The organism is Clostridium budayi, from assembly GCF_055396605.1.
Genome location: NZ_AP042456.1, coordinates 240,001 through 297,671 on the forward strand (window position 1 = coordinate 240,001; position 57,671 = coordinate 297,671).

Here is a 57,671-nt window from a genome sequence, read left to right on the forward strand (position 1 = left end):
AAGGCCGGCGGAAGAATTGCAGTTAAGGAACTAGGCAAATTGACCCCGTAACTTCGGGAGAAGGGGTGCCTACGAGAGTAGGTCGCAGAGAATAGGCCCAAGCAACTGTTTAGCAAAAACACAGGTCTCTGCTAAAGCGAAAGCTGATGTATAGGGGCTGACGCCTGCCCGGTGCTGGAAGGTTAAGGGGAACACTTAGCGCAAGCGAAGGTGTGAACTTAAGCCCCAGTAAACGGCGGCCGTAACTATAACGGTCCTAAGGTAGCGAAATTCCTTGTCAGGTAAGTTCTGACCCGCACGAATGGCGTAATGACTTGGGCACTGTCTCAACTGCAAATCCGGCGAAGTTGTAGTGCGAGTGAAGATGCTCGCTACCCGCGATTGGACGGAAAGACCCCGTAGAGCTTTACTGTAGCTTAGCATTGAATTTCGGTATTATCTGTACAGGATAGGTGGGAGACTGGGAAATCAGGACGTCAGTCCTGATGGAGTCGTCCTTGGGATACCACCCTGATATTACTGGAATTCTAACTGGACGCCATGAATCTGGTGACAGGACATTGTTAGGTGGGCAGTTTGACTGGGGCGGTCGCCTCCTAAAAAGTAACGGAGGCGCCCAAAGGTTCCCTCAGAACGGTCGGAAATCGTTCGTAGAGTGCAAAGGCAGAAGGGAGCCTGACTGCGACACCCACAAGTGGAGCAGGGACGAAAGTCGGGCTTAGTGATCCGGTGGTACCTCGTGGGAGGGCCATCGCTCAACGGATAAAAGCTACCTCGGGGATAACAGGCTGATCTCCCCCAAGAGTTCACATCGACGGGGAGGTTTGGCACCTCGATGTCGGCTCGTCGCATCCTGGGGCTGAAGTAGGTCCCAAGGGTTGGGCTGTTCGCCCATTAAAGCGGCACGCGAGCTGGGTTCAGAACGTCGTGAGACAGTTCGGTCCCTATCCGTCGCGGGCGTAGGAAATTTGAGAGGAGCTGTCCTTAGTACGAGAGGACCGGGATGGACTGACCTCTGGTGTACCAGTTGTTCTGCCAAGAGCATAGCTGGGTAGCTAAGTCGGGAAGGGATAAACGCTGAAAGCATCTAAGCGTGAAGCCCACCTCAAGATGAGATTTCCCATAGCATAAGCTAGTAAGACCCCTTGAAGAACACAAGGTTGATAGGTCAGAGGTGTAAGCATGGTAACATGTTCAGCTGACTGATACTAATAGGTCGAGGGCTTGACCAATAAAAACAGACGATTAACAAAAATTCATATGCAATTTTCAGAGAACACTCTGATATCTGGTGATGATGGCATAGAGGAAACACTCCTTCCCATTCCGAACAGGAAAGTTAAGCTCTATAGCGCTGATGGTACTTCATGGGTGACCGTGCGGGAGAGTAAGACGTTGCCAGGTGTGAACAAAAAGAGATAGTAAACTACTATCTCTTTTTTTTATAAATTTATATGTAATATTAAATAAAAATAGTAAGCAATTGTTAGTAAAAGTCGTAAATTGATGGAATTTTAAGTTTATAAAAATAAAATGCTTGAACAATAACATCAATAATGATATATTATACTAAATAAATTAAACAAAATTCGTATATGCCCAAATAATTATGGCTTGGGTGTTTCTACAAGGAGCCAAATCCTAACTACGAATATATAGTAAAGTTATATAATAAACTATATGTTCCTAGACTGAAGTGGTCTAGTTTTTTTGTTATTAGGATCATTTAAATAAAATTAAGGGAGAGGAACAGATATGGAATTATTAAAAAATAAAATATTAGAAGACGGAAGAGTAAGAGAAGGCAATATATTAAAGGTTGATAGTTTTTTAAATCACCAAATGGATATAAGACTTTTAAATGAAATAGGAAAAGAATTTAAAAGAAGATTTGAAGGCGAAAAAATCGATAAGATATTAACTATAGAAGCATCCGGTATAGGAATAGCTGCAATAGTAGCTCAATATTTTGATTATGTTCCTGTTGTTTTTGCTAAAAAGGCTGAAAGTCTTAACTTAGATAAAGAGCTTCATGAAGTAACTGTACATTCATTTACAAAAAATAAAGAATATAAAGTAAGAGTAGGAAAAAGATTTTTAAATGAAGGCGAAAATATATTAGTAATAGATGACTTCTTAGCAAAAGGTTGTGCATCAAAAGGATTAATAGAATTAGTAGAAAAAGCGAAGGCTAATCTAGTTGGAATTGGAATAGTAATAGAAAAAGGATTCCAAGAAGGTAGAGAAGTATTAGAATCATTAGGGGCAAGGGTAGAATCACTTGCTATAATAGAAGATATAACAAATGGAGAAATAAAATTTAAATAAAAAATAATAAAAGCTGTTAATAAATAAAGCTATCTATATTTAATATAGTTAGCTTTATTTTTATATATAAGTATTAATAATGTAAATTATAATAACCGTATATTATTAAAATTTATATACTTAATTACATAAAACCTTAATGCATTTTAGGGGATTTTATTGATTAATATCAGTTAATAAGTTATATAAAACAGGACACTTATCCAAGTGTATCAATACAAGATAAATGATGAAAATTAGAGGAAAATAGAATATACTAGAGTTAATTTAATTATATACATATAATATATATAATTAATGTCGAAAAACAGTATATAATCATACAAGTCGGTTGCGAGAAATCGCTTCTCGAAAGAGGTATAACAACATAATTAAAATTTAAAGAAAAATTTTTAAAAGTTGTTGACAAAAATCGATAAACATGATATTATAAATAAGTCGCTTGAGTGCGACAGAGGAAAATTGGTCTTTGAAAATTGAACAGAATATATAAATAACATTTAAACCAGCAATTCTTTTGAAAAGTAAGTTTTATGAGTTAAAAGATTAAACTTTTTATTGAGAGTTTGATCCTGGCTCAGGACGAACGCTGGCGGCGTGCCTAACACATGCAAGTCGAGCGATGAAGTTTCCTTCGGGAAACGGATTAGCGGCGGACGGGTGAGTAACACGTGGGTAACCTGCCTCATAGAGGGGAATAGCCTCCCGAAAGGGAGATTAATACCGCATAACATTGCAGTTTCGCATGAAACAGCAATTAAAGGAGCAATCCGCTATGAGATGGACCCGCGGCGCATTAGCTAGTTGGTAAGGTAATGGCTTACCAAGGCGACGATGCGTAGCCGACCTGAGAGGGTGATCGGCCACATTGGGACTGAGACACGGCCCAGACTCCTACGGGAGGCAGCAGTGGGGAATATTGCACAATGGGGGAAACCCTGATGCAGCAACGCCGCGTGAGTGATGACGGTCTTCGGATTGTAAAGCTCTGTCTTTGGGGACGATAATGACGGTACCCAAGGAGGAAGCCACGGCTAACTACGTGCCAGCAGCCGCGGTAATACGTAGGTGGCGAGCGTTGTCCGGATTTACTGGGCGTAAAGGGAGCGTAGGCGGATTTTTAAGTGGGATGTGAAATACCCGGGCTCAACCTGGGTGCTGCATTCCAAACTGGGAATCTAGAGTGCAGGAGGGGAGAGTGGAATTCCTAGTGTAGCGGTGAAATGCGTAGAGATTAGGAAGAACACCAGTGGCGAAGGCGACTCTCTGGACTGTAACTGACGCTGAGGCTCGAAAGCGTGGGGAGCGAACAGGATTAGATACCCTGGTAGTCCACGCCGTAAACGATGAATACTAGGTGTAGGGGTTTCAACACCTCTGTGCCGCCGCTAACGCATTAAGTATTCCGCCTGGGGAGTACGGTCGCAAGATTAAAACTCAAAGGAATTGACGGGGGCCCGCACAAGTAGCGGAGCATGTGGTTTAATTCGAAGCAACGCGAAGAACCTTACCTAGACTTGACATCCTCTGCATTACCCTTAATCGGGGAAGTTCCTTCGGGAACAGAGTGACAGGTGGTGCATGGTTGTCGTCAGCTCGTGTCGTGAGATGTTGGGTTAAGTCCCGCAACGAGCGCAACCCCTATTGTTAGTTGCTACCATTAAGTTGAGCACTCTAGCGAGACTGCCTGGGTTAACCAGGAGGAAGGTGGGGATGACGTCAAATCATCATGCCCCTTATGTCTAGGGCTACACACGTGCTACAATGGCAAGTACAGAGAGATGCAATACCGCAAGGTGGAGCTAAACTTCAAAACTTGTCTCAGTTCGGATTGTAGGCTGAAACTCGCCTACATGAAGCTGGAGTTACTAGTAATCGCGAATCAGCATGTCGCGGTGAATACGTTCCCGGGCCTTGTACACACCGCCCGTCACACCATGAGAGTTGGCAATACCCAAAGTTCGTGAGCTAACGCGTAAGCGAGGCAGCGACCTAAGGTAGGGTCAGCGATTGGGGTGAAGTCGTAACAAGGTAGCCGTAGGAGAACCTGCGGCTGGATCACCTCCTTTCTATGGAGAATTCAGTTAACAAGATGATTAACTGGTAAATAAAAAATTCGAAATTCGAATTTCTTCTTTAAAAGAAGGTTTAAAAAATTCTGTTCAATTTTGAGAAACCAAGTTTCTCAAAGTAAATAAACGTTACATAATATTTGTAATGTTATGTTCTTTGAAAATTGCATATGAATATAAATTGTTGATACAACAAGCCAAGAAAAAATGTATTTTTACAAATACTATTCTTTGTTAGATCTGAATTGTAATAATTTTGATATAAATGACTAAATAGGTCAAGCTACAAAGGGCGCATGGTGAATGCCTTGGCATCAGGAGCCGATGAAGGACGTGATAAGCTGCGATAAGCTTCGGGTAGGCGCACATAGCCAGAGATCCGGAGATTTCCGAATGAGGGAACTCACATGGGTTAACCCCATGTATCATATAGTGAATACATAGCTATATGAGGGTAACCTAGGGAACTGAAACATCTAAGTACCTAGAGGAAGAGAAAGAAAAATCGATTTTCTTAGTAGCGGCGAGCGAAAAGGAAAGAGCCCAAACCAAAGATTTATCTTTGGGGTTGCGGACAGAACATTAACTTAGGAAGCTATTGTAACCGAAGATAACTGGAAAGTTAAACCGTAGAGTGTAATAGTCACGTAGGTGAAACGAGAAAGCCTAAAGTTCTGATCCAGAGTACCACGAGACACGTGAAACCTTGTGGGAAGCAGGGAGGACCACCTCCCAAGGCTAAATACTACCTGATGACCGATAGTGAAGCAGTACCGTGAGGGAAAGGTGAAAAGAACCCCGGGAGGGGAGTGAAATAGAACCTGAAACCGTGTGCCTACAACCGATCAAAGCCCCTTATGAGGGTGATGATGTGCTTTTTGTAGAACGAGCCAACGAGTTACGGTATGTAGCAAGGTTAAGTACTTAAGGTACGGAGCCGAAGGGAAACCAAGTCTTAATAGGGCGACTAGTTGCATGCCGTAGACCCGAAACCGGGTGACCTATCCATGGCCAGGTTGAAGCGAGGGTAAAACCTCGTGGAGGACCGAACCACGTTGCTGTTGAAAAAGCATGGGATGAGCTGTGGATAGCGGAGAAATTCCAATCGAACTCGGAGATAGCTGGTTCTCCTCGAAATAGCTTTAGGGCTAGCGTCGGACATGTGAGTAGTGGAGGTAGAGCACTGAATGGGCTAGGGGGCATAGCGCTTACCGAACCTTATCAAACTCCGAATGCCACATACTTTTAATCCGGCAGTCAGACTGTGAGTGATAAGATCCATGGTCAAAAGGGAAACAGCCCAGATCGTCAGCTAAGGTCCCAAAGTGTAAGTTAAGTGGGAAAGGATGTGGGATTTCTAAGACAACTAGGATGTTGGCTTAGAAGCAGCCACTCATTGAAAGAGTGCGTAATAGCTCACTAGTCGAGAGATCCTGCGCCGAAAATGTAACGGGGCTAAACTTACCACCGAAGCTACGGGTTCACACTTAGTGTGAGCGGTAGAGGAGCGTTGTAATCGGGCTGAAGTCGTACCGTAAGGAGCGGTGGACTGATTACAAGTGAGAATGTTGGCATCAGTAGCGAGATGTAGGTGAGAATCCTACAGGCCGAATATCTAAGGTTTCCTCAGGAAGGTTCGTCCGCTGAGGGTTAGTCGGGACCTAAGCCGAGGCCGAAAGGCGTAGGTGATGGACAATCGGTTGATATTCCGATACCACTATAATCGTTATTATCGATGGTGTGACGGAGAAGGATAGGATGTGCTAACTATTGGATGTTAGTCTAAGCGTTTAGGGAGTTAGAGTAGGCAAATCCGCTTTAACAATCCTGAGGCGTGATGGGGAAGGTTCTACGGAACCGAAGTATCTGATTCCATGCTTCCAAGAAAAGCATCTAGAGAGAGAAGTAGTGCCCGTACCGCAAACCGACACAGGTAGATGAGGAGAGAATCCTAAGGCCGGCGGAAGAATTGCAGTTAAGGAACTAGGCAAATTGACCCCGTAACTTCGGGAGAAGGGGTGCCTACGAGAGTAGGTCGCAGAGAATAGGCCCAAGCAACTGTTTAGCAAAAACACAGGTCTCTGCTAAAGCGAAAGCTGATGTATAGGGGCTGACGCCTGCCCGGTGCTGGAAGGTTAAGGGGAACACTTAGCGTAAGCGAAGGTGTGAACTTAAGCCCCAGTAAACGGCGGCCGTAACTATAACGGTCCTAAGGTAGCGAAATTCCTTGTCAGGTAAGTTCTGACCCGCACGAATGGCGTAATGACTTGGGCACTGTCTCAACTGCAAATCCGGCGAAGTTGTAGTGCGAGTGAAGATGCTCGCTACCCGCGATTGGACGGAAAGACCCCGTAGAGCTTTACTGTAGCTTAGCATTGAATTTCGGTATTATCTGTACAGGATAGGTGGGAGACTGGGAAATTAGGACGTCAGTCCTAATGGAGTCGTCCTTGGGATACCACCCTGATATTACTGGAATTCTAACTGGACGCCATGAATCTGGTGACAGGACATTGTTAGGTGGGCAGTTTGACTGGGGCGGTCGCCTCCTAAAAAGTAACGGAGGCGCCCAAAGGTTCCCTCAGAACGGTCGGAAATCGTTCGTAGAGTGCAAAGGCAGAAGGGAGCCTGACTGCGACACCCACAAGTGGAGCAGGGACGAAAGTCGGGCTTAGTGATCCGGTGGTACCTCGTGGGAGGGCCATCGCTCAACGGATAAAAGCTACCTCGGGGATAACAGGCTGATCTCCCCCAAGAGTTCACATCGACGGGGAGGTTTGGCACCTCGATGTCGGCTCGTCGCATCCTGGGGCTGAAGTAGGTCCCAAGGGTTGGGCTGTTCGCCCATTAAAGCGGCACGCGAGCTGGGTTCAGAACGTCGTGAGACAGTTCGGTCCCTATCCGTCGCGGGCGTAGGAAATTTGAGAGGAGCTGTCCTTAGTACGAGAGGACCGGGATGGACTGACCTCTGGTGTACCAGTTGTTCTGCCAAGAGCATAGCTGGGTAGCTAAGTCGGGAAGGGATAAACGCTGAAAGCATCTAAGCGTGAAGCCCACCTCAAGATGAGATTTCCCATAGCATAAGCTAGTAAGACCCCTTGAAGAACACAAGGTTGATAGGTTAGAGGTGTAAGCATGGTAACATGTTCAGCTGACTGATACTAATAGGTCGAGGGCTTGACCAATAAAAACAGACGATCAACAAAAATTCATATGCAATTTTCAGAGAACACTCTGATATCTGGTGATGATGGCATAGAGGAAACACTCCTTCCCATTCCGAACAGGAAAGTTAAGCTCTATAGCGCTGATGGTACTTCATGGGTGACCGTGCGGGAGAGTAAGACGTTGCCAGGTGTGAACGAAAAGAGATAGTAAACTACTATCTCTTTTTTTATTTTTAAATATATTAAATCCTCCTTGTATGATATTATTATATAAAGGTGATAGGGGGGATTCTATGATAATTTTATTTATATTGGGTATTTTATGTATAAGCTATTTTATATTAGTTAATTTAGTATTTGGTTACACTACATTTAGCACTTTTTATTTAATTTTAGGTGCTTTAATGCTGGTATATTACTTCTTCCATGAAAAGATAAATTCATATATAAAAACATTTAAATTCTTTAAACCATTTAAAATTTTATTTTTTATATGTGTAGCTATATTTTTAATAACAGAAGCATGTATATTAATGTATTCTAAAAGTTCAACAGAAAAAGCTGATTATATAGTTGTACTTGGTGCAGGTGTACGAGGGGAAACTATAACAACTACTTTAAAGGACAGATTGGATTCTACATTAGAATTTATTGAAAAGACAGATTATGAAGGTAATGTGATAGTATCAGGAGGAATGGGACCTGGTGAAGATATAACTGAAGCAGAGGCTATGAGAAGATATTTAGTTAAAAACGGTTTAGATAATAATAGAATAATTCTTGAAGATAGAGCAACAAGTACTTATGAAAACTTTAAGTATTCAAAAGATATAATTGAAAAGATAAGTAATAAAAATATAGATGAGTTAGCAGTTACGTTTATAACAACAGATTTTCATGCTCTAAGAAGTAATATAATAGCTAAAAGGAATGGATACAGTAATATTAATTCATATACAAGTAGAACAAAGTGGTATCTAGTTCCATCAATGTATGCAAGAGAATTCTTTGCATTTTATAAATCAATTATATTTGATAGATAAAATATAACAAAAGAAAAATTATGGAGTGAGATTTATGGAAAGAAATATAGATAATTTAAAAGGAAAAGTAGTTAAACATTTTAAAGGTAAGTTATATTTAGTTTTAGATGTTGCTAAACATTCTGAGACTATGGAAGAATTAGTAGTATATAAAGCTTTATATGGTGAATTTGGAATATTTGTAAGGCCTTTAGATATGTTCTTGAGTAAAGTAGATACAGAAAAGTATCCAAATTGTACACAAAAATATAGATTTCAAGAAATTAACGAAGAAGATATTAAGCTTATACAAAATGCTATAAGCAAATAAAAATCATATATAAAAGTAATATAAAGATAGGATTTTAAATTCTATCTTTAATTTTTTTTACAAAAAAATATCGACATAAAAAGACAATTATAAACAATAATAAATTAATTAATATAAATATAATTTAAAATAAATAGATGTAAATCAATATAAAATAAGTATAAAAATCATAAATATAATTTCACTTATTATACTCTTAAATATTTTTTGAAAAATAATTTTAAACTTAAAATAAGCAAATTTTTGACATATTGAAATATAAAAATTATTATGATAATCTATCAGCATAACAACGAATAAATTACTTAATTTAAAAATAATGGAAAGGGGATGTAGATGAAAAGAGGCAAAAGGTTAAAATTTAAAAATACTTTAGCAATGCTCACCGTAATATTTTTAATTATAGGCAATATATTGCCGGTAAAAGAAGTAGTAGCATTAACTATAGGGTCTTTAGAGAATCTTGGGGGATTAAATCATTATAACTCAATAGTATTCGGTAACCATACTGCTACAAAAGCTGATACAGAAGGTGCTATAGCTGTACAAGGAGATTTTACTGTTAATGAGGCTTTTTCAGTTCCAGCATCTGCAACTGGAGCAGCCAATCTTATGGGATCAATTTACATAGAGAATGGCAGTCCATCGGTCCTTATAGGAAAGAATTATATATCTAATAATTCTAATTTAGATGTATTAGCAGATACTATAGTTGTTAGTAATGAAGAAACTAAAGAAAAACTGTCTAAAATCCCATCTCATACTAAACCGGGTCAATTTGTTAATTGTGAAGTTAAGCCTGTAGATGAGATAGAAAATAAATTTGCAGAAATGAGACAAGCTGTTGATAATGCAACTAATCAGGCAAGTATCTACAATACAGAAAGTATTGATTCTGAAACTTTAGTAGATCTTTATATTCCAGGTAATAAGTTAGAGGAAGGATATACAGGAGAAAAAAGTGGTAAGTGGGGATTTGGAAGAGATAAAAATAATCCAAATGTATTTATATCATCAGGTTTAACTGATGGCAAAGATAACATAATAATTAAAGATGTAAAGATTCCAGAGGTAAATGATGATGAATTTGTTGTTATATATTCTGATGCAAAGAATATTGAATTTACTTCAGCAGGTATAGAATACTTAGGTCAAGGAGAAGATGCTGGAGATTTACACTATGGAATAGTTGATACAAGTAAGCCTCAAAATAAAACTCTTTTTAAATTGGCATCAAAAGTGATTTGGATGTTCCCAAATGCTACAAATGTATATATAGGTGGTAAAGGTATAGTTGGAAGTATTATAGCTCCAAATGCTTATGTTGATACTAAAGGGGGAAGTGTCAATGGGCAGTTAGTGGCAGGAGAACTTAATCAGTTTGGAGGATTTGAATGCCATAATTTTTTCTTTAATTGGGGTGACTTTTTCAGTTTAGCTAAAGGAGAAGTTAAACTTAACAAAATAGGTGAAAACAATGAACCATTAGAAGGAGCAGAATTCGGACTATTTAGGAAAAGTGATGATACTTTAATACAGACAGTTATATCTGATAAAGAAGGTAATGTTAAATTTACTGATATAGAAGCAGGAACTTATTATGTAAAAGAAATAAAAGCGCCTAAGGGTTATGAATTAAGTAATGAAGTTTATGATGTAGTAATAGAATCGGGAAAAGCAAATAAAATAGATTTAAAAGAAGTAGTAAATAAAATAATAAAAGGAAATGCATTATTATATAAAGTTGATGATCAAAATAATCCACTTCAAGGAGCTGTATTTGGGGTATATAAAGAGGACGGTACAAAAATATCTGAAGTTATTTCTGATAAAGATGGAAAAGTAGAAGTATTAGATTTATATCCTGGAAGGTATTATCTTCAAGAAATAAGTGCACCAGAGGGATATGATTTAGATAGCAATAGTAAATATGAGTTTGAAATTATAGTAGGGAGTAAAGATACCGTATTAATACAAAAAGATCCTGTAGTAAACATATTTAAAGCAGGACAAGCTAAACTTCTTAAATTACATGATGGAAATGAAGCTTTAGAGGGGGCGGAATTTGGAGTATATAGAGAAGAAAGTAATGAGCTTGTTAAAGTTGTAGTATCAGATAACAATGGAGTTATAGATATCCAGGGATTAGCTGCAGGAAAATATTATTTTAAGGAAATAAATGCACCAGAGGGTTATGCTATAGATGAAAATAAGTATTCTTTTGAAATTAAGAGCGGTGAAATGACAGTAGTTGACGTTGGAACATCAATTAATGTTTTTAATGGAGGTTCAGTTAAATTAAAGAAAGTTGACACTTTAGGGAATCCTCTAGAAGGTGCGATTTTTGAACTTTATAAAGATAATAATGGTTCATGGGATAAACAAGAAGGTACTTATACATCAGATAAAGATGGTATAGTAGAGGTTAAAGAATTAAAGGTTGGGAAATATTATCTAAAAGAAGTTAAATCACCGGACGGTTATTTATTATCAGATAAGCAATATCCATTTGAAATAACAAGGGAAAATAATGTAACAATAGAGCTTGGAAATGTTGAAAATATATTTGTAAATGGATCTGCAAAATTAGAAAAAGTAGATGAAGAAAATAAACCATTAAGTGGGGCAATTTTTGGATTATATGGTGCATCTGATAAATTAATAAAAGAAGTTGAATCAGATGAAAATGGTATAGTTAAAGTAACAGATTTAGAGCCTGGAGATTATTATTTGAAAGAAATAAAATCACCAGATGGATATAAATTAGATGAAACAAAGTATAATTTCACTATAGTTTCAGGTGAAAATGAAACTGTATATGCTGGAAGGCATGTTAATATATTTAATGGTGGATCAGCAGAACTTTTAAAGGTCGATGAAAAAAATAATGCGTTAGAAGGAGCAGAGTTTACTCTTTATAAAAATGTTAATGGGGAGTGGAAAAAGCAAGAAGGAATCTATACTTCTAATAGAGAAGGATTAGTAAAAGTTAACGGGTTAGGCTTTGGAGATTATTATCTTGAAGAAACAAAAGCACCTAACGGATATGAATTAAGCAATAAAAAATATGAATTCAAAATAGAGATTGGAAATACAACAACAATAAATGTTGGTAAAGCAGTAAATACTCTATTAAAGGGGTCAGTTAAACTTAAAAAAATAGATTCAGATTCTAAAGAAGCTTTAGAAGGCGCAATATTTAAATTAGTTAATCTAGATACTAATGAAGTTATAAATGATTCATTAGTAACAAATTCTGAAGGATTAATAGAAATATCAGGATTAGTACCAGGTAAGTATGCATTTTATGAAATTAAGGCACCGGATGGATATTCTATATCAGATAATAAAACAGAATTTGAAATAAAATTTGGTGAAACAGAAATTACAGTTGAATGTGTAGTTGAAAATACTAAGATTCCTGATGAGCCAGAAGTATTTAAAGGTTCTGTTATACTTACTAAATTAGATAAGGATAATAGAAACGCATTAGAAGGAGCAGTATTCGAATTATTAAATGATAAATTAGAAACTATAGGAGAATATACTACTAATAGTGAAGGAAAAATAATTGTATATGACTTAATTCCTGGGAAATATTATTTTAAGGAAATTAAGGCTCCAGAAGGATATATATTAGATAATACACTAATAGAATTTGAAATAATTAATGACAAAATAAATAATATAGCTTATGTTGAAGCAGTGAATGTTAAAGAATTGGATCCTGATAAGCCAGTAGATCCTGACAAACCAGTAGATCCAGATAAACCAGTGGATCCAGATAAACCAATAGATCCGGATAAGCCAGTAGATCCTGACAAGCCAGTAGATCCAGATAAACCTGTAGATCCAGATAAACCAGTGGATCCGGATAAGCCGGTAGATCCAGACAAGCCAGTGGACCCTGACAAACCAGTAGATCCAGATAAGCCAGTGGAACCTGACAAGCCAGTAGATCCTGACAAACCAGTAGATCCTGACAAGCCAGTAGATCCAGACAAGCCAGTAGATCCTGACAAACCAGTAGATCCTGACAAGCCAGTGGATCCAGACAAACCAGTGGATCCAGACAAACCAGTAGATCCTGACAAACCAGTAGATCCTGACAAGCCAGTAGATCCAGACAAGCCAGTGGATCCAGACAAACCAGTAGATCCAGATAAGCCAGTGGAACCTGACAAGCCAGTGGATCCAGATAAACCTGTAGATCCGGATAAGCCAGTGGATCCTGACAAACCAGTGGATCCAGATAAGCCTGTGGATCCAGATAAGCCTGTGGATCCGGATAAACCAGTAGATCCTGATAAGCCAGTAGATCCAGACAAGCCAGTGGATCCGGATAAACCAGTGGATCCTGACAAACCAGTAGATCCGGATAAACCAATGGATCCTGACAAACCAGTAGATCCAGATAAACCAGTAGATCCAGGTAAACCAGTAGATCCAGATAAACCAGTAGATCCAGACAAGCCAGTGGATCCAGATAAACCAGTAGATCCAGATAAGCCAGTAGATCCGGATAAACCAGTGGATCCTGACAAACCAGTAGATCCTGATAAGCCAGTAGATCCAGACAAGCCAGTAGATCCAGATAAGCCTGTAGATCCAGATAAGCCTGTAGATCCAGATAAACCAGTGGATCCGGATAAACCAATAGATCCGGATAAACCAATAGATCCGGATAAACCAGTGGATCCTGACAAGCCAGTAGATCCAGACAAACCGGTAGATCCTGACAAGCCAGTGGATCCAGACAAACCAGTAGATCCTGACAAACCGGTAGATCCTGACAAGCCAGTGGATCCGGATAAACCAATAGATCCGGATAAACCAGTGGATCCTGACAAGCCGGTGGACCCTGACAAGCCAGTGGATCCAGACAAACCTGTAGATCCAGATAAACCAGTGGATCCAGATAAGCCGGTAGATCCTGACAAACCAGTAGATCCTGACAAACCGGTGGATCCAGATAGGCCTGTAGATCCAGACAAACCGGAACAACCAGAGGAGCCTGGAAAACCAGAGCAACCAGGAGATTCTGATGGAAAAGATGAATCATTAGATAATGGTCAAGTAGAGAAACCAAGTAAGCCAGTAGGTGAAGACAAAAAGTCAGAATTAGAGATACAAGATAAAAATAGTAATTCTAATAAATTACCTGTAACAGGAAGAGTAGGTACAGTCTCAGTACTTGGTATTATAAGCTTACTTGGTGGAATATCACTTATAGCTAGTAAAAAAAGAAATTAAATATTTAAATAGAAAATGATTGAGTAAGTGGAATTATTAAGAAATCCATTATACTCAATCATTTTTTATACATATAATAATGTTATTATCTAAACATATATACTATAATGGATAAATAAGGAGGTATAACATAATGATAGAAATTTGTGGATGCAAGGATTGTAATAAAAGTAAATTATCATGTGCGAGAAATATCTCTATATTCGCTTCTTTAACGGACGAAGAGCTTAAGGATGTAATAAATACGGTTAAGAGAAAAGAGTATATAAAAGGTGAGATAGTATGTAGGGAAGGAGAAATATTAAATAAATTATTACTTATAAAAGATGGAAAGATAAAAATATCTAAAATGACAAAGGATGGGAAAGAACAAATATTACATATTTTAACTAAAGGTGATTTTCTAGGAGAATCAAATTTATTTAATGACGAAGCTAGTAGATTTTCTGTAACAGCAATAACAAATGCAAGAATTTGCACTATTTCAAAAGAAAATCTAGAAGACATATTAATAAAAAACCCATCAATATCTTTAAAAATAATAAAGGAAATAAGTAAAAAATTAAGTGAAACAGAAGATTTAGCCAAAGTGCTTGCTACAAAGGATGTTGTATCTAGAGTTGCCAGTATGCTAATTGAGTTTTCTACAAAATATGGACAAGAAGATGAAGAAGGAATATTGATAAAGCTTCCAATAAATAGAGAAGATATGGCAAATTATTGTGGAGTAACTAGGGAGACTATAAGCAGAAAACTTTCAAAATTTGAAAGTGATAAATTAATACGTGTTAGAGGAAATAAAATAATAATAATAACTGAGCTTGAGAAATTAAGAGAGTTATCAGAATAATAAATAAGACTAGTATGAAAACTTAATGGTTTCTATACTAGTCTTATTTATTATAAATTATTATAAAAAAATAAAACCTTTTTTAGGTTATTACTGTCTAATAGATATAAGATAATTATCTGATATACAAATTATTTAATAAATAGGGGTTATGAACAAGAGAGGGAGAGATGAATGGATAAGTTAGAAAGCTTGGTCAAGTTATCGATAAAGGGGAATGATGAAGCCTTTTTGCAACTTATAGATATAATTAAGGAAAATCTTTATAGAACTGCATTTTCATATGTAAAGAATGAGGAAGGTGCCTTAGATGTAGTACAAGAGACAGTTTATAAAGCGTATATATCTATAGATAAAATAAAAAATCCTAAATTTTTTAAAACGTGGATTACAAGAATACTAATCAATAATTCTCTAGATTATATAAAGAAAAATAAAAATGTAGTCTATTTAGAAAATAATGATTTAATAAAAACAATTGGGGCTAAGGAACACAATAAAGATGAAAAAATTTATATATGGGAAGCGATTGAAAGTTTAGATCCAAAATATAGAGAAATTATTAGCCTAAAATATTTTGATGATCTTACAATAAACGAAATAGCTACTGTACTTAACTATCCAGTAGGTACAGTTAAGACTTATTTAAATAAAGGGTTAAATGGTTTAAGAAAGTTTATGGAAAGGGAGATTGGATAGTATGGATGATAAGAATATAAAAGAATGTATAAATATATCTAATAAATTAGATGAAAGTATATTAGAAGGATTTAAGAGAGGGAAAGATTTTAAAAAAGAAAGTAAAAGAAAAAATAAAATGTTTAAAAATAGCGTTAAAGTTGCAGGAATAGTATTTGTGGTAACGGCTGGTATCATAACAGTTAAACCTGAGTTAGTAGAAGCAATTCCAGGTGTATCAAATGTATTTGAAATATTTAAAGGAAGAGAGAATTATAAATATAAGGAATATGCTAAGGGTATGGAAATTGTTAAAGAGGATAAAGGAGTATCAATTAAGCTTCAGGAAATTGCTATGGATGAAAGAAAGTTTGTAGCAACATTTATTGCTGAGGGGGAAGAGGTTTATGGAAATAATATAGATGTCCAAATAAATACGAAGTTAGAAGGAGTAGATGCAAGTACATCTTCTAGAGAAGTAATTAGACTTGATAAAAATAAGGTAGCAGTATTACATTCTATAGATATTTCAGATGGAAATTTAAATGATATCATCAATACTACGGTTAATTGTGGAGGAATTACTAGAGATGGTGATGAACTTAATGGAAATTGGGAAATGAAATTTAAGTTTAATAGAGATGATATATTAGTAAATACAAAAAATATAAAGGTAGATAAAGATATTAATTTTGGTAATGAGATATTAAAAGTTGAGGATTTAATGATATCACCTCTTGGAAGCACTTTAAATATATCCTTTAAGAGTAATAGTAGCGATAAAGATAATATAGGAAAGTTCCATTACATTATTAAGGATGATAAAGGAAGATTTTTAAATAGTTATCCTATTAGTGGAGTAGTAAATGAAGAAGAAGGAAAAAAATATATTAGATTGGATATAGCAGATGATATAACTGATTCAAAATATATTAATGTGATACCAGTTAAGACTGAAGAAGGAAATATATATAGGGAATATGGTGAAGGCAAAGATAGCAGACTATTAAGTAGTACTATTGGAAGTGGAAATGAGATAATAAAGATTAAAACTAAAGATAATTTTGGATACTACAATATAAATAAAAAAGAATTTTACAATCTTAAAGAATTAGTAGGTAAGGAGATAAAAGTAAACAAAACAAATAGTATAGTAATTAAAGATATAGATGATAATAAAATGACAGTAAGAATTAATGGATATTATGATAGAAAAAATTTAAGTGGATTTGAATTTATTGATGAAGATTTAAATGTATTTGATATGGGTTCAGAAGCTAGTGGATTAAGTGTAGATGATAAATCAGGAGAGATAACTTTTAAAATACCAACGTTAGATAAAAGTAAAAAATATAATATTGCTTTCCCAGCAATATTAGACTTAGAATACAACGATAGTGAGGGAATAAAAATAAATAATAATTAAACTAAAAGAATGATTATCAAAAAAATTTTTGATAATCATTCTTATTTGTAACAAAAGTTACAGATAAAATTAATTCTGAGTAATATACTATGGATTATAAGAGGAAACGAATTAAAAAAGGAGAGATACTATATGGAACAAAAAAGAATTGAAGAATTAACATCTATTTTAAGAAAATTAAATACAGGAAATATATCAGAAGATTTAAGAAAAGAAGCACTAGAAGTAGTTAAAAACATAGATCCAATGGAATTATCAATCGCAGAACAAAATTTAATTGATGAGGGAATGAATCCTCATGATTTAAGACATCTATGTGATATACATATGGAAGTTTTAAAAGATGAGCTAGAAAAAATAAAAAATAAATTAGAAACAGGTCACGTAGTTAATACATTGATAGTTGAGCATGATAAAATATTAGAATTTTTATCTATGTTAGAAGATTTAAATAATAAAGTACAAGCTCTAGATAAAATAAAAGGTAATGAAGAATATATAAATAAATTACATTTTGCTATAGATAATATATTAGATGCAGAAAAACATCATAAGAGAGAAGAAGATGTTCTATTTATGGAACTAGAGGGGGATGGTATAACAGGTCCTACTAGAATAATGAGAATGGAACATGATGATTTAAGAGGTAAAAAGAGAGAAATAAAAGAACTTTTAAATTGTATAAACTACATGGATTTTGATGATTTTAAAGAAAGATTACAAGAACTAACTGCATACTTAGTATTTAATTTAAGAGACCATATCTTTAAAGAAAATACAATATTATACCCAACAGCTATTGATAGTATAAATGATGATAGCAGATGGGATGATATGAGAAGAAGATGTGATGAAATAGGATACTGTGGTTTTACACCAAAAGATATTATATAGAAATTTGAATATTGTGTATAATCTTTTAAGATTATATAAAATGCTAAAAATGTAACCTTTGTTACAGATGATTTTAAATCAGAGTAGTATACTCGATATTGTAAGAGCGACAAAGCTTTAAAAAAGAAATTAATAAAATTTACGATATAAATATAAAAACTTAGGAGGAATTTAATATGTCAATGTTTTGTTTTCAATGTCAAGAAACAGCAGGATGCAAGGGATGTACAGTAAGAGGTGTTTGTGGTAAGACTGAAGATGTAGCAAAGATCCAAGACCTTTTAGTATATGTTACAAAGGGATTAGCAACAGTAGTTGTTGAAGGAAGAAAAGTAGGAATAATAAGTGAAAAAGCAAATAAGTACATAACTGAAAACTTATTTATAACAATAACAAATGCTAACTTTGACTTTAAAGCAATTGAAGCTAGAGTAAAAGAAACATTAGCTTTAAGAGATGAATTAAAGAAAGAAGTAGAAGCTGCTAACGGAAATCCAGTTGGACAAGACTTCCACGGATGTGCAACTTGGACAGCAAACACAGAAGAAGAAATGATGGAAAAGGCTTCAAAGGTTGGAGTTCTTTCAACAGAAAATGAAGACATAAGAAGTTTAAGAGAACTTATTGTTTATGGATTAAAAGGTATGTCAGCATACATGAAACATGCTATGAACTTAGGATACGACAAAGAAGAAATACATGCATTCATGGCAGAAGCATTAGTTAAAGTTTTAGATGATTCATTAACAGCTGATGAATTAACAGCTTTAGCATTAGAAACAGGTAAATTTGGTGTAGACGGAATGGCTCTATTAGATTCTGCTAACACAGGAACTTACGGACACCCAGAAATAACTAAAGTAGATATCGGAGTTAGAAAGAACCCTGGTATATTAATCTCAGGACACGATTTAAGAGATTTAGAAATGTTATTAGAACAAACAGAAGGAACAGGAGTAGACGTTTATACTCACGGAGAAATGCTTGCAGGACAATACTACCCAGCATTCAAGAAATATGATCACTTTGCAGGAAACTACGGAAATGCTTGGTGGTTACAAAACAAGGAATTTGCTTCATTCAATGGACCAATACTTATGACAACTAACTGTATAACACCAGTTCAAGATTCATACAGAGATAGAATCTTCACAACAGGAGCTGTTGGATACGAAGGATGTGCTCACATCGAAGCAGATAAAGATGGACATAAAGATTTCTCAAGCATTATAGAATTAGCTAAGAAATGTGAAGCTCCAACTGAAATAGAAAATGGACAAATCGTTGGTGGATTTGCTCATAACCAAGTTTTAGCTTTAGCTGATCAAGTTGTAGAAGCAGTTAAAACTGGAGCAATCAAGAGATTCTTTGTAATGGCAGGATGTGATGGTAGAGCTAAGTCAAGAAACTACTACACAGAATTCGCTGAAAAATTACCAAAGGATGCTGTAATATTAACAGCTGGATGTGCTAAGTACAAATACAACAAGTTAAATCTTGGAGATATAAATGGAATTCCAAGAGTACTAGATGCAGGACAATGTAACGATTCATACTCATTAGTAGTAATAGCATTAAAACTTGCTGAAGTATTTGGAGTAGATAGTGTAAATGAATTACCAATCTCATACAACATAGCTTGGTATGAACAAAAAGCTGTAATAGTATTATTATCATTATTACACTTAGGAATTAAGAACATCCACTTAGGACCAACACTACCTGCATTCCTTTCACCAAACGTAGCTAAAGTATTAGTTGAAAACTTCGGAATCGGTGGAATCACAAACGTAGAAGATGATATGAAGATGTTCTACGGAGAAGAATAATTCGCAAAATCTATTCAAAATAATATAACACCTTAAAAGATAGTAGGTATCCCCTAGACCTACTATCTTTTTTTATTTGTAATCAAAAGTATTTTTCTGCCGTATTATATAGTAAAAATATTTACTCTAGGAGATGAATGTAGTGGGATTTATGGAAAACTTAAAAGGATTTGCAGATGCTACAACTAAGAATGTAACAGCGTTATCAAAAAGTACATCTTTAAAGATAGAGGCAAAAATTAAAATAAGAGATTTAAATGAGGAAATTGATAATATTAAAAGAGAAATACGCAAAGATTATGAGATTATAGGCAAGATGTTTGTATTAGAACTTAGGGAAAAGGTGCCTATGGATGAAATAAAGCTTAATAACTTATTAAGCGATATTGATAGTAAGAACTTAAAAATAGAAGAATCAAATAATTGTATTAAAGAAATAGAAGAAGACTTAAATGAAAAATTAGAAGATATTGATAGAAAAAAATACGAATAAAATATAATTTAAAATAAAAAAGTCTAATAAAAAAGTTTGACTTATTTATTAGACTTTTTATTATATTAAATTTGACACTTATTAATAAAATAATCAAATAAGTGTTTCATATGATTATTTGAATAAACCATCATTTCAGGGTGCCACTGAACTCCTATTTCAAAGTTATAATTTGTATTTTCAATAGCCTCAATTATTCCATCTTTTGAAGTAGCTGCTACTTTAAAGCCTTCACCAAGCTTTTTTACAGCTTGATGATGATAAGAGTTTACTAATACAGAATCGCCTAGGATTTCATGTAAAATAGTGTCCTCTTTTATAGTTACAGTATGGCTTCCTTCATATTCAGGAGGACTTTGATAATGTTTTATTATATTATTTTTTAAGCTTGTTATATCCTGATAAAGATTCCCACCATGAGCTACATTTAGAACCTGACTTCCTCTACAAATCCCTAGTATAGGTTTATTTAAAGCTTCGAATTCATTTATTAATTCTAAGTCAAAATAATCACGTTCAGTTATAACATTACTAAGGCTTGGGTGTGGCTCTTCGCAGTATAAAAGAGGATTAATATCATGTCCTCCTGTTAATATTAATCCATCTAAAAGGTTAGCGTATTTTTTTATAGAATCTATATCATTACTTATTGGCAAAATGAAAGGTATTCCTCTTGAGTAAAAAATAGCATTAATATATTTTTCACTTAAAGAAACTAATCTTCTTCCAATAAACTTAGGATCAGTATCTATCATTAATGATGCGGAAATACCTATTAATGGCCTTTCTTTCATTTAAATCACATCTCCATTTATTTTAAATAATAAATATAGTATTTGTAACATTTATTATAAATAAACTTAAGCTTATTTACAGAAGCTTAAATTGAAATACATTAAAATAAGAAATATAATGTATTTATAGTATTATATGTACACATAGGTTATGTAGTTAATATTTAATTACGTAAAAGCTAATTACTTCTATATAGATATGTATTATATAGTATAGATTTTGTGGATAGAATTAGCTTTTTATATGGCATAGAGGTGAGAGAAAAATGCAGAAGATACAATTAATAGCCATAGTAGGTTGTGGAGGATTTATAGGTGCAGCTTTAAGATACATAATATCATTAAATGCAGCTAAAATTTTTGGGGCAGATTTTCCATATGGAACATTAGTGGCAAATGTTATAGGAGCAATTATAATAGGTTTTGTAATGAAATTGAGTTTGGATACCTCTTTAATAACTCCGAATACTAAATTATTTTTAACAACTGGTATGATGGGCGGGCTTACAACTTTCTCAACATTCTCATATGAGACAGTAACTATGATAAATTCAGGACAATATGTTCTTGGGGTTCTTAATTTAGGATTAAATGTAGTATTAAGCTTTCTTGGTGTTACACTGGGAATGATAATTGCAAGGATAATGGTTTAAATATTAAGTTTTTGTAGGAGGAGATTTTATGGAAGAGAGAGAAAATGGAAAATTAATTAAAATTTTTATAGAAGGAACTGATAAATATGAAGGCAAGCCTTTATATGAAGCAATAATTGATAAGTTAAAATCAAATGAAATATCAGGTGCAACTATAATAAGAGGTATAGAAGGATTTGGAGAAGATAAAAAAATCCATGCAGATTTTATAGAAGTTTTATCAAGAAAGCTTCCAATTGTAATAGATATAGTGGCTGCAGAAGAGAGAGCTAATGAAATATTAGAAATAGTAAGCCCAATGATAAAGACTGGTAAAATAGCAATAATGGATAATGTTGATGTTATAACATTTAAAGATAAGTAGAAAAAAGGATTAAGTTTATTAGCATAGTAGTAAGCTTAATCCTTTTTTTATATTTAAACTGTATAATGTACTTTATTAAAAAATTTATTTTCTAAGTAATAAATTAAAATTTTCTATGCAAAACAAACATTTATATTTATACTAACACTAGGAAATAAAATAAATACAAGAAATCAAATAATACAAAAGTATGTATTGATTATTAATAAACAGTAAAATATTTTTTACATAATTAAAATAAAATGGAAGTTATTAAGGGGAAGGTTTACAATCGACTTGTATGTAACTTTTTATAAGAAAGGTGGATTTTTCTTGAAGAGAATTGAAAAGATATATAATTATCTAAATGAGAAGTGTTTGAATTACAAAGTAGATGATATAGAAAATATGGGAATAACTGCTCAGGATATAGAAGATAATCTTGGGATACTTAGAAATAATGCAAGCAAGGAACTAAATGAATTATGTAGAGAAAATAGAGCTATAAAAATTAAATGTAGACCTGTAAAGTATTTTGATAGAGATGTATTTGAAAATTTATTCGGGATAAATATACCAAAAAATATTATTGAGGTTGATTCTGTAGAAGATTTAATAAAAAATGAGGCAAAGAAATCACCTTTTGATTATTTAATTGGAGCTGAAACAAGCTTAAAAAACCAAATAGAACAGGCAAAAGCTGCTATACTATATCCTCCAAATGGACTACATACGTTAATTGTTGGACCAACAGGAGTTGGGAAAAGTCTTTTTGCAAATAGAATGTATAAATATGCAAAGTATATTAAAAGACTTAAGGATGATTCACCGTTTATAGTATTTAACTGTGCAGATTATTATAATAATCCACAATTATTATTATCTCATATATTTGGACATGTTAAAGGTGCTTTCACTGGAGCAGATAGTGAAAAAGAAGGTATAGTGGAAAAAGCAAATGGGGGTATATTATTCTTAGACGAAATTCATAGATTACCACCAGAAGGCCAAGAAATGATCTTTTATTTTATGGATACTGGAACATTTAATAAATTAGGTGAAACGGAAAGAAATAGAAAAGCGAATGTATTAATTATTGGTGCTACAACAGAAGATCCATCTTCAACGCTTCTTAAAACTTTTGTTAGAAGAATACCTATAACAATAAATATACCAAGTTTTGAAGAAAGATCAATTGAAGATAAAGTAGATATAATTAAACATTTATTACATAATGAAGCAGTTAGAGTTAATAAGCCTATAAGGATATCAGTTGAAGGTATTAAAGCTTTAATTGGAAGCGCATCATTTGGGAATATAGGACAATTAAAATCTAATATACAATTACTATGTGCTAAAGGTTTTTTAAATAGTATTAATGGAGAAAAATATATAGATATTGATTTAAAAATGATGCCAAATAATATACAAAGTGGACTTATAGGTGCTGGTAGTAAAAGAGAAGAAAGAGAGAAAATATTAAATATAATTTCTTCGGAAATAATAATAAACCCAGATAAAAACGTAATTCTTTTAGAAGAAAGTAGCAATTACGAACCACCATTTAATCTTTATAAAATTATAGAAGATAAAGCATCTGTCCTTAGAGAAGAGGGAATGGATGAAGAAGCTATAAATAAATTTATAACAACAGATATAACAGTACATATTAAATGCTTCTATGATAAATTCAAAAATGATAAATATTCAGTAGAGGGTCTTCTTAAAATAGTAGACTCTAAAATAGTAGATTTTGCAGAAAAGGCTAGAGATTTGGCTGAAAAAGAACTTGGAAGGAAGTATAATGACAGATTTCTATATGCAATAAGTCTTCATATGAGTGCATTCTTTACTAGAATAAATAAAAATTTAAATCCAGACTATGAAAATATGGAGAGTATGATACAAGAGCACTCTAAGGAATATAGTACTGCAGAAAAGATATTTAATCTTGCAGAACAATATTTTGATACTAAAATTCCAGAAGGTGAAATAACTTATATAACATTATTGCTTAATTCAATAGAGGAAACAGATTCTGTAGGCAAAGTTGGAGTTGTAGTTGCAGCTTATGGAAGTAGTACAGCAAGTAGTATGGTAAATGTTGCAGTTAAGTTATTTGATAGTGATAATATAACTGCTGTTTATATGCCACTTGAAATAAGCCCTAAAGACACTTTAGAGATAGTAACTAAGAAGGTTAGAGAAGTTGATAGGGGTAAAGGGGTAGTATTATTAGTTGATATGGGATCATTAAATAGTTTTGGAAATATTATATATGAGCAAACTGGAATAAACATAAGAACTTTAGATATGGTATCAACTCCAACTGTATTAGAAGCTGCAAGAAAATCATCCTTAAACGATTTAGAGTTAGAAGGACTGTATCAATATTTAAAGAATTTTAAGGGCTATGGAGCTAGTGCAACTCAAACTAATACCCAAAATACTGAAGGCGTAATAATTACGTTATGCTCAAGTGGTAATGGAGCTGCACTTAAGCTTAAAGAGCTTGTTTTAGATATAATACACAAGATATCAGAAGAAAACATCGAAGTTATACCAATTGGAATAAAAAATCATAAATCTAAAATACAAGAAATATCAAATAACAAAAAGGTACTTGCTGTAGTTGGAGTTATGGATCCAAAGATGAATATACCATTTATATCTCTTGAAAGCTTAATTTCTGGTACTGGGGAGAAGGTTATAGAAAATATATTTAAAGGTGAATGTATTGAATTAGAAGATGAAATACACGATAATATAGTTTTAAGTAGTCTTTGTTATGATAGTTTAAAAGAGACTATAACATATTTAAATCCAGATAAAATTTTAAATTTACTTTTAGAATTTGTTAGTGTATTAGAAAAGAATTTAAATAGAGAATTTAATAATTCAATGAAACTTAGAATAGTTCTTCATACTGCTTGTGCGTTAGAAAGAGTCATATTAAAGGATGAACTAAAGTATGTAGATGATAAAGAAAAAATAGATCAAACTATTATAAATAAGATAAAAAGTGCACTTAATATCTTTAAAGAAAGTATTAATTTAAGTCTTAGTGAAGATGAAATATATTATATAGCCGAGATGATATTATTATAGTATTAAATATGCAAATATGTATATTAATATGACAAAATAAGTGTATTAAAAACTGAATAAGTGTATTACTTAAAAATCACGGAAAATTTTTTGCAGCTTGAAGTTAAGTTATAAAAAAGGTTTTCGTGATTTTTTAAATACAATATACAATTTGGCATAAAAATTGCTTTTATTATACACATAATAAAAACAACGGAAAAGGGGTAATTTTATGGTTGCTATAATTATAGGAACTCATGGAAATTTTTCAGAAGAATTAGTACGTTCTTCAGAAATGATTTTTGGGAAACAATCAAATGTTTCATATATAACTTTTAAACAAGGGGAAGGACTTGAAACATTAGGTAGTATGAGTTTTTCAAATGTAAAAGAATTAAAAGATACTAAGGGGAATAATTTATAATGAAAATAGTTTTAGCAAGAATAGATGACAGATTAATACATGGACAAGTTGCAACAATTTGGAGTAGACAAACAGGATGCCAAAGAATAATTGTTTGTAATGATGATGTTGCAAATAATGAAATAAGAAAGACATTATTAGTACAAGGTGCACCTTCAGGAATAAAGGCACATGTTCTTAGTGTAGATAAAGCAGTAAGGGCATATAATGATCATAAAGATATAGATGATAAAGTATTATTACTTTTCACAAATCCAGAAGATGTTTTAAGAATGGTAGACCAAGGTGTTGATATTAAAAGTGTAAACATTGGGGGAATGTCTTTTAAAGTAGGAAAGAAGCAAATAACAAATGCAGTTTCTGTTGATAATAAAGATATAGAAGCATTTAAGAAACTTAATGATAAAGGAATAGAATTAGAAATTAGAAAGGTTCCTTCAAACTTAAAGCAAGATATTATGGTTTTAATAGAAAAATTATAATAAATTAATAGAATTATAATTATATAGGAATACAGAAAATACAATAAATTATTTTCAAAACAAGAACTATTTTTAAGTGATTGGTAATGCCACTTAAAGATAGTTCTTATTAATTTATGACATATTTTAAATTTACGTACATTTTTTATTAAACCTTAAATAAAATTCGTAAAAATCCTTGATTTTTAGACATATATATATTAATATTTCCTTATAAGGGAAATTTAAAAGAAAAAATCGAATATTGATGAATGGAAAACGTACATTTATATGTAAAAAAGGAGATATATTTGATGAATTATGATGTTATAATCGTAGGAGCAGGACCTGCAGGAATTTTCACTGCATTAGAATTAAATAAGAGAGATAAAGATAAAAGGATTTTATTAATAGAATCAGGTACAAGTATAGATAAGAGAAGATGTCCTAAAGAAAAGACTAATAAATGTGTATCATGTAAACCTTACTGTCACATAACAACAGGATTTTCTGGAGCAGGTGCTTTTTCAGATGGTAAGCTATCACTTAATCATGAAGTAGGTGGAGATTTACCAGATCTTATAGGAGGAAATTTAGCTCAAAAGTATATAGATTATACAGATAAAATATATCTTGAATTTGGGGCAGACACAAGAGTTGAAGGTGTGGACAACCCTGAAGCTGTAAAGGAGATAAGAAGAAAAGCAATACAAGGTAATTTAAAGCTTGTTGATTGTCCTATAAGACATTTAGGAACAGAAAAAGCTCAAGAAATATATTTAAAGATTCAAGAGTATTTATTAGAGAATGGAATTGAGATAAGATTTAATACACTAGTAGAAGATCTAGTAATAGAAAATGAGAAGATAAAAGGCGTAATAGCAACAGATTCAAGAACAAAGACTCAGAAAGAAGAACTTTTCAGTGATAAAGTTGTTGTTGCAACAGGAAGAAAAGGAGCTGATTGGCTTAGTGAAATGTGTACAAGACACAATATAGCACATAAAGCTGGAACAGTTGATATTGGAGTACGTGTTGAGCTTAGAAATGAAGTTATGGAAAGCGTAAACAATGTTCTATATGAATCAAAACTTATAGGATACCCAGCACCATTTAAGGATAAGGTAAGAACATTCTGCCAAAATCCAGGTGGATTCGTATCACAAGAGAATTATGATAACAATATGGCTATAGTTAATGGTCACTCATATAAGGATAAAAAATCAAATAACACAAACCTTGCTATTTTAAGTTCACACAACTTTGAAGAGCCATTTAATGAGCCAATAGAATATGGTAAAAAAGTTGCAGAGCTTGTTAATATGCTTGGCAATGGAAGTATAATAGTTCAAAGATATGGGGATATATTAGCAGGTAAGAGAACTTGGCAAAAAGAACTTGATAGGTCAAATGTTAAGTATACACTTCCTGATGCAGTTGCAGGAGATTTAACATCAGCAATGCCTTATAGAACAATGACAAACATAATTAATTTTATGGAGGCATTAAATGTTGTTGTTCCTGGATTTGCAAGTGATGAAACACTTCTTTATGGACCAGAGATAAAGTTCTATAGTAATAAAGTTATATTAGACGAGAATTTTGAGACAAACATTAATGGGTTACACTGTCTAGGTGATTCTAGTGGATGGACTAGAGGACTTATGATGGCTTCAGCTATGGGTGTAATGATGGGAGAAAAATTAAGTAAATAACACAGCCAAATCTTAATTATACAATTTTATATTTTAAGTAAGATATGTAGGGGTATCTTACTTATTTTTTTGTAAAAATTTATATTGCTTTATATAATCAATTGAAATAAAATATATATTGAAAATAATATAGACGACAGTTCGGAAGCCTCCTGTCTTAAAACAAAACTACGGCATTATAATTTAAATAGAATTATTATGCGTAGGATTAATATATAATCCTACCTTTTTTAATGCGAGCAAATTAATCAAAGATAAGTATTAAAAATGGTAGAGTTAATAGAATTAGTGGATTAATAAACAAGTTATCCACTGAAATTGTTAGCTTTATCATTTTTTTAGATTAAATGTGGATAAAATATAGTATAAATATTTTTGATTATAATGTGTGGGGGAATTGGACTGAAATCTAAATAGATTGAAGGAGAAGTTTGTATGAGAAATGATAAAACAACAAGAATCGTTTATGCAGCAATTATAGCAGCGATTTACGCAGCGTTAACTTTAGTACTAGCACCGATTAGCTATGGTCCAGTACAATTTAGATTATCAGAAGTTATGGTACTTTTAGCTATCTTTGATCCATTATACATAATAGGATTAACTTTAGGATGTTTCCTAGCCAATATATTTGGTAGTGGAGTTATTGATGCTATATTTGGTACTTTAGCAACATTTATAAGTGTAGTTCTTATATACTTTACAGGTAAATTAAAAATAAAGGAATTACCTAAATTATTTATAGCATCACTTTGGCCTGTAATAGTGAATGGATTAATAATAGGTTGGATGATATCACACTTCTTTACAGAAGGAGCAGAATCAATGTGGGTGCTTGGAGGACAAGTAGCTATAGGAGAATTTGGAGTAGTTTCTATAATAGGAGTTTTAGTATTTTATAAGCTTGGAGATAAGATTAAAAAAGTATTATTACTTAAGTAAAAAATATTATATATAAATAAAAAGCTATAGGAAGTATAGAACTTTATACTTTCCTATAGCTTTTTTAATTATTTATATTTAAATTTTAATATTCCAATATTTTGTATATTTATCTTTAAGATGATATCATTAAATATAAAGGTTAAAAATTTAGGAGGAAGGTTTTTTGAATTATAAAATTTTAATAATAGAAGATGATAAAGAGATAAGTAATATGGTTACTATGTACTTAAAAAATGAAGGATATGATATTATACAAGCATTTAATGGACAAGATGGTATCGATAAGGCATTAGAAATAAATCCTGAATTAATATTATTAGATTTAATGTTACCAGTAGTTGATGGTATGGAATGTTTAAGAAAAATAAGAGAAAAAAGCATAGTTCCAATTCTTATAATGTCAGCAAAAAATAGTGATTTAGATAAAGCATTAGGACTTGGACTTGGAGCAGATGATTATATAGAAAAACCTTTTTCAATAATAGAGCTTTCAGCTAGAATAAAAGCAATTTTAAGAAGAAATAATGATTATATAAAAAAGAAAAATCATAATGATGAACATAAAAAGGTTATAGGAGATTTAGTAATAGATTTTAATTCAATTAGTGTAACAAAGGGTGGAAAAGATGTATCTTTAACTAATAAAGAGTTTGAAATACTAAAGCTTTTTGTAACTAAACCTAATAGGGTATTTACTAAAGCTCAAATATATAACTTAGTATGGAATGAGGAGTATTATGGCGATGATAATGCTATAAATGTACACATGAGAAGGCTTAGAGAAAAGATTGAGGATATTCCATCTAAACCTCAAATAATAAAAACACTATGGGGTATAGGATATAAGTATGAGGAGAATTAATTATGAGTGGTGTTACTATTAGTTTAATAATAGCCGTAATAATACTTTTAGTAATATGTTTTAGATTATTACTAAATAACATAAATAGAAATAAGGAAATTAAGTATATAGCTAATAAAATAAAGAGTATATATAATAATTCAACAAGTGAAAGAGTTTTACTTAGAACAAATAATAAAGACATGAAAGAATTGCTTATAAATCTAAATAAAGTATTAGAAAAGAATCAGAAGAATGAAAGTATATTTATAAATAATGAAGAAAAAATGAGAAAGATGCTTTCGAATATTTCTCATGATATAAAGACGCCTTTAACTGTTATATTAGGATATACTGAGATGCTTAGGGAAGGAAACAACTTAAGTGAAGAGCAAAAGAGTGATTTATTAAAACTTATAAAAGATAAGGGGGAAGAGGTAGTACTTATAATAAACAAATTTTTTAACCTCTCAAAACTTGAAAGTGGAGATAATGATATAGATATAGAAAAGGTTAATATAAGTGAAATATGTAGGAAGAGTATATTAGAGTACTACGATATATTAAATAGTAATGGAATAGATGTAGATATAAATATACCAGATAAAGATATATATATTTATACTGATGGACTTTACTTAAGTAGAATACTATCAAATCTTATTTCTAATAGTTTTAAATATGGATATGAAGGTAATATTATAGGACTTAGTTTAACTGAAGATAAGAAAAGTATATATATAGAGGTATGGGATAAAGGAAAAGGTATAGATGAAATTGAAAAGGAAAAAATCTTTGATAGATTATATACATTAGAAGATTCAAGAAGCAAAGAATTTTCAGGAAGTGGACTTGGTCTTACTATAACGAAGAAATTATGTGAGAGAATTGCTGGGGAAATAGAAGTAAATAGTATTCCGTATGAGAAAACTTCATTTAAAGTAACAATTAAGAAAGACAACTTAAGAAACAAGTAAGAATTGGATAATAAAAAAGAAAATATTGCTCTCTATAATAAAAGTATAAGTAGTATTTAAGTAAAGAAAATAATAGCATTTATAAATAAGAGAGGTGTAATAAGGTGCAAGATATTTTAAGATTAGAAGGAGTATCTAAGTCTTACGGAAACAAAAAAGTTGTTGATAATGCATATATATCACTAAAAAAAGGAGAGATATATGGCTTTGTAGGTCCAAATGGAGCAGGTAAAACAACTATAATGAAGATGATAACTAATTTAATAAAGAAGGATTCAGGAAATATAATAATTTTTGGAGAAGATGTACAATCTGGTGATTATGAATATTTTAAAAGGATTGGAAGTTTAATAGAAAGTCCTAGTTTTTATAAAAATATGACGTTAGAAGAAAATATAAAAATATATTGTGACTATCGTGGATTTTATGATAAGAATGAGATTGATAAGATAATTAAATTATTTGGCTTAGAGGAATATAGAAAGTTAAAAGCTAGTAAACTTTCCCTGGGAAATAAGCAAAGACTTGGGATTGCACAAGCATTAGTTACAATGCCAGAAATATTAATACTAGATGAACCTATAAATGGATTAGATCCAATAGGTATAAAAGAGATAAGGGAATTATTATTAAAGTTATCAAAAGAATATGGAATAACAATTTTCATATCAAGTCATATATTATCAGAAGTTGAAAGCATTGCTGATAGAATTGGAATAATAAATAAAGGAAAAATACTTGAAGAAATATCTATGGAAGACCTTAGAAGAAAATGTGGAGAATATATAGAATTAACTTTAAGTGATAGTAAAAAGGCAGCTATATTATTAGAAAAAATATTCAATATAAATAATTATAAAATATTAGATGATACAAGCATTAGAATATATCATCCAAATCTTGATGGTACTAAAGTATTAAAAGAATTAATTGATAATGGATTTAAGATAGGTTCTTTCAATAGAAAGATAGAAAGTCTTGAGGAGTATTATATCAAGAAGGTTGGAGGGAATATAGATGCTTAATTTATTAAAAATAGAATGGAAAAAAGCTAATTTAAAAAGTTATTTAATTGTATTACTTGCTATAGTATTATTTGCAAGTACATCATTAATAGTTACAGGATATATGTATACTAATGAAAATATGAGAGATTTAGTAATGCAAGTGGGACAATCTTCAGTATTTAGTGGTAATATTTATGCTACAAACCTAAAATCTATTAGTGGAACAATATATCAATTTATGTTTATTTTCTGTGGTGTTTTAGGTGGACAAATATTTTTAAAAGAATATAAAAATGGAACTATAAAAACACTATTTACATCACCAATAAAGAGAGAAAAAATAATATTATCTAAAGTTATTTTCTATATATTATTAAATTTTGTATTTACATTAATATTTGTAGCAGTTCAAATTGTAGTAATAGTTGCAGTTTCTAAAATGTTCCCTATAGAAGGTTCAGCAATAACTGCTGAAGTTATTAAAGAATATTTACCAACAATATGTTTAAATATAGTAGGTGTATCAATGGCAGTATTATTACCTGTCACTATTGTACTAATTAAAGGAAAATCAGAAGGTATGCTAATTGGAGTATGCATAGCACTTACGGTATTATTTACAGCAGTTACTTCTAGTGTTACTCTTTTTAAAAGTTCAGAAACAATATTAAATGTATTTTATGCTGTACTTCCTATATTAGGTTTAATATCAATGGGATATTATTGTAGTAAATATATAAATAAAGATATAAGTGTATAGATAATTATATGAGAAGTGTGATTTTTAATAGTCACACTTTTTTTAATTAAAAGAAAAAGCATCCGAAAAATGACTGTTTTTTTCGGATGCTTTTCCTATCGACTGAAAGCACGTAGTAGGGATTGATTATATATTAATTTATATTAAAATAAAGGGGATGCAAAAATAATATTGAGGAAACTTCAAATTTGTGAGGTGTATATAAACATAAAATTATATTAAAGGGTAAACTATATTTAATATGAGCAGTGTTAATTATATTAAAATGTAATCAAACTTTTTAAATCTTAAGTTTATATTAATCAATGGGGTTTTGAGAGTCTAGTAATGCTAAAAGCTATTAGCTTAAAACAAAACGTCAAGTTTGGAATTTCCTCAATATTTCAAAAAACATGTATGCGCTACATCTTGAGCACAATTTCATAATATATGTAAATTAGTATTGGTGCAAAGGTTTAAAATTAAATGAAAGTTACTAAAAATGGATAAAAAACTAAACATTTATAAAAAAAATATAGTTTTATTGATAACAATTAAATGTAAGAATGATTTTAGTAAAGGAATTAATTGTAAGGGAATATTTAGTAAAAGCTTTGTTACATATTTTGAATTTATTTTAAGAGTATGGACTATGGGAATTATAAGATTTATTAAAAAACCTAGAAATAGCCTAGGATTATGTAAAATATTTCTTGAAAATAAATATAAATACAAATAATAAAATATACATATATGTAACAGAAAATATTTATAATTATAGTAAAATATTTGAAAAATATACAGATAGGATAAACAGTATTAAGCTATTATGAAAATTTAACAAAAATGTACAAAATATTCAATATAGATATATAATTAAATCATAAGATTAAGATATAGCTTCTAATCAATTAAAGAGAAGGAGAGATTAATTATGAAAAAGAAAAAAATAATAGCGTTAACTGTTGCAGGTATAATAGGAGTTACCGCATTAATTGGATGTAAAAGCGGTGAAATAAAAAGACAATTGGAATCAGGAATTACAGCCTTAAATAATGGACAATATGATGAAGCAAAAGAAGATTTTGAAGAGGTAATAAAAGAGGATGCAAATAATGTAGAAGCTAAAAATTTTATAGACATAATAAGCAATTATGAAAATGCAAAGAAGGAATTTGAGAAAAATAATTTTGATAAAGCAAAAGAATATATAAGTAAAATACCAGAAGAATATACTGAATATAAAATAAAAGATGACATTGATAATTTAAAGAATGAATTAGATAAAAAAGAGAAGATAGTAAAAGAAATAGATGATAAATTAAAAAATATAGATAATTTAATAAAGGGTAAGAAATATATAGAAGCTAAAAATATAGCAAATAAATTAGATGTAAAAGACGGACTAAAAGAGCAGAAAGAAAAACTAGATGATCTTAAAAAAATAATAAATGAAAGACTAGAAGAAATAAAGAAAAAGGAAGCAGAAGAAAAGCTAAAAAAAGAAAGAGAAGAAGCAGCAAAAAAGAAGGCATTAGAGGAGAAGAAAGCACTAGAACAAAGTAAAAAAGATAAGCTACAAAGTAGTCAAAGCACAAAGAATATACATTATGTTAATAAGCAATTAGGTTTACAGATGGAATTACCAGCTGCATGGAGAGGTCGTTATGAAGTTCATAATTATAAAGATGGTATGGAATTTCTTTTTGTAGCTGATAATGGAGAAAGAGGGATATTTCTTTTTGTGGAGAAGGATAAAGGAGGACATAGTATGTTTGATGATACATCCTATAAAACAATAGATGGTGTTAAATATATAATGGGAAAACCAACTGATGTAGGAATGAATCCAGAAAATCCACAATATAAGTTATATAGAGAGTTAAAGAAGCAAACTACATTAATTAAAGAAACTATAAGATCTGTAAAATAGAATATATAAAAAAGTATGGATAAATCAACTATTTGATTTATCCATACTTTTTTATAAGAGCAAACTTAATCTAATTTTATATGACAGTATCCACCTGGATTTTTCTTAAGATAATCTTGATGATATTCTTCAGCTTTATAATATTTTTCAAGTGGCCTAACTTCGGTTACTATTTTCTTTGAATATTTTTGTTGTTCGTAATTTTTACTTTTTTCTATAATTTCAATGTCATTTTTATCAGTATAGTAAATTCCTGTTCTATATTGACTACCTATGTCATTACCTTGTCTGTTTAAAATTGTCGGATCTATAATACTCCAAAATTCTTCTAAAATATTTTCTAAAGATATTTCATTTTCATCGTATAATATTTTACATACTTCTGCATAATAAGTGTTGTTATTACATATATCTTCGTATGTCGGATTTTCGCCTCTTCCATTTGCATAACCAGCTTCAGTCTTTATGACACCTTTTAAACGTGACATAAATTCTTGTACCCCCCAAAAACATCCTCCGCCTAGAACTATTTCTCTCATAATTCAAAACACCTCCTATATTCTTTTTTATTATTATAATAATCATGCATAAAAATTCAAGTAAAGTATTCTAATTGTTCATTAATTTGTAAAAGAAATTTGCTATAATTCCAATAATATACACAAAAACAAAGGAGAAGAATCTATGAAAAAGAAGAAGAAACTGAGTTTCCCTACAGCTTTTACGGTGTTATTTATAGTTCTTATATTATCAGCAGTGTTAACTTATATAGTGCCGGCAGGAGCTTATTCTAAATTATCATATAACTTAGAAGATAAGGCTTTTAATATAACTACTCCAAAGGGTGATGTAGTTAAAGAGCCTGCAACTGAAAATACATTAAATAAGCTTGGAATAAAAATTGGTTTAGAAAAATTTGAAGACGGCAGTATAAATAAACCAATTGCTATTCCTAATACGTATGAAAGAGTGGAACAAAAGCCACAAGGAATAATACAAATAATACAAGCGCCAATTGAAGGGACATATAATACAATAGAAATTATTATGTTCATATTAATAATTGGTGGAGTAATGGGAATATTAAATGCAACTGGAGCGTTTAATGCTGGAATTGCAGAATTATCTAGAGTTACAAAAGGAAAAGAATATATACTTATAATTTTATTAAATATTTTAATAGCTATTGGGGGAACTACATTTGGTCTTGCAGAAGAAACAATTGCTCTCTATCCAATTTTAATTTCCATATTTTTAGCGGCGGGATATGATGCTATAGTATGTATAGCTACTATATATATGGGATCAGCTATTGGTACAATGTTCTCAACAGTAAATCCTTTTTCATCTGTTATTGCATCTAACGCAGCAGGTATCAACTTTACAGAAGGACTATCATTTAGAGCAATTGGACTTGTAGCAGCAACAATAATAGCTTTAGTTTATATAATTAGATATGCAAATAAAATAAAGAAAGATCCTACAAAATCTCTTATATATGATCAAAAAGAAGAAATAGAAAGTAAATATCTTCATGAATCAAATAAAGATGTACCAGAGTTTACATTTAGATTAAAAATAATGCTTATAATATTTGCGTTAGCATTTGTAGTGATGATATACGGCGTTGCAGCTAAGGGCTGGAGCTTTACTGAAATGACAGCATTATTCTTAGTTGTAGGAATAATAATAGGAGTTATTTCAGGAATTGGAGAAAAAGCTTTTGTAAATAATTTTGTAGCTGGAGCAGCAGATCTTGTAGGAGTTGCACTAATAATTGGTGTTGCAAGATCAATTAATTTAATTCTTGAAAATGGTCAAATTTCAGATACATTACTAAATTATTTCTCAGGAATAGTAAATGGAATGAATGGTTCAGTATTTATTATAATAATGCTTATAATATTTGTTATATTAGGATTCTTTATTCCATCATCATCAGGTCTTGCAGTACTTGCAATACCTATTATGGCACCACTTGCAGATACTGTAGGACTTCCAAGAGATGTTATAGTAAGTTCATATCAATTTGGTCAAGGTTTAATTTCATTTATAACACCAACAGGACTTATATTAGCAACACTTGAAATGGTAGATGTAACGTATAATAAATGGCTTAAATTTATTATGCCTTTAATGATATATATATCAATATTTGCAGCGGCACTTCTTTTAATACAAGTACACTTTTAATTAAATAATAAAGCCCATCATCTTAAAGATGATGGGCTTTATTATTTTTAGTAAAAAGGTTGTATATTAAAAAAGTTAGTATCTAAGTTTATATTTGAATATTTATACAATTTTTATAAATAGTCCAAGGATTAATATAATAAATTTGCAATAAAAAATACCCTCAAAGAGGGCATAAATCTTCTATAAATAATGATATACAAAAAGTTTATTAACCCTTTGGCAACTGGCTGGCATAGTTTTTAAACCTTAACCCCTATAGCTTTGCGTCCTTAGATTTCTCTAAGTTTGCCTATTAAAATTTGCTTAAATATTTTTAAAATCAGTCTATTTCTTACAAATATTATATTATAATACATAATAATCAAAATCAATACAAAAATGAATAAAATATTAATGTTTTTTCTAAAATATTAATAAGGCAAGTTTAAGTGTCGGATATTTATGATAATAATCAAAAAAAGGCTATGTTAGATTTCAAATCTAACATAGCCTTTTTAAAAGATTTCACTTTAATTTTTAGTATATACACTTTTAGAATACTCTTAGGATTAGAACAAATAGAAAAATATATGTGAACAATTATTAAATAAACCTGTTTTTAATACATAATATGGTAAGGTAATATAGAAAAACAAAAAATTCAATAAATTTGTATTTAAGTAAATAAAAAGGGGGACAAAAGATGAAAAAAGCATTAAAGCTTATAGGGTTTTTAATTGCATTATTTATAGTATATGTTTTAATTAATTTTGCTGTAGGAACAGCAATTGGTTTAGCATATATTGTTACAAATGGAATAGGGTCTACTAATTCTATAGCAATAGATAATTTTATTAATAATAATGTATACATAATTTCATTAATTGCAGATATTATATTTGTAATAAGTCTGTTTATTAAAAGAGGTTCTATAAAAGAGTGTAGATTTAAAAATATAAGTAAAAGAGATTACTTATACATAGCTTTATTATCCTTTGGACTAGCTGTGACTTTAGGAATATTAGTTGCATTATTAATGCAAATTTTCCCAAGTTATAATAAAGTGGCAGAAACAATATCATCAAGTACAGATTCAATTTTCAGTTTAGTTTCAATTATAATTCTTATACCAATATGTGAAGAAATAGTGTTTAGAGGAGTTATATTTGGATATTTAAAGAAAAGATATAATTTAGTAGTATCATTAATAATTCAAGCTTTAGCATTTGCATTTATGCATGGAAATATAGTACAAGGTATTTATACATTTATACTAGGATTAGTACTTGGAATAATATATATTTATACTAATTCATTATATGGATCTATGCTAATGCATATAATATATAATTTATTAGGGTCAGTAGCATTATCCAAGTTATATGGTGCATTCCCTATAAGTGTGTATATATGCATGATATTAGCAATAATATGCATTATTTACTCAACTAAAAAGATTAAGGGTAATTTTAAATATAGACTTAGAAATAGTTAAAATAAAAGAGGAGAGAGCTTTAAGCACTTTCCTCTTGTTCTATATTTAGCTTTTTTCCTGAAATTATATTTAAGAAAGAAGCAAGTATTATAACAATATATCCAATTACAGATAAGTAATCAGGAATTTCTGCAAATAATATAAATCCGTAAATTGCAGCTATTATTAATCCTACATAGTCAAACATTGAAATTTCGCTTGCAGGAGCGTTTCTATATGCTAATGTTAGAAATACTTGTCCAAGTACAAAACAAAGCCCAGCAAGCACCATATAGCTTATATTAGCTAATGTAAGAGCAGAAGTATTAATAAACATAAATGGTAAGCAAACTATAGTAGCGATACCTGTAAATGAAAGTATAACAGTGAAGAAATCTTCCTTATCTCCAATAACTCTAATCATAGTGTAAGCAAGTCCTGCACAAGCTGCTGCAACTATTCCCATAATTGATGGAATTATTGATGCATCAAAGTGAGGCTTAATTACAAATAAACTTCCTAAGAAAGCTAAAATTAATAATGTACCTTGTTTAAGTGTAAGTTTCTCTTTAAGATAAAGAAATGAACATATAATTGCAAAAAATGGGCTTAATTTATTAATCATTGTTGCATCAGATAATAATAAATAATCTAATGAAAAATAAAATGCACAAATAGAGACAGTACCCATAATTCCTCTTAAAAATAAGTACTTTCTAGTTCCCTTATGTCCAAAGAAAGAAGCACCTCTTTTAAAAATAATTATACATACAATAACAGTTGCTACAACGTTTGTTATAAATGTCTTTTGGTAAGGGGTAACACCAGATGCTAACTTACCAAACATATTCATTGTTGTGAAAAAGAATGAAGCTAATATCATAAAAAGTATAGCTTTTTTCTTATTATTTGTATTCAATTTACATCCTCCTAACAGTATTTTTATCCCATATAAATAGCTGCTCAGAATTATTTAGACATTTGAAAAGATTTTTTCTAAATCCGGGCATCTTTTTATCCATAGTTCTTATTAATTCTTTAATATCTTGCCTTTTAGTTTTTCCATCAGCAGGACAAGGATTATGGATAACAGGATATTCGTATGTACGAACAGCTTTTCTTATCATTGATTCGTCAATATATACCATAGGTCTAATTAAGGTTATATCGTACTTTTCCATAGTGCTTTTTGGTGAAAAGCAATTAATTCTTCCTTCATAGCTTATAGAAAGCATTAATGTTTCTATAGCATCATCTTTATGATGACCTAGGGCAACTTTGTTACAACCTAATTTTCTTGCAGTATCATTTAGAGCACCACGTCTTAAATTTGCGCAAAGAGAGCAAGGATTTTTCTCTTTTCTAATATCAAATACTATTTCATTTATATTTGTTTGTATCTCATGGAACTCTACATCAATATCACTACAAAGTTTATGTAATGGAGAGTTATCAACGTCTCCAGGGTTTAATGTTATTGCAATAAGATCAAATTTTTGAGGTGAAAAGCGCTGATAATTCTTTAAAATATGTAATAAAGTAAGACTATCTTTGCCTCCAGATAATCCAACAGCAATTTTATCACCATCTTCTATTAACTCAAAGTCATTTATAGCTTGTCTAGCTTTACTTAAAAGCTTTTGCATAACCATAAATACCACCACCTTTTGTAAAGATTTATAAAAATCAACCTTTATATTGTACAGCATTAGTAGAAAAAAGTTAAGAGAAGTAAAATTTTAATAGCTAAAACAATGAATCTAATAGATAAGATAGTAAATATATTTATAATAACTATTAAAAATATAATAAATTCCTTAAAAAGTAAGAAAAATAGAAGAAAAATACAGATGAAAATATTATAAAATATGTAAAATAATACAATAGGATTTTTCAATTATTACTGAGTAAACTGATATATACTTTCTTTAACCTTAGTAACATTTAAATACATAAATTACAATAAAATACTTGAAGCTAAAATATTAATTAAATTAAATAAATGTTAATACAATATTAACTATTGACATAATTTATTAAATATTAGAAAATAAAAAAGGCAAAAAATCATAGTAAATTAATGTGAGCAGACGGGCGGCTAGACTACCCGTGTGCTCTTTTTTATTAGAAAGGGATGATTAAATGAAGGGGATTTTTAAAGACAAAAAGTTTATAAAAACTATGCTAACCCTAGCATTACCAATAACTCTTCAAAGCTTTATAACATCTTCATTAAATTTAGTTGATAATTTAATGATTGGTAAGCTTGGAGAAGATGCAATAGCATCAGTTGGACTAGCTAATCAATACTTCTTTATTTTTATGTTAGCTTTAACTGGTATAAACGCTGGAGCAAGTGTGTTTATGGCTCAATATTGGGGTAAAAGGGATGTAAAGAGAATTAAAGGTGTCCTTGGACTTGATATATCAGTAGGGTTTATAGCGACTATTATCTTTGGAATAGGGGCATTATTATTTGCTACTCCTATAATGAGCATATTATCTAATGATCCAAATGTAATAAGCCTTGGAAGTGAGTATTTAAGAATAGTTTCAATAAGTTACATATTTACTAATTTAACTATGGCATTTTCTTCAGCTCTTAGAAGCACAGAGCAGCCTAAAATACCGATGTATGCAAGCTTAATTGGGGTTTTAAGTAATGCATTTTTAAACTGGGTATTTATATTTGGAAATTTAGGAATGCCTAAGATGGGTGTAAGTGGAGCTGCAATTGCAACAACAGTGGCACGTGGAATCGAAATGATATTTATTATAACTGTTACATATGTACAGAAAAATAAAGTTGCTGCAAGAATAAAAGAATTATTTGATTTTGATATGGAATTTGTAAGAAGATATTTTAAAACAGCAACACCAACAATAATAAATGAACTTGTATGGTCTTTTGGAATGACTGCATTTTCAATAGCATATGCTCAAATTGGAACAAGTGCAGTTGCAACAATGCAAATAGCAACAACTATAAATAATATGTTTATGGTTTTATGTATAGGTCTTGCAACAGCAGCTTCAATTATGGTTGGAAATAAAATTGGAGCAGATGAAGGTGATATTGCAATTGATTATTCAAAAAAGATTGGAATTTTATCACCTATAATTGGACTGTTAATAGGCCTTGGAATATTTACTTTAGCTAGAGTAATTGTGGCTCAATTTAATGTAACACCTGAAACTTATAAAGATACATTAAACGTATTATATATTATGGCCATATTCTGTCCTATAAGGTTCTTTAATGTTGTAATGATAGTTGGAGTGTTTAGAGGTGGTGGAGACACTACATACTCAATGTTAGTACAAGCAGGTACTATATGGGGATATGCAGTTCCAATATCTCTTATTGGTGCAGTATCATTAGGATTACCGATAACAACAGTATACTTCCTAATATGCACAGAAGAAGTTGTTAAGATAATATTTGAATTATCAAGGTTAAGATCAGGGAAATGGATAAAAGCAGTAGTTTAAAAATATAAATTAAAGGCTAATAGATACTTTATTTAAAAATATCTATTAGCCTTACTATTTTCTATTTCTTAATACATTTAAAGAACATACCGCCTTCTAAATAAATGATATATCCATCTTGAAGATATATTTCATCAAATTGTGGATTATTTTTATTAGGACTAGAAACATCAAGTGCAGTAACTGTGCCACTCTTTAATCCAGTTCCTTTAAGAGATTCCATTTTAAATCCACGACAAAAGTCTTCTTCAGAAACTTTAGCTATATTATATATTGGATTTTTTATATTAACTCCAAAAGAATTATTAACATAATTATCTTTACTTATTGTTATTGTTTTATTTAAAGGAACAGTACTACCAGTATTTAATGGTGTTCTACCTATAAGTTCTGCTATTTTCCAAGTTCCATAGTATTTAGATATTTCAGTTGAATCAGAAGATGTATCATTATTTTTTACTCTTTTTTCAACGATTAAATTATTACTTGGAGTAATCATTGGTTTTTCAGTATTTTTTATATGTACATCTTTCTTCTTTATAGATTCAGAGGATTCTTTAGAACTGTCTTTTTTAACTGTAGTATTTGCTTTAACAGAATTTTCTTTATTATCTTGTTTCATATTAGTATTTGAGTTTTCAGTAGAAGATTTGTCAGAAGTTTTATTAGTATCTTTTGATACATCTTCTTTACTAGTTTGTTCTTTAGCTTCAGTATTTTTTGATGCATTATCCGATGTTTTAGCCATTTCAACTTGTTGCTGTGCATTGCTTGTACTAGCACTTGAACTTGAATTGTCGCTACATCCAGCTAAAACAACAAAACATGAGGCTATAAGTAAGCCTATAAGTGTTTTTTTCATAAATTTCACCCTCCGTATGTAAAATAGTTATTTATTCCATTATACAATAATTATAAGAATAAAATATTACAATAATAAATCAAAAAAAAGAAGCATTAATGAATAATGCTTCTTTTTGCTTTATCTTTGACTTTCAGGAAGATCAGAAACAATAATAGTTCTAACATCATTATGAAGTTCTGCTATTTCTTCCTTAGATAGATTAGTTACATCAATAGGTTTATGGAAGTAAACTTCTATATCAGCTGGACGTATTTTACCGCCATTAGCTTCTAAAAGTTTATATGAACCATTAATAGTAACTGGAATTATTTTAACTTTAGACTTAAGAGCTAATTTAAAACTACCTGCTTTAAATTCAGCAACTTTTTTACCTTTACTTCTTGTTCCTTCAGGGAATATAACCATTGAATATCCATTTTTTAAAATTTGGATACCTTGAACAATTGCCTCAGCTGATTTTCTAATATTGCTTCTATCCATGAAGATACAATTAATATATCTCATCCACATGCTTATAATAGGCCATTTTTCTAATTCTTTTTTTGCGATAAATCCTCTAGGTACATCTATGCTGCTAAGAAGTAGTGGAATATCAAAGTTACTTTGATGGTTTCCAACGAATAATACAGCTTCATCTTTAGGAATATTTTCTTTTCCATAGACTTTAACCTTAGCACCACTAAGCCACATTACAAATTTTGCCCACGTTGAGGTTATTTTAAATATAGCTTGTGTTCTTTCTTTATCTTTTCCTCTAAGTTCTAAAAATTTAACCCAAATTAAGCAAAGATAAGAAACGATTAAGCTAATAATTATTCCAGGATAGAAAAGTATTGTTCTAAACATAATACCAATCCTCTCTAATATAAATAAGTGCTATAGAAAAAGTATATTATAAATGATGGAAATTTTAAAGAACTAAAGAGAGCTTATGATAAATTAACGTTACTTTTGGCAATAATAAATAATAATGAAAAAGAGGGGTGAAAATTATGAGAAAAAAATTTTCTTTTTACGTTATTATTTCAATAATTATGGTGTTTGTAGGGATATTTATTTATTCTAATATAAATTATTCACAGTTAGATAGAGAAAAAGTAGAGTCACTTGTGGATAAACAATTTGTAGATGTGAATAACTATAGAAATAGCATACTTATAAAACCAAAAGGAAGAGACGGATGCGTTGGATATATTTTTTATCCTAAAAATAATGTGGATGAAGCATCATATATTCCTATAATGTCTAAAATAGCAGAACGAGGCTTTAATGTTTATATAATGAGAACTGTGTTTCATAAAAATTTAAATACAGATAATATAGGAAAAGATATAGTGGCATTAAATCCATCAATAACAAATTGGGTTATTGGAGGGGAAGAGGAAGGAAAAGAGTCCGCAACTAATTTTTATGAAAAAATAAAAAATGAAAAAAAGGCAGAGCTCCTATTATGTAATGATTTAGTTCGTTTAGAATCTAGTGATATTTATTACTGCGATAGAAATTTTAAAGAGGATTTAAAGGAAAATAGTAGAATTATAATAGAAAGCATAAATAAACTAAGAAATTAAAAGAAATTAAAAGAAATTTAATATATATTTTCAAAATTTTAAGAGTATTTTAAGATTAGTGAATTAAACTATTACTTATGAAACTAAACTAAAAAGGAGAAATGGCATGGAATGTAGAGATGACTACAATCAAGAAGTAGTAGGTAAAATAACCGGACTTACAGAGAAACAGGTAGAAGAAAGAGTTCTAAGAGGAGAGGTAAATAAACTACCAAAGGCTCCATCAAAGACTTTTCTACAAATTTTAAGAGCAAATTTTTTCACTATGTTTAATGCGCTTAATCTTGTCCTTGCAGTGGCAGTAATAATTGCAGGTTCTCCTAAAAATGCAATATTTGCAGGAGTAATAATTGTAAACAGCTTAATTGGTGTTATTCAGGAAGTTAAGGCTAAAAATATAATAGAAAAGCTATCCGTAATTAGTGAAGCAAATTGTAATGTAGTCAGAGACGGTTTGATTAAAAGGATAGGAATCGAGGAAATAGTAAAAGATGATATAGTGTACATAACATCAGGAGATCAGATTTTAGCAGATGGTGTTTTATATGAAGGCGATGAGCTGGAAATAGATGAATCAATGCTTACAGGAGAAGCAGATCCAGTTCCTAAAAAGCATGAAGATAAGATATTATCAGGTAGCTTTGTAGTTGCTGGAGAAGGATATATGAAAGTAACAAAGGTCGGAGCTAATACATATTCTTCAAAACTTGCAGATGAAGCTAGAAGATTTAAGATAACTAATTCAGAATTACAAAATGCACTAAATAAAATACTTAAAGTATTATTATTCTTAATAGTTCCAATCGGTATATTACTTGCAGCTACTCAATTAATATTTATAAATGCTAGTTGGCAAGATGCTGTTATAGGAACAGTATCAGGTATTATTGGAATGGTTCCAGAAGGACTTGTTTTATTAACTAGTGCAACATTTATAGTTGCTATAATAAAGTTATCTCAATATGATACTTTAGTACAAGAACTTTCAGCAACAGAAGTACTTGCAAGAGTTGATGTTTTATGTGTTGATAAAACTGGTACAGTTACAGAAGGTACTTTAAAATTAATTGATGTTGTAAATTTATCAGAATTTGAAGATAAAGAGATAGATGAAGTATTAGCTAGTATATCTCATAACCTTCCAAGTAAGAACCCTACTCAACAAGCAATATTAGATAAATATAAAGAAGATTCTAATCTTGAAATAATAGAGAAAGTTCCATTCTCATCAAAGAGAAAATGGGGTGGAATTGTACTTAAAGATAAGGGAGCTTGGATACTTGGAGCACCAGAAATTGTTATGGGACCTAAGTATATAGAAATAAAAAATAAAGTAGAAGAAGAAGCTAAAAAGGGCAGAAGAGTATTATTACTTGCTAAATCATCTTTAAACTCATTAAAAGGAGAAAAAATTAAAGATGTAGACAAAGTAGCATTAGTTTTAATAGAAGATATAATAAGAGAGGACGCACCAGAAACAATAGAATTCTTTAAAAATGAAGGTGTTCAAATTAAAGTAATTTCAGGAGATAATCCTGTTACAGTTTCAGCTGTGGGTAAAAGAGCTGGTATTGAAGGTGCTGAGAACTATATTGACGCAAGAGAGCTTCCAAAAGATATGGAAGAATTAAAGAAGGAAGTAGAAAAGTACAGTATATTTGGTAGAGTTACACCACACCAAAAGAAAGATTTAGTTATAGCACTTCAACAAAATGGTCATACAGTTGCTATGACTGGAGATGGTGTAAATGACGTATTAGCACTTAAAGAAGCAGATTGTGGTATTGCAATGGCAAATGGTTCAGATGCAACAAAAGCAGTAGCACAGCTTGTACTAATGAAATCAAACTTTAGTGCACTTCCAAAGGTTGTTGCAGAGGGAAGACAACAAATAAATAATTTAGAGAGAGTAGCACAGTTATTCTTATCAAAGACAACATATTCAATTATACTTGCAGTTGTTTTCTCAATATTATTACTACCATTCCCAATACAACCAATTCAACTTTCTTTAGTTGGTAGTTGTGCGATAGGTATACCTGCATTATTCTTAGCATTACTTCCAAACCAAGAAAGAGTAAAACATGGATTCTTAGGAAGAATATTAACCGCAAGTATACCAAATGGTGTGCTCATTGCACTATTTGTATCCGCTACATTTGTTATTTCGTATAAATTAGGTATAGATATAGAGCATTGTAGAACACTTTCAGTATTAATGTTATCTGGGGTTAGTATGGTAATCTTATTTAAGGTTGCATTACCTCTTACTCCATTTAAAGTTATATTGGTTGTAATAATGATGGGAATAGTATCTTTAGCATTTATTACACCAATAGGTAGAGAAATATTTACTTTAACTAAATTAAATAAAATGGAATGGCTAGTATCAGCTGGAACAATAGCATTATCAGCTCCATTACTTGCGACAATAGTTAGTGTAGTTAGAGTTAGAAAACATGTAGAACAATAGGTTAAAAAACATATTAATAATAAACTGGCAACAATAAAAAAGGATACTAAAATTAGTATCCTTTTGTGCTATTATAATTTATTAAATATATTATAGAAAATGTTCAGCAACATATATTTTATTTTCCTTTTCATTAAAGATAATATATAACTTAGAGGAGTCATCCTTTGTTTTAAAGAAGTGCATATACTCACAGTCAAAAGGTGGCAAGTATTCATTTGGTACTTTTAATTCTGATAAGATGATGTTAATATCTAATTCCATAGATGGATTTTTGTAAGTTTGCCAATCTAAAGAATCTTTTATATCATTACTAGTCGTATATTCAAAGATATGATATCTATAACCATCACCTAAAAAACTAGGACCGCTATCTGATGAATAAATTTCTTTGTATGATGATGATAATTCAATTTTCCAATTTGACTTAATAATATTAGAATATGTATTAGCATCTTTTATAAAGTTGTATATAAATAATCCAATAATAATTAGTAATACAATCAAAATTATTATTAGTTTATTACTTAGATTTATTTTATTTTTTCTCATTTTCCCCTCCACACATATAGCAATTATTAGGTTATTCAATAAAAACACTAAAAATAAACACTTTTATTTACATTAATTTTACCATATTTTTGAAGTATAAATGATATAATTTTATATTCTAATCTATCTTTTTATATATAGATTAAATTGACAGGTGGATTATATTGTAATAAAATTAAAATGATAAGCCCCTATAGTTTAATGGATAGAACAATCCCCTCCTAAGGGATAGATGCAGGTTCGATTCCTACTAGGGGTGCCATTTACGGTGGAGAGCGACTTAACTTTAAAAGTTAAGTCGCTTTATTTTTAGATATAATTTTTTATTTAAGAAGGATTTTATATTCAGAGAATTAAAATTAAACATGGAGAGTTTATGAAAAAGGAAAAATTTTTTATTTATAACTGTATTTTATTATTTTCTTTAGTACTACTATATAAAATTTCTAAGTATATACTTAGATTAAATGGCATTGGGTTTTTAAATGTTGTTAAGTTTATATTTGCTACTATTTTTACTATATTATTATTTTCAATTTTAATTCAAGTAATTGTTCTTATGTATTACTATACAAATAGAAACATAACTGCAACTGTTCTAATTAGTTTCATAATTGGTGGTAGTATGGTTCTTTATTTATTTGGATGCATCATTTCATATGCATTTACTGATGTTGAGCATATTATAGAAAAAGACGGTAAAAAGATGATAGCTTATGTAGATAGTTTTTTACAGGTCGAAGTAAAATATTACGATTATATAAATTCGTTTATAAGAGGAAATAAAATAAGAATATATGAGGATTATGGAAGTGGAGGATTTGATCCATTTGAGAAAGATGAGATTTTAATTCCCATACATTCCACTTACTACGATGATAATGGAAACCTAATTAAATCTAATTAGGTTATTTGTAGAAAATTAGATTTAATCAATAAAGTACTACCTATGTAAAGGAAATTAAAAAAAGAGAGTTAACACACTAAAAGCTGATTTCTATATTGAAAAGGAGTCGGCTTTTTTAATTCCATTTACAATGATCATTGTTATAATAGTTTCAATTAAGTATCTTTTTTATATTATATAGTTATGGGTATTTTTATTATTATTAATAGTATTATGATATAATTATAAATAATACATAAAATTGATTTTATCTAAATTTCTTTATCTTTAAAGGGTGAGAAAAAATGTTCATATAACTTAACAGATCGAAACTTTTATTAAGGGGGAGTAGTATGAAAAAAGAACTAAAGAGGATTTTATATCTAGGATGTATTATTTTTTTTACCGGTGTTAACGTTTACGGATGTGAAAGCAGAGTTAATAAGTACATACAAGAGGGAAAGTTAGCACTAAATAATGCAGAATATAATGATGCAATGTATGACTTTAATAAAGCATTAGATGAAGATAAGGAAAATAATGAAGCCAAAAAATTAAGAGACATAATTATAAATTATAATGAGGCTAAAAGTTTATATGAGAAAAATAATTTAGAAGGTGCGTTAAAGTCTATAGAAAGTACTCCCAAGGAATATGAAGATTATAATATAAGAAATGATTTAGGAGCATTAAAAGATAAAATTAGAATTAAACTTGGAAATAAGAAAAAAGTAGATGAAGAGATAGAAAATGTACAAGACTTAATTAAAAATAACGAATATAGAGAAGCAAAGGATATTTTAAACATAATAAGAAATAGAGAGCTAACTTCAGCACAAGAGGAAAAGATCCAAGACTTTATAGGAATAATAAATAAAAATATTAATAAAGAACAATAAAACAATCAAATAGTAGAAACAAATAAAGGTATAAGGGATTATGAATGATTTTATAATAAAAACCATTTATAATAACTTATACCATTCTTATGGTACAATATCATAAGATATGTAAAATTTACCCATATATTTTAGTGTGATTTTCAAAGTTTGTAAATTTTAAAATATTATTCATTAAAATGGAGGAGAAATATGAATAAATTATATTTAGTAATACCTTGTTATAATGAAGAAGAGGTTCTTCATGAGACAAGCCGTAGATTACTATAAAAGATGAATAAGATGATAGAAAAAGAAATGATTCATCCAAATAGTAAAATACTTTTTGTAAATGATGGGTCGAAGGATAAGAGTTGGGAGATAATAGAAGAGTTACATAATAAAAATGATATTTTTTGTGGCGTAAATCTGTCAAGAAATAAAGGGCATCAGAACGCATTACTTGCTGGATTAATGACAGTTAAGGAATATGCAGATATGGCAATATCATTAGATGCAGATTTACAAGATGATATAGATGTAATAGATAAATTTGTTGAAGAATTCTATAAAGGTAATGATGTTGTATATGGAGTTCGTTTATCTAGAGAAACAGATACTTTCTTTAAAAGAACTACTGCACTTGGATTTTATAAGTTTATGAATGTACTAGGCGAATCATGCTGATTATCGTTTTATGAGTAAAAGAGCCCTTGAAGGATTAAGTTAATTTAAAGAAGCTAATTTATTCTTAAGAGGAATAGTGCCATTAATAGGATACAAGCATACAACTGTTGAATATGAACGTCATGAAAGGTTTGCGGGGGAATCTAAATATCCATTAAAGAAGATGCTTAATTTTGCATGGGGCGGGATAACATCATTTAGTATAAAGCCAATCAGAATAATTACTAGTCTTGAATTCTGTATATTTATAGTAAGTCTTATTGCAATAATATATTCATTTGTTTCAAAAATTATGGGCAATGCAGAAGCTGGATGGACTTCAATTACTGGATCAATTTGAATGATTGGTGGAATTCAATTACTATGTCTTGGAGTTATAGGTGAATATATAGGAAAGATATACACTGAAACTAAGCATAGACCAAGATACATTATTGATGATGAATTAATAACAAATACTGATTCAGAAGAATAATTAAGAGTCGTAATATGAAAGCTTTAATAGATAAAATATTAAAAATATTTTTAAGTAAAGAATTTATACTCTTTGTAATAATAGGAGTAATAAACACATTTAATGGAGTTGTATTTTCGATGATATATTCCAAATTTTATAATACAAAATATTGTTGTATTAATAGTATTTAATATTATGGGATTAAATAAATTAATTGCATATATACTTGCCGCGATAATAGGAGTGCCAGTTACATTTATACTAATGAAATTTTTCGCTTTTAAGGAAAAGGAGAAAAGATAAATAGAGAATAGTGATGAGCAAAATAGGTATGTAAAAGAAGCAATTCCAGATTATATAGTCATGAAAGTTAATCATAAGATGAATGTTAATAATATTAAGCCTAAATATTTATGGGATAATTATGAGGTTGTAGCAGAGCAAACACAGAGGATATATGTAAATACAAAAGTTAAATACGTTCTCTTTAAATGTAAATTATTACAATAAAAAACCTAGGAATTTTAAATTCCTAGGTTTTTTATATTTATAAGCTAAAAAAAATTATATTAAATTATCATTAGTACTACAAATATTGCATAGGTTTTATAAATGAACTAATTAATTTAGGCAAAAAATGTTTTAGGAGTTTTTAATATGGGAATAAAAGAGAAGATGATGAATCAAATAATAAAGATAAAGGTAAAAGAAATAACAAAAGGACAAATAATATTTGAAATGAAGTGCTTAAAGATGGTATCTAAAGAGTTTGAAATATACGAAGAGTTCCTTCATAAGGCACTTAAAAAGTTAAAAGGGATAACAAATGTGTATGTAGATATGAAAGAGGGAAAAATAGCTATAAATTTTAATGAAGATGAGCAAGATGCTAATAAAGTTATAGATTGGGCTGAAGAAGTAAGGCGTATAGGAGTTAAAAATTCAGATCTCATAGCAAGCAAAGGAAAGACAGATTTAGAATATGTCGTAAAAACTATAGAAAAACAGTTAGATGATTCTTTAAAAAAGCATAGTTAAAAAAATAACGAACAAAATTCGACAAGGTTCGAGGAGTTGATATAACTGGGATAATGCCAAATGGATGCATTAAAAATATAAGCCTATTGTTAATATATTAACAATAGGCTTATACTTAGTTAAAACTTTAACAAAGTAGGAAATTTAAATCAAGAATAGTTCATTGGGGAGCATTAAGAGGTAGTTAAGTTCTTATAGTATTAGCTTAAATGTAATAAATAGGATTATAAGTTAAAAATATTTAAAATGATGGATAAATAATGGATAAATGATGAATAAAGTGTTAAAATGTGTATGACTTTTGAAATAAATGGGAGGGTTAATATGCTATTTAGTAGTTCGATATTTGTATTTGGTTTTTTGCCAATATGCTTAATATTCTATTATTTAATTCCAAATAGAAAAATTAGAAATTTATTTCTATTTTTAGCTAGTATATTGTTTTATGCGTGGGGAGAACCGGTATTCGTACTAATAATGCTTTCATCCATAATACTTAATTATATATTTGGTATGTTAGTTGAAAAGTATAATTATAATAAGCAGACAAGTAAAATATTAATTGTTATTATGCTTATTTTTAATCTTGGAATTTTATTTGTATTTAAATATATAGGATTTTTTGTAACCAATGTAAATGAAATATTTAATTTAAATTTATATGTTCCAAAGATTCCACTTCCTATAGGAATTTCATTCTTTACATTCCAAGCAATATCTTATGTTATAGATGTTTATAGAAGAACTGATTCAGACGGAGATGTAATAAGAGCTCAAAAAAATCCTGTGAATGTAGGGCTTTATATTGCATTATTTCCTCAGCTTATTGCAGGACCTATTGTTAGGTATAAAACTGTTGCAGAACAAATTAATAAAAGGCATGAAAATTTCAATGATTTTAGCGAAGGGGTTAGGCGTTTTATAATTGGACTTTCAAAAAAGGTACTTTTATCAAATAATCTTGCTTTAATTGCAGATAGAGCTTTTTCCGTTCAACCTGATGAGATATCTGTATCATTTGCCTGGCTTGGTGCTATATGTTACTCATTACAGATATTTTTTGATTTCTCAGGATACTCAGATATGGCGATAGGACTTGGAAAAATGTTTGGATTCCACTTTTTAGAGAACTTTAATTATCCTTACATATCAAAATCTGTCTCAGAATTTTGGAGAAGATGGCATATTTCACTTGGAAGCTGGTTTAGGGATTATGTGTATTTTCCTTTAGGTGGAAGTAGAAAAGGCATAAAAAGAACTATATTTAATCTTTCTGTAGTATGGTTCTTAACAGGATTCTGGCATGGTGCTAATTGGACATTTATGTCATGGGGAATGTATTTCTTTATTTTTATTGCAATAGAAAAAGTTATAGATATTAGAAATAAGAAAAAGGGTAAAGATAAGAATAAAAAAGACAGTATACCTATATTAGCATTTAAACATACTTATGCAGTATTAGTTGCAGTATTTGGATGGGTTTTATTTAGATCAGATACTATAGGGTATGCGGCTAAATATATTAAATCTATGCTTGGGCTTAATGGAAATAGTTTAATGGATAACTTAACAATACTTTATGTAAATGAAAATATTGTATTTTTAATATGTTCAATAATATTTAGTATGCCAATTGTAGAATATTTAAAGAAAAAATATAAAGATTTAATGGATAAAAGAGAAATAAATAAAGGATATAGAATTTTAGAAATATGTTATGACTTTGGATACGTTGCTTTATATATAGGAGTATTTTTAATTACGATGTCTTTCATAATTAAAGGTGCATATAATCCATTTATATATTTTAATTTTTAAGGAGAAATGATTATGAGTGGTGTAAACAGAAGAAATAAAATAATGGCAGTGGCATTTTTGACTATAGTAGGTGTTATTACTGTAGGAACGTTTAAAAATATTTATAATGAAAAAGATTTAAAAATATCCAATAATAATATGAAAAAGGCTATTTCTGATGTTGATAATATATTAAATGAAAATTTATATAATAAGATGAAATTTATAGAATTCAATGGATTAGTTCAAAGAGCTATGAATAAAAAAGTAGTAGAAGATGTTGAATCATGGCGTACAGTTGTTAAAGATAAAAATAACTATCTACACTTTAACTTAACTAGTAATCCTATAGATTTAACAAAGCAAACGGAAAGTATTATTAAACTTAGAGATTTTACTAAGAAAAATAATATTGATTTTATGTATGTACAATCACCATTTAAGGCTACTGGAGAAGTAGGTCAATTACCAACTGGGGTTGATGATTATTCAAATGAGGTAGCAGACAACTTTTTAAAAAACTTAAGAGAAAATAATATAAATACATTAGATTTAAGAGAAGAAATGAAAAAAGATAATATAGATTATAAAGATGCATTCTTTAAAACAGATCATCATTGGAAGCCTGAAACTGGATTTTGGGCTACAGGGGAACTAATAAACAAGCTTAATTCAGACTATGGAATGAGTTTAGATAAAGATAATATAAATAGGGATATAAATAATTATAAAGAGATTAATTACAATAAAAGTTTTGTAGGAAGTCAAGGAAAAAGAGTTGGTAAGTATTATACAGAAGTTGATGATTTTAATATGTATATACCAAAATTTGATACAAACCTTACAGTTACAAAATATAATAATGACAGTAAAGTTATGAAAACAAAAAAAGGAAACTTTGAAAATACCATAATAGAAAAATCTTTATTAAAGGGAGATATTTATGAAAATAAATATGCATCTTATTTAGGTGGAGATAATGAATTTAGAATAATAAATAATAAAGTAAATAACAATAAAAAAATACTTATATTAAAGGACTCTTTTGTGCTTCCTGTTGCATCATATTTAAGTTTAAGTGCTAAAGAAACTAGAGTGCTCGATCTTAGATATTATAATGGTAAGGAGTACGATTATATAAAAAATTATAATCCTGATATAGTTATAATGATGTATTATCCAGGATCTTTATCAAATATGAAAACTTTTGATTTTAAATAGTGTTTATTTATAAAAGTGGAGCAAATTATTATTGCTCCTTTTTATATAAAAGAATATATATAATTTTTTTTGTATATGATATAATTGAAAATAATATATTTATAAAATTACAATTTATGGGAGAGTGATAATTTTTGGACTCTAGTTATACGGGGCAAATTATTCTATTAGTAATTTTACTTGTATTGTCTGGATTTTTTTCAATGTCAGAGACAGCTCTTATGTCTCTAAGCAAGATAAGAATAAGACATATGGTTGAAGAGGGTGTAAAAGGATCTAAATTGGTAGAAAAGTTAATTGAAGATCCAAATAGGCTTTTAGGAGCTATTTTAATAGGTAATAATATAGTTAATATAGGTGCATCAGCAATTGCAACATCATTAGCCGTAAAAATATTTAACGGTAGTGAAAGTGCTGTAGCAGTAGCCACTGCAATTATGACTGTACTTGTACTTATTTTTGGAGAAATTACTCCAAAATCTATAGCAAAGCAAAAATCAGAGCAAGTTGCTCTTAAAGTAAGCAAACCAATACAATTCTGCGTAGCTATATTTAAGCCATTCGTTGCAATGTTTACTGCTATTTCATCAGTATTTATTAGATTATTTGGAGGAGATCCAAAAGCAACAGAACCATTTATTACAGAGGAAGAGCTTAAGACAATGGTTGGCGTTAGTGAAGAAGAAGGTGTACTTGAAGATGTTGAGAAGGAAATGATATTTAATGTATTCGACTTTGCAGATCTTCAAGTTAAAGATGTAATGGTTCAAAGAGTAGATGTAACTGCTATTGATGTTAATGATGGATATGAGGATATACTTAAAGTAATAAAAGAAGATCAATTCTCAAGAATTCCAGTATATGATGATACTATAGATGATATAGTTGGTGTACTTAATGTAAAAGATCTTATAATAGCTGACAAAAGAGATTGTAAATTTAAAGTTACTGATTATATGAGAGAACCTTTATATACCTTTGAATTTAAGAAAATAACAGAATTATTTAATGAAATGAAAAAATCAAGAAATCATATGGCAGTTGTACTTGATGAATATGGTGGAACTGTTGGTATCGTAACAATTGAAGACGTTGTTGAGGAAATTGTTGGAGATATTGAAGATGAATATGATAAAGAAAGAGAAATGATTGAAGTAATTAAAGAAGATGAATATATAGTAGAAGGAAGTGCTAGACTCGACGATATAAGTGATCTTATAGGGGTTAATATGGAATCAGAAGAATTTGATTCTGTTGGTGGTCTTGTTATAGGAGAACTTGGAAGAATTCCTGAAGCGCAAGAAGAAGTTACAATAGGTAAAATAAGATTTGTTGTAGAAGAAGTTGAAAAAAATAGAATTATGAAAGTAAGGATATATACTTAAAAAGGACAGATAAACTGTCCTTTTTTAACATAATCATAGCGTGGTGATTTTTTTTGGAATATATAGAATTAGCAATTAAAGAAGGTTATAAAGCGCTAGAACTTGGTGAAATTCCTGTTGGAGCAATAATTGTTAAAGATGATAAAGTAGTTGGCAGAGGACATAACTTAAAGGAAAATAATAAAAGTGTAATTTCACATGCAGAAATAATAGCAATAGAAGAGGCTTGCAGAAATACTGGTGATTGGAGACTTACAGGTTGTGAAATGTATGTAACTTTAGAGCCTTGTCCTATGTGCGCTGGAGCAATAATGCAAAGCAGGATATCAAAATTACATATAGGAACTTTCAATCGGGATATGGGGGCCTGTGGTTCTATTGTTGATTTGGTAAATAATAGATATTTAAATTCATATTTAAATATTAACTGGCTTTATAATAAAGAATGTAGTGATATAATAACAAATTTTTTTAAAAATCGTAGAAAAGAAAATAAACTTCTAAAGAAGAAAGGGGAGGGGTATGATGAATAATCCAGTTGCATTTGAAGTTTTTGGATTTGAAGTTATGTGGTATGGAATTCTAATTGGAATTGGAGTTATATTGGCATTTATACTTGCGTATTTTAATGCAAAAAGAAAAAATCTAAATTTTGATACATTAATTGATTTATTTTTGGTTTGCTTTCCTTGGGCTATTGTTGGAGCAAGAGCATATTATGTTATATTTGAGTGGAATAATTATAAAGATAATTTAGTTGATATATTTAATATAAGACAAGGTGGGCTTGCTATACATGGAGGGCTTATAGGAGCTTTTCTAGCGGCATACATATATACAAGAATAAAAAAGATAAACTTCTTAACTTATGCGGATTTAGTTGCACCATCAATAATACTTGCTCAGGCAATGGGAAGATGGGGAAATTTTATGAATAGTGAAGCGCATGGAGGCATAGTATCTTATGAATTTATATCAAAGTTTCCTAATTTTATTCAAAATGGAATGCATATAAATGGACAATATTATCATCCAACATTTTTATATGAATCTATTTGGGATGTATTAGTTTGTATTGTATTAGTTATAATATTAAATAAGCTTAAAAAAGGATATGAAGGTATTGTAATTAGTTCTTACATGATACTTTATTCTCTAGGAAGATTTTTTATAGAAGGACTTAGAACTGATAGTTTAATGTTTATGGGCTTTAGAGTAGCAGAGCTTATATCGTTAGGATTAATGATTTTAGGAGTTATATTTATAATTTGTATTTTAAAAAGAAAAAGGGAAAATATTCATAACTAAGTAAGTGAAATGAATAGTTCACTTAACTATTGAACTAAAATAATATTTGTGTTAGAATGAGAAAGTATTAATAGAGAATTCACAGTTTAAGATGTGAATTGTATATTAATCTTAAACAAATAAGCTATTTAGCTTTAATAAATTTAACACTTTTATGGAGAGATGTCCGAGTGGTCGAAGGAGCACGCCTGGAACGCGTGTGTAGGGGAAACTCTACCGTGGGTTCAAATCCCACTCTCTCCGCCAGACCGTGCTAGATGGGGAGTTAGCGGTGCCCTGTAACCTGCAATCCGCTACAGCAGGATCGAATTCCTCGGGGAGGCTTTAGTTTGTATGGCCTGCCCTATGTAAGTGGTGTTGATGGCTGGGTCCCACGCAACGGGAGCCCATGAACCTTGTCAGATCCGGAAGGAAGCAGCAATAAGTGGTTCCTTCCGTGTGCCGTGGATCAATCTGGCCTGAGCTAACTGCATAGGTAACGCATATAAACTACTGTCGAAGCGGGGTGCACGGTTTTTTAATGTAAATTTTGAATATTCAAATATAGATTATATTCAATAAAATAATTAATTAAATTAGGTTACTCTTCAATAGGATTAACAATATAGGATACAAAACAATAGGATAAGAAAGAGAGGGAGCTTTATAGACTATTAAGTTTATAAAGAACCCTCTTTTTCTTGTTATAAAAATAAAAAACTACCCTAGTAATATAGGGTAGTTTAATTTTATTTTCTAATAAAATCTATAAACTCAAAAATTAATCCACTTTTATCATCAGTTTTATCATCAGATTTGTGGATAACTTCCCATTCGTTTATATCAATCTGTGGAAAATATGTATCTGCATCAAATTCCTTTTTAACTTTTGTTAAATATAACTTCTTTGCATAAGGCATAAGTAAATTATAAATTTCTCCGCCACCAATTATAAATACTTCTTCATCTGAATCTTTAAAATTATTTATAACTTCATCTAAGTTGTGAAGTACAGTAACTTTATCAGAATCTACTTTAAAGTTAGTATCTCTAGTTAAAACTATATGAGGTCTATTTGGTAGTATTCCAGGAAGAGACTCAAAAGTTTTTCTTCCCATAAGAATTTTATGCCCTGAAGTTATTTCTTTAAATCTTTTAAGATCTTCTGAAA

Annotated in this window: 44 protein-coding genes, 2 tRNA genes, 5 rRNA genes, 1 other RNA gene, 1 pseudogene and 2 riboswitches (2 of these 55 only partly in view); of the genes and pseudogenes, 45 read left to right on the plus strand and 8 right to left on the minus strand. The window is 30.2% G+C overall.

Annotated elements, in window-relative coordinates; all coding sequences use genetic code 11:
- The 15 genes from ACZ5TJ_RS01165 to ACZ5TJ_RS01235 all read left to right on the plus strand — a co-directional run.
- A 23S ribosomal RNA gene (locus ACZ5TJ_RS01165) occupies window positions 1–1,232 on the plus strand; it begins 1,677 nt to the left of the window's first position.
- A 55-nt stretch (window positions 1,233–1,287) separates the two neighbouring features.
- Window positions 1,288–1,404 (plus strand): 5S ribosomal RNA (rrf, locus tag ACZ5TJ_RS01170).
- Between the two features lie 165 nt (window positions 1,405–1,569).
- A riboswitch (purine riboswitch) is annotated at window positions 1,570–1,668 on the plus strand.
- A gap of 87 nt (window positions 1,669–1,755) precedes the next feature.
- Window positions 1,756–2,328 carry a xanthine phosphoribosyltransferase gene (locus ACZ5TJ_RS01175; protein ID WP_464200775.1) on the plus strand — a complete coding sequence of 191 codons (573 nt, stop codon included), beginning with the start codon at window positions 1,756–1,758 and terminating at the stop codon, window positions 2,326–2,328.
- 554 nt (window positions 2,329–2,882) lie between these two features.
- Window positions 2,883–4,397, plus strand: a 16S ribosomal RNA gene (locus tag ACZ5TJ_RS01180).
- Between the two features lie 279 nt (window positions 4,398–4,676).
- Window positions 4,677–7,585: ribosomal RNA gene (locus ACZ5TJ_RS01185) — 23S ribosomal RNA — on the plus strand.
- 55 nt (window positions 7,586–7,640) lie between these two features.
- Window positions 7,641–7,757 (plus strand): 5S ribosomal RNA (gene rrf, locus ACZ5TJ_RS01190).
- The 16S, 23S and 5S rRNA genes sit together here, the layout of an rRNA operon.
- A 103-nt stretch (window positions 7,758–7,860) precedes the next feature.
- Window positions 7,861–8,610 carry a YdcF family protein gene (locus tag ACZ5TJ_RS01195; protein ID WP_464200776.1) on the plus strand — a complete coding sequence of 250 codons (750 nt, stop codon included), beginning with the start codon at window positions 7,861–7,863 and terminating at the stop codon, window positions 8,608–8,610.
- 34 nt (window positions 8,611–8,644) lie between these two features.
- A complete protein-coding gene (locus ACZ5TJ_RS01200) occupies window positions 8,645–8,920 on the plus strand; it encodes a DUF1653 domain-containing protein (RefSeq protein ID WP_464200777.1) in 276 nt (91 codons plus the stop codon).
- A 336-nt stretch (window positions 8,921–9,256) separates the two neighbouring features.
- Window positions 9,257–14,173 carry a SpaA isopeptide-forming pilin-related protein gene (locus tag ACZ5TJ_RS01205; RefSeq protein ID WP_464200779.1) on the plus strand — a complete coding sequence of 1,639 codons (4,917 nt, stop codon included), beginning with the start codon at window positions 9,257–9,259 and terminating at the stop codon, window positions 14,171–14,173.
- A gap of 133 nt (window positions 14,174–14,306) precedes the next feature.
- Window positions 14,307–15,023, plus strand: coding sequence for a Crp/Fnr family transcriptional regulator (locus ACZ5TJ_RS01210; protein WP_464200781.1), 717 nt, complete (start codon window positions 14,307–14,309; stop codon window positions 15,021–15,023).
- A gap of 174 nt (window positions 15,024–15,197) precedes the next feature.
- Window positions 15,198–15,722 carry a sigma-70 family RNA polymerase sigma factor gene (locus tag ACZ5TJ_RS01215; protein ID WP_464200783.1) on the plus strand — a complete coding sequence of 175 codons (525 nt, stop codon included), beginning with the start codon at window positions 15,198–15,200 and terminating at the stop codon, window positions 15,720–15,722.
- Between the two features lies 1 nt (window position 15,723).
- Window positions 15,724–17,127, plus strand: a complete 1,404-nt coding sequence (locus ACZ5TJ_RS01220) for a DUF4179 domain-containing protein (protein WP_464200785.1) — start codon at window positions 15,724–15,726, stop codon at window positions 17,125–17,127.
- Between the two features lie 132 nt (window positions 17,128–17,259).
- On the plus strand, window positions 17,260–18,021 hold the full coding sequence (locus ACZ5TJ_RS01225; protein ID WP_464200787.1) for a DUF438 domain-containing protein: 762 nt from the start codon (window positions 17,260–17,262) through the stop codon (window positions 18,019–18,021).
- A gap of 176 nt (window positions 18,022–18,197) precedes the next feature.
- Window positions 18,198–19,850, plus strand: a complete 1,653-nt coding sequence (hcp, locus tag ACZ5TJ_RS01230) for a hydroxylamine reductase (RefSeq protein WP_464200788.1) — start codon at window positions 18,198–18,200, stop codon at window positions 19,848–19,850.
- Window positions 19,851–19,992: 142 nt separating this feature from the next.
- Window positions 19,993–20,343: a hypothetical protein gene (locus tag ACZ5TJ_RS01235; RefSeq protein ID WP_464200790.1), complete on the plus strand. Its 351-nt coding sequence runs from the start codon at window positions 19,993–19,995 to the stop codon at window positions 20,341–20,343.
- 65 nt (window positions 20,344–20,408) lie between these two features.
- Here ACZ5TJ_RS01235 and ACZ5TJ_RS01240 read toward each other — a convergent pair whose 3' ends face one another.
- On the minus strand, window positions 20,409–21,137 hold the full coding sequence (locus tag ACZ5TJ_RS01240) for a gamma-glutamyl-gamma-aminobutyrate hydrolase family protein (protein ID WP_464200791.1): 729 nt from the start codon (window positions 21,135–21,137) through the stop codon (window positions 20,409–20,411).
- Between the two features lie 266 nt (window positions 21,138–21,403).
- On the opposite strand from ACZ5TJ_RS01240, the gene crcB reads away from it, so the two are divergent.
- The 12 genes from crcB to ACZ5TJ_RS01300 all read left to right on the plus strand — a co-directional run bounded on the left by crcB (window position 21,404) and on the right by ACZ5TJ_RS01300 (window position 34,262).
- Window positions 21,404–21,790 carry a fluoride efflux transporter CrcB gene (gene crcB, locus ACZ5TJ_RS01245; protein WP_464200793.1) on the plus strand — a complete coding sequence of 129 codons (387 nt, stop codon included), beginning with the start codon at window positions 21,404–21,406 and terminating at the stop codon, window positions 21,788–21,790.
- 28 nt (window positions 21,791–21,818) lie between these two features.
- Window positions 21,819–22,154, plus strand: a complete 336-nt coding sequence (locus ACZ5TJ_RS01250) for a DUF190 domain-containing protein (protein ID WP_464200795.1) — start codon at window positions 21,819–21,821, stop codon at window positions 22,152–22,154.
- Window positions 22,155–22,466: 312 nt separating this feature from the next.
- On the plus strand, window positions 22,467–25,241 hold the full coding sequence (locus ACZ5TJ_RS01255; protein WP_464200796.1) for a sigma 54-interacting transcriptional regulator: 2,775 nt from the start codon (window positions 22,467–22,469) through the stop codon (window positions 25,239–25,241).
- Window positions 25,242–25,452: 211 nt separating this feature from the next.
- A complete protein-coding gene (locus ACZ5TJ_RS01260) occupies window positions 25,453–25,644 on the plus strand; it encodes a PTS sugar transporter subunit IIA domain-containing protein (protein ID WP_464200798.1) in 192 nt (63 codons plus the stop codon).
- The gene (locus ACZ5TJ_RS01265; RefSeq protein ID WP_464200799.1) at window positions 25,644–26,126 is read left to right on the plus strand and encodes a mannose/fructose/sorbose PTS transporter subunit IIB; all 483 of its coding nucleotides are present in this window, start codon (window positions 25,644–25,646) and stop codon (window positions 26,124–26,126) included. Before ACZ5TJ_RS01260 ends, ACZ5TJ_RS01265 begins: the two co-directional genes overlap by 1 nt.
- Window positions 26,127–26,419: 293 nt before the next feature.
- Entirely contained in the window at window positions 26,420–27,820 is a 1,401-nt protein-coding gene (locus ACZ5TJ_RS01270) for an NAD(P)/FAD-dependent oxidoreductase (protein ID WP_464202242.1), read from the plus strand.
- A 435-nt stretch (window positions 27,821–28,255) separates the two neighbouring features.
- Entirely contained in the window at window positions 28,256–28,762 is a 507-nt protein-coding gene (locus ACZ5TJ_RS01275) for a QueT transporter family protein (RefSeq protein WP_039312133.1), read from the plus strand.
- Between the two features lie 214 nt (window positions 28,763–28,976).
- Window positions 28,977–29,627, plus strand: coding sequence for a response regulator transcription factor (locus ACZ5TJ_RS01280; protein WP_464202244.1), 651 nt, complete (start codon window positions 28,977–28,979; stop codon window positions 29,625–29,627).
- Between the two features lie 2 nt (window positions 29,628–29,629).
- Complete coding sequence (locus ACZ5TJ_RS01285; protein ID WP_464200801.1) at window positions 29,630–30,583, plus strand: sensor histidine kinase; 954 nt, start codon at window positions 29,630–29,632, stop codon at window positions 30,581–30,583.
- A 104-nt stretch (window positions 30,584–30,687) separates the two neighbouring features.
- Window positions 30,688–31,608 carry an ABC transporter ATP-binding protein gene (locus ACZ5TJ_RS01290; protein WP_464200803.1) on the plus strand — a complete coding sequence of 307 codons (921 nt, stop codon included), beginning with the start codon at window positions 30,688–30,690 and terminating at the stop codon, window positions 31,606–31,608.
- Entirely contained in the window at window positions 31,601–32,350 is a 750-nt protein-coding gene (locus tag ACZ5TJ_RS01295) for an ABC transporter permease (protein WP_464200804.1), read from the plus strand. The genes ACZ5TJ_RS01290 and ACZ5TJ_RS01295 overlap by 8 nt, the downstream gene beginning before the upstream one ends.
- Before the next feature lie 913 nt (window positions 32,351–33,263).
- Complete coding sequence (locus tag ACZ5TJ_RS01300; RefSeq protein ID WP_464200806.1) at window positions 33,264–34,262, plus strand: tetratricopeptide repeat protein; 999 nt, start codon at window positions 33,264–33,266, stop codon at window positions 34,260–34,262.
- 65 nt (window positions 34,263–34,327) lie between these two features.
- Here ACZ5TJ_RS01300 and msrA read toward each other — a convergent pair whose 3' ends face one another.
- Window positions 34,328–34,801, minus strand: a complete 474-nt coding sequence (gene msrA, locus ACZ5TJ_RS01305; RefSeq protein ID WP_464200807.1) for a peptide-methionine (S)-S-oxide reductase MsrA — start codon at window positions 34,799–34,801, stop codon at window positions 34,328–34,330.
- 145 nt (window positions 34,802–34,946) lie between these two features.
- Between msrA and ACZ5TJ_RS01310 the strand changes: the two genes are divergently transcribed.
- Both ACZ5TJ_RS01310 and ACZ5TJ_RS01315 read left to right on the plus strand, forming a co-directional pair.
- Entirely contained in the window at window positions 34,947–36,455 is a 1,509-nt protein-coding gene (locus tag ACZ5TJ_RS01310; RefSeq protein WP_464200808.1) for a YfcC family protein, read from the plus strand.
- A 218-nt stretch (window positions 36,456–36,673) separates the two neighbouring features.
- Window positions 36,674–36,758, minus strand: a riboswitch (cyclic di-GMP riboswitch).
- Window positions 36,759–37,140: 382 nt separating this feature from the next.
- Entirely contained in the window at window positions 37,141–37,932 is a 792-nt protein-coding gene (locus ACZ5TJ_RS01315; RefSeq protein ID WP_464200810.1) for a CPBP family glutamic-type intramembrane protease, read from the plus strand.
- A 19-nt stretch (window positions 37,933–37,951) separates the two neighbouring features.
- Here the strand turns inward: ACZ5TJ_RS01315 and ACZ5TJ_RS01320 are convergent, their stop codons facing one another.
- Entirely contained in the window at window positions 37,952–38,794 is an 843-nt protein-coding gene (locus tag ACZ5TJ_RS01320; protein WP_464202245.1) for a DMT family transporter, read from the minus strand.
- 37 nt (window positions 38,795–38,831) lie between these two features.
- On the minus strand, window positions 38,832–39,557 hold the full coding sequence (locus ACZ5TJ_RS01325; RefSeq protein WP_464202247.1) for a tRNA 2-thiocytidine biosynthesis TtcA family protein: 726 nt from the start codon (window positions 39,555–39,557) through the stop codon (window positions 38,832–38,834).
- Between the two features lie 496 nt (window positions 39,558–40,053).
- On the opposite strand from ACZ5TJ_RS01325, the gene ACZ5TJ_RS01330 reads away from it, so the two are divergent.
- On the plus strand, window positions 40,054–41,403 hold the full coding sequence (locus ACZ5TJ_RS01330) for an MATE family efflux transporter (RefSeq protein ID WP_464200811.1): 1,350 nt from the start codon (window positions 40,054–40,056) through the stop codon (window positions 41,401–41,403).
- Between the two features lie 61 nt (window positions 41,404–41,464).
- Here ACZ5TJ_RS01330 and ACZ5TJ_RS01335 read toward each other — a convergent pair whose 3' ends face one another.
- Both ACZ5TJ_RS01335 and ACZ5TJ_RS01340 read right to left on the minus strand, forming a co-directional pair.
- Complete coding sequence (locus ACZ5TJ_RS01335) at window positions 41,465–42,265, minus strand: hypothetical protein (RefSeq protein ID WP_464200813.1); 801 nt, start codon at window positions 42,263–42,265, stop codon at window positions 41,465–41,467.
- 120 nt (window positions 42,266–42,385) lie between these two features.
- Window positions 42,386–43,114 (minus strand): lysophospholipid acyltransferase family protein, encoded by a 729-nt coding sequence (locus ACZ5TJ_RS01340; RefSeq protein WP_464200814.1) that lies wholly within the window; start codon window positions 43,112–43,114, stop codon window positions 42,386–42,388.
- 146 nt (window positions 43,115–43,260) lie between these two features.
- On the opposite strand from ACZ5TJ_RS01340, the gene ACZ5TJ_RS01345 reads away from it, so the two are divergent.
- Entirely contained in the window at window positions 43,261–43,839 is a 579-nt protein-coding gene (locus tag ACZ5TJ_RS01345; protein WP_464200816.1) for an alpha/beta hydrolase, read from the plus strand.
- Window positions 43,840–43,945: 106 nt separating this feature from the next.
- Window positions 43,946–46,312: a cation-translocating P-type ATPase gene (locus ACZ5TJ_RS01350; protein ID WP_464200817.1), complete on the plus strand. Its 2,367-nt coding sequence runs from the start codon at window positions 43,946–43,948 to the stop codon at window positions 46,310–46,312.
- A 90-nt stretch (window positions 46,313–46,402) separates the two neighbouring features.
- Here ACZ5TJ_RS01350 and ACZ5TJ_RS01355 read toward each other — a convergent pair whose 3' ends face one another.
- Window positions 46,403–46,864: a hypothetical protein gene (locus ACZ5TJ_RS01355; protein ID WP_464200818.1), complete on the minus strand. Its 462-nt coding sequence runs from the start codon at window positions 46,862–46,864 to the stop codon at window positions 46,403–46,405.
- Between the two features lie 187 nt (window positions 46,865–47,051).
- Between ACZ5TJ_RS01355 and ACZ5TJ_RS01360 the strand changes: the two genes are divergently transcribed.
- The 13 genes and pseudogenes from ACZ5TJ_RS01360 (at window position 47,052) to ffs (ending at window position 57,034) form a co-directional block, all read left to right on the plus strand.
- A tRNA-Arg gene (locus ACZ5TJ_RS01360) sits at window positions 47,052–47,126 on the plus strand.
- Between the two features lie 114 nt (window positions 47,127–47,240).
- The gene (locus ACZ5TJ_RS01365) at window positions 47,241–47,771 is read left to right on the plus strand and encodes a hypothetical protein (protein ID WP_464200819.1); all 531 of its coding nucleotides are present in this window, start codon (window positions 47,241–47,243) and stop codon (window positions 47,769–47,771) included.
- Between the two features lie 332 nt (window positions 47,772–48,103).
- Window positions 48,104–48,649: a hypothetical protein gene (locus ACZ5TJ_RS01370; RefSeq protein WP_464200820.1), complete on the plus strand. Its 546-nt coding sequence runs from the start codon at window positions 48,104–48,106 to the stop codon at window positions 48,647–48,649.
- A 192-nt stretch (window positions 48,650–48,841) separates the two neighbouring features.
- Window positions 48,842–49,790, plus strand: a pseudogene (locus ACZ5TJ_RS01375) (glycosyltransferase family 2 protein).
- 177 nt (window positions 49,791–49,967) lie between these two features.
- Complete coding sequence (locus ACZ5TJ_RS01380) at window positions 49,968–50,075, plus strand: hypothetical protein (RefSeq protein ID WP_464200821.1); 108 nt, start codon at window positions 49,968–49,970, stop codon at window positions 50,073–50,075.
- Window positions 50,076–50,429: 354 nt separating this feature from the next.
- Window positions 50,430–50,810 (plus strand): hypothetical protein, encoded by a 381-nt coding sequence (locus tag ACZ5TJ_RS01385; RefSeq protein WP_464200823.1) that lies wholly within the window; start codon window positions 50,430–50,432, stop codon window positions 50,808–50,810.
- Between the two features lie 324 nt (window positions 50,811–51,134).
- Entirely contained in the window at window positions 51,135–52,628 is a 1,494-nt protein-coding gene (locus ACZ5TJ_RS01390; RefSeq protein WP_464200824.1) for an MBOAT family O-acyltransferase, read from the plus strand.
- Window positions 52,629–52,640: 12 nt separating this feature from the next.
- Window positions 52,641–53,828: an alginate O-acetyltransferase AlgX-related protein gene (locus ACZ5TJ_RS01395; protein ID WP_464200825.1), complete on the plus strand. Its 1,188-nt coding sequence runs from the start codon at window positions 52,641–52,643 to the stop codon at window positions 53,826–53,828.
- A 134-nt stretch (window positions 53,829–53,962) separates the two neighbouring features.
- Window positions 53,963–55,213: an HlyC/CorC family transporter gene (locus tag ACZ5TJ_RS01400; RefSeq protein ID WP_464200827.1), complete on the plus strand. Its 1,251-nt coding sequence runs from the start codon at window positions 53,963–53,965 to the stop codon at window positions 55,211–55,213.
- A gap of 53 nt (window positions 55,214–55,266) precedes the next feature.
- Entirely contained in the window at window positions 55,267–55,746 is a 480-nt protein-coding gene (locus tag ACZ5TJ_RS01405) for a nucleoside deaminase (RefSeq protein ID WP_464200829.1), read from the plus strand.
- Window positions 55,739–56,521 carry a prolipoprotein diacylglyceryl transferase gene (gene lgt / locus ACZ5TJ_RS01410; protein WP_464202248.1) on the plus strand — a complete coding sequence of 261 codons (783 nt, stop codon included), beginning with the start codon at window positions 55,739–55,741 and terminating at the stop codon, window positions 56,519–56,521. The genes ACZ5TJ_RS01405 and lgt overlap by 8 nt, the downstream gene beginning before the upstream one ends.
- 156 nt (window positions 56,522–56,677) lie before the next feature.
- Window positions 56,678–56,767: transfer RNA gene (locus tag ACZ5TJ_RS01415), tRNA-Ser, on the plus strand.
- A gap of 2 nt (window positions 56,768–56,769) precedes the next feature.
- Window positions 56,770–57,034: signal recognition particle sRNA large type (gene ffs, locus ACZ5TJ_RS01420), an RNA gene on the plus strand.
- A 215-nt stretch (window positions 57,035–57,249) separates the two neighbouring features.
- Here the strand turns inward: ffs and ACZ5TJ_RS01425 are convergent.
- Window positions 57,250–57,671, minus strand: partial view of a dihydrofolate reductase gene (locus tag ACZ5TJ_RS01425; RefSeq protein ID WP_464200830.1) — the 3' portion only. The gene runs 70 nt beyond the window's last position; only the last 422 of its 492 coding nucleotides appear in the window; its start codon lies beyond the right edge, outside the window; it ends in the stop codon at window positions 57,250–57,252.

What these genes read in the sequence shown, in the direction of transcription:
- ACZ5TJ_RS01175 (WP_464200775.1), top strand. Translation starts at nt 1,756, where the DNA reads ATGGAATTATTAAAAAATAAAATATTAGAAGACGGAAGAGTAAGAGAA.
- ACZ5TJ_RS01195 (WP_464200776.1), top strand. Translation starts at nt 7,861, where the DNA reads ATGATAATTTTATTTATATTGGGTATTTTATGTATAAGCTATTTTATA.
- ACZ5TJ_RS01200 (WP_464200777.1), top strand. Translation starts at nt 8,645, where the DNA reads ATGGAAAGAAATATAGATAATTTAAAAGGAAAAGTAGTTAAACATTTT.
- ACZ5TJ_RS01205 (WP_464200779.1), top strand. Translation starts at nt 9,257, where the DNA reads ATGAAAAGAGGCAAAAGGTTAAAATTTAAAAATACTTTAGCAATGCTC.
- ACZ5TJ_RS01210 (WP_464200781.1), top strand. Translation starts at nt 14,307, where the DNA reads ATGATAGAAATTTGTGGATGCAAGGATTGTAATAAAAGTAAATTATCA.
- ACZ5TJ_RS01215 (WP_464200783.1), top strand. Translation starts at nt 15,198, where the DNA reads ATGGATAAGTTAGAAAGCTTGGTCAAGTTATCGATAAAGGGGAATGAT.
- ACZ5TJ_RS01220 (WP_464200785.1), top strand. Translation starts at nt 15,724, where the DNA reads ATGGATGATAAGAATATAAAAGAATGTATAAATATATCTAATAAATTA.
- ACZ5TJ_RS01225 (WP_464200787.1), top strand. Translation starts at nt 17,260, where the DNA reads ATGGAACAAAAAAGAATTGAAGAATTAACATCTATTTTAAGAAAATTA.
- hcp (WP_464200788.1), top strand. Translation starts at nt 18,198, where the DNA reads ATGTCAATGTTTTGTTTTCAATGTCAAGAAACAGCAGGATGCAAGGGA.
- ACZ5TJ_RS01240 (WP_464200791.1), bottom strand. Translation starts at nt 21,137, where the DNA reads ATGAAAGAAAGGCCATTAATAGGTATTTCCGCATCATTAATGATAGAT.
- crcB (WP_464200793.1), top strand. Translation starts at nt 21,404, where the DNA reads ATGCAGAAGATACAATTAATAGCCATAGTAGGTTGTGGAGGATTTATA.
- ACZ5TJ_RS01250 (WP_464200795.1), top strand. Translation starts at nt 21,819, where the DNA reads ATGGAAGAGAGAGAAAATGGAAAATTAATTAAAATTTTTATAGAAGGA.
- ACZ5TJ_RS01260 (WP_464200798.1), top strand. Translation starts at nt 25,453, where the DNA reads ATGGTTGCTATAATTATAGGAACTCATGGAAATTTTTCAGAAGAATTA.
- ACZ5TJ_RS01265 (WP_464200799.1), top strand. Translation starts at nt 25,644, where the DNA reads ATGAAAATAGTTTTAGCAAGAATAGATGACAGATTAATACATGGACAA.
- ACZ5TJ_RS01270 (WP_464202242.1), top strand. Translation starts at nt 26,420, where the DNA reads ATGAATTATGATGTTATAATCGTAGGAGCAGGACCTGCAGGAATTTTC.
- ACZ5TJ_RS01275 (WP_039312133.1), top strand. Translation starts at nt 28,256, where the DNA reads ATGAGAAATGATAAAACAACAAGAATCGTTTATGCAGCAATTATAGCA.
- ACZ5TJ_RS01280 (WP_464202244.1), top strand. Translation starts at nt 28,977, where the DNA reads ATGGTTACTATGTACTTAAAAAATGAAGGATATGATATTATACAAGCA.
- ACZ5TJ_RS01285 (WP_464200801.1), top strand. Translation starts at nt 29,630, where the DNA reads ATGAGTGGTGTTACTATTAGTTTAATAATAGCCGTAATAATACTTTTA.
- ACZ5TJ_RS01295 (WP_464200804.1), top strand. Translation starts at nt 31,601, where the DNA reads ATGCTTAATTTATTAAAAATAGAATGGAAAAAAGCTAATTTAAAAAGT.
- ACZ5TJ_RS01300 (WP_464200806.1), top strand. Translation starts at nt 33,264, where the DNA reads ATGAAAAAGAAAAAAATAATAGCGTTAACTGTTGCAGGTATAATAGGA.
- msrA (WP_464200807.1), bottom strand. Translation starts at nt 34,801, where the DNA reads ATGAGAGAAATAGTTCTAGGCGGAGGATGTTTTTGGGGGGTACAAGAA.
- ACZ5TJ_RS01310 (WP_464200808.1), top strand. Translation starts at nt 34,947, where the DNA reads ATGAAAAAGAAGAAGAAACTGAGTTTCCCTACAGCTTTTACGGTGTTA.
- ACZ5TJ_RS01315 (WP_464200810.1), top strand. Translation starts at nt 37,141, where the DNA reads ATGAAAAAAGCATTAAAGCTTATAGGGTTTTTAATTGCATTATTTATA.
- ACZ5TJ_RS01320 (WP_464202245.1), bottom strand. Translation starts at nt 38,794, where the DNA reads ATGATATTAGCTTCATTCTTTTTCACAACAATGAATATGTTTGGTAAG.
- ACZ5TJ_RS01325 (WP_464202247.1), bottom strand. Translation starts at nt 39,557, where the DNA reads ATGCAAAAGCTTTTAAGTAAAGCTAGACAAGCTATAAATGACTTTGAG.
- ACZ5TJ_RS01330 (WP_464200811.1), top strand. Translation starts at nt 40,054, where the DNA reads ATGAAGGGGATTTTTAAAGACAAAAAGTTTATAAAAACTATGCTAACC.
- ACZ5TJ_RS01335 (WP_464200813.1), bottom strand. Translation starts at nt 42,265, where the DNA reads ATGAAAAAAACACTTATAGGCTTACTTATAGCCTCATGTTTTGTTGTT.
- ACZ5TJ_RS01340 (WP_464200814.1), bottom strand. Translation starts at nt 43,114, where the DNA reads ATGTTTAGAACAATACTTTTCTATCCTGGAATAATTATTAGCTTAATC.
- ACZ5TJ_RS01345 (WP_464200816.1), top strand. Translation starts at nt 43,261, where the DNA reads ATGAGAAAAAAATTTTCTTTTTACGTTATTATTTCAATAATTATGGTG.
- ACZ5TJ_RS01350 (WP_464200817.1), top strand. Translation starts at nt 43,946, where the DNA reads ATGGAATGTAGAGATGACTACAATCAAGAAGTAGTAGGTAAAATAACC.
- ACZ5TJ_RS01355 (WP_464200818.1), bottom strand. Translation starts at nt 46,864, where the DNA reads ATGAGAAAAAATAAAATAAATCTAAGTAATAAACTAATAATAATTTTG.
- ACZ5TJ_RS01365 (WP_464200819.1), top strand. Translation starts at nt 47,241, where the DNA reads ATGAAAAAGGAAAAATTTTTTATTTATAACTGTATTTTATTATTTTCT.
- ACZ5TJ_RS01370 (WP_464200820.1), top strand. Translation starts at nt 48,104, where the DNA reads ATGAAAAAAGAACTAAAGAGGATTTTATATCTAGGATGTATTATTTTT.
- ACZ5TJ_RS01380 (WP_464200821.1), top strand. Translation starts at nt 49,968, where the DNA reads ATGGGATTAAATAAATTAATTGCATATATACTTGCCGCGATAATAGGA.
- ACZ5TJ_RS01385 (WP_464200823.1), top strand. Translation starts at nt 50,430, where the DNA reads ATGGGAATAAAAGAGAAGATGATGAATCAAATAATAAAGATAAAGGTA.
- ACZ5TJ_RS01390 (WP_464200824.1), top strand. Translation starts at nt 51,135, where the DNA reads ATGCTATTTAGTAGTTCGATATTTGTATTTGGTTTTTTGCCAATATGC.
- ACZ5TJ_RS01395 (WP_464200825.1), top strand. Translation starts at nt 52,641, where the DNA reads ATGAGTGGTGTAAACAGAAGAAATAAAATAATGGCAGTGGCATTTTTG.
- lgt (WP_464202248.1), top strand. Translation starts at nt 55,739, where the DNA reads ATGAATAATCCAGTTGCATTTGAAGTTTTTGGATTTGAAGTTATGTGG.